This is a genomic window from Brachybacterium subflavum, assembly GCF_009299795.1.
In the GTDB taxonomy this organism is placed as follows: Bacteria; Actinomycetota; Actinomycetes; order Actinomycetales; family Dermabacteraceae; genus Brachybacterium; species Brachybacterium subflavum.
On sequence record NZ_VIGP01000001.1, the window covers coordinates 794,140 to 850,142 of the forward strand.

Here is a 56,003-nt window from a genome sequence, read left to right on the forward strand (position 1 = left end):
TGCCGGTCTCCGCGACCGCCGCGATGATGCTCGCCGCCTTCCGCCAGTACGGCCTGCAGCCCGGACCGCTGCTGTTCGACCGCTCGGCGGACCTGGTCTGGACACTGCTGGCGAGCTTCTTCCTCGCGATGATCGTGCTGCTGGTGATCAACCTGCCCTTCGCCCAGCTCTGGGCGAAGCTGCTGCTGATCCCCAAGCCGTACCTGTACGCGGGGATCGCGATGTTCTGCGGGCTGGGCATCTACGCGTCCAGCCCGTCGGTCGCCGACCTGCTGATCCTGCTGGTGATCGGGCTCATCGGCTTCCTGATGAGGCTCGCCGACTATCCGCTGGCCCCGCTGATCATCGGCATGGTGCTGGGGCCCCTCGCGGAGACCAACCTGCGCGACGCGCTCATGAGCTCGGACGGGAACGCCCTCGCGCTCCTGGACGGGCCCATCGTCTGGCTCATCTACGCGCTGCTGCTCGGGGCGATCGTGCTGACGATCCTCTCCGCGGTGCGGCGCAGCACGGCGGCTCGGCGGGCCTCGCGCGAGACGTCCGCCGACGTCTCCGTCTGACCCCGAGAGGGCATCCGCAGGGTCGGGCCCAAGGGGGCACCGACAGGGTCTGGCACCCTGGCGGTGCCCCCGTAGTCTTCGAGCATGGATCCGATCACCGAGCTGCGGGAGTTCCTCGCCTCACGCCGCGCCCGCGTGCGCCCCGAGGACGCGGGCCTGCCCGCCTTCGGCACGCACCGCCGCGTCGAGGGGCTGCGCCGCGAGGAGGTCGCCCTCCTCGCCGGCATCAGCGTCGAGTACTACACGCGCATGGAGCGCGGACGGGTCGGATCGGTCTCCGACGAGGTCCTGCTCGGCATCGCCCGAGCCCTGCTGCTCGATGACATCGAGACCGATCATCTGCGGCGCCTGGTGCACGCCGCGGGAGCACGCCGTCGGCCCGAGGGACGCACCCCGTCGAAGGCCGCGGCCGCCGTGCCCGCGCGGCTCTCGGACACTGTGCGCCGGATGCTCGACATGCTCCCCGCGCCCGCCTTCGTGCGCAACGGCCGCTTCGACGTGATCGCCGCGAACGCGATGGGCAGGGCCCTGTACAGTCCGGTGATCGAGTCGATGAGCGCACCGAACACGGCCCGCTTCGCCTTCCTGGTGCCCACCGCCCAGCAGTTCTTCGTCGACTTCCCCGGCGCGCAGCGCGACGTGGTCGCCTTCCTGCACGCCGAGGCCGGTCGCGACCCCTTCAGCAAGGAGCTGCAGGACCTCGTGGGCGAGCTCTCCATGCGCTCCGACCGCTTCCGCGAGCTGTGGGCGCAGCAGGACGTGAAGCTCCACCGCGCCGGCACCAAGCACCTGCGCCACCCGCTGGTGGGGGAGATGGTCCTGGACTACGAGGCCTTCGAGATCCCCGCGAGCCCGGGCCTGCGCCTGAACGTGTACACCGCGGCACCCGGCTCGAGCGCGGCCGACGCGCTCGCCGTCCTCGGCAGCTGGGCGGCGAGCACAGAAGCCGACGACCATGGCACCGACGGGGACTCCGCGCAGAGCGCGGCCGGGCAGCAGGACGCGGACGCGCCGGCAGGCGACCCGTCCCGGGGCACCCGCCGAGGGTCCTGAGATCCCAGGGGTCGACGGACCGACAGACCGACGGGCCGCCGCCGCGGGGGCCGACGGGGCGGGCCCACCGGCCCGCGCGCGGACTCAGACCGGGTGCGTGAACGCGACGGGCGTGCCCGTCGCCCGGGCGTGGGCGATCTCCCGGCGGGTGGACTCGCCGATGTAGCCGCCGGGGCACACGACGAGCACCCGATCGGCCAGATCGATCTTGCGCAGGTGCAGCGCATCGAGTGCGGTCTTCTGCTCGGCGCTGACTTGCCGGTCCTCGACGCGTCCGAAGACGCCCGGCGCGAGCACGATCGCCCCGCTGAGGGTGAGCTCCCGGTGGGCCTCCTGCATCTCGCGGGCGAAGCGCGTCGATCCGCAGATGCAGACGATCTCCGGACGGTCGCCCTCCGCCGGGAGGTCCGCGCTCATGCGCCGAGCTCCTGGGCGCCGAGGCGCGCGAAGCGGATCTCGCGGGCGTCGACCTCCCACAGCAGGGCGACCCCGCCGTCGGGCATCGGCGTCACCACCGAGTACTCGCAGGCGCCCGGGGCGAACACGAGCACCTCTTCGAAGGTGGCGCCGTCGTCGCGCGACAGGTGCAGGGTGCCGCGGCGACGCTCGCGGGGATGCCATGTGCTCGACAGCCAGATCTCGCGCGAGCGCGGATCGGAGGGATCGGCAGCGGGGAAGCGCCGGGCCAGCTGGGCGTTGTTCCCCGGGTCGACGATGTCCTCATCCTGGCCCAGGTGCTCCCAGGTCTCGCCGCCGTCGGACGAGACGGAGCGCCGGCGGTGCCCGCCCTTGCGATGGTCCCGGGAGCTCAGCAGGATGCGGGAGTCGGAGAGCTCGACGATCGTCGTCTCGTCCATGTCCTCGCCCGTCGGCTCGCCGCGACGCCAGGTCTCGCCGTGGTCGTCGGAGAACAGCACGAAGCTGCGGACGGTCTCCCCCTCCTGCTCGTCCGGTCGCGGATGCCACGCGCAGTAGGGCTGGAGGAGCCTGCCGCGGTGCGGGCCGCCCCGCAGCTGGATCCCGGCGCCCGAGGTCGCGAACGCTCCGCGGGTCGGAGCCGGCTGCGCGACGTCCGTCAGGGACGCGAAGGACCAGCTGCGTCCGGCGTCGTGCGAGGTCGCGATCGCGGAGGAGAGGATGCGGCGGTCGGCGTCGTCCGTCCCGGGCAGGGCATCGGAGAACCCGCGGTCGCGGGCACGGGTGTGCAGGACGTGCACGGCCCCCGTCTCCCTGTCGACGAGCAGGCTGGGATCGGTCGAGTACACGCGCTGCTCCCGATCGGCGGGCCGCAGAGGTTCGATGTCCTCCCAGGTCGCGCCGCCGTCGGGGGAGCGGCGCAGGTACAGACCCGTGGGGTCTGGGACGTCGTTCCAGCTGTCCCGGCCGTCGAAGGCGGCCAGCACGGTCCCGTCCTCGAGCGCCGCGAGGGCGCAGATGCGGTAGGCGGGCATCGGGCCCTCGCCGGCGCGAGCGAGGACGCGATGGGCGATGCCGCCCTCCGGATCGGGGACGAGGGGCAGGGCGCGGGCGCTGCTCATGAGGAGGGCGGTGCCTTTCTGCTCAGCGCTGGACGGCGTCGCGGAACCACGTGGTGATGGTCGTGGGGTGGGTGATCGCGGTGCCCACGACCACCGCGAACGCCCCGGCGTCGGCGCAGGCAGCGGCCTGCGCCGGTGTGTGCACGCGGCCCTCGGCCACGAGCACGGAGGTCGCGGGCAGGGAGGTCGCGAGCTCGCCCAGCAGCTCGAGGTCCGGCCCCTCGGTGCGGCGGCGCGCATCCGTGTATCCGGACAGGGTGGTGCCGATGATCTCGGCACCGGCGTCGGCCGCCGCGAGCGCCGAGTCCAGGCTGTCGCAGTCGGCCATGATCGGCCCCGCGAAGCGCTCGCGGACCGCGGCGACGGTCTCGCCGAAGGCCCGGCCGTCGGGGCGGGTCCGCGACGTGCCGTCGAGGGCCAGGATGTCGGCGCCCGCGTCGATCACGGCGAGGCAGTGATCGAGGGTGGGGGTGATGAACACGCCCTCCGCTCCGTCCTTCCAGATCCCGACGACGGGGACGTCCACGGCGTCCTTCACCTGCCGGATGTCCTCGATCCCCTGGGCGCGCACCGCGGCCGCGCCCCCGCGCTCGACGGACGCGGCGACCTGCGCCATGGTGCGCGGGTCGCGCATGGGCTCGCCCGGGTAGGCCTGGCAGGAGACGATCAATCGGCCCTCGAGGGCGGCGACGAGAGGATGCATGACGGAATCCTTCCGGGAGCGGGAGCGGGAGCAGGAGCAGTGATCGGAACGCTGGTCGGTGCTGCGAGATGCAGTGCGGGCGGGCGGTGGTGGGGCCCTGGGATCAGGTGATCGCCCAGGCGGCCGCGCCGAGCAGCGCCGCGTGCGAGCCGGCGCGTGCGGGGACCACCGGCGTCGCCGAGACGACGTCCATCGCCTCGCGCGCGACACCCTTCCCGAGGGCATCGTCCCAGACGCTGCTCGCGCCGACCACGCCGCCCGCGAGGGCGACGACCTCGACGTCCAGGACGTTCAGCAGGGAGCCGATGACGCGACCCGTCGCGAGCCCTGCGAGGCGGTAGGCCTCCCGGGCGGGTCCTTCGGCCGCGCGCGCCGCGGCGGCGAGCGTCGGCCCGTCGATGCACTCCGCGGCCCCGGCGCCCAGCCGGCGGGCCAGCGCGAGGATGCCCGGGCCGGAGGCGAGGCCCTCGAGATGGCCCACGCGGCCGCAGGTGCAGGGGACGGACTCGGCCTCGGGAACGGTCACGTGCCCCACGTGACCGGCCGCGCCCCGGGTGCCCACGAGCGGCGCTCCGTCGCTCACCAGGGCTCCGCCGATCCCCGTGCCCACGGCGACGAGCAGCAGGGAGCGCACGTCCGCCCCGGTGCCGAACAGCGCCTCGCCGAGCCCGTGCGCGTGCACGTCGTTGAGGGCCCGCACGGGCACGCCGAAGCGATCGGCGAAGGCGGCCGTGAGCCGCGTGCCCGGCCAGCCCGGCAGCGAGGAGGTCGCGTGCGTGATCACCCCGCGCTCGACGTCGACGACACCGGCCGAGGAGATGCCGACGGCCGCGGGTGCTTCCGCTCCCGCCTGTGCGAGCACCCGCTCACCCGCTGCGAGGGCCGCCGCGAGCACGGCCCGGGCGCCGTCGGGCGCGGGGGTCGGGACGGTCGTCTCCTCGAGCACCTCGGCGCGGGAGCGGTCGGGCGCGATGCCCACCCGTGCCGCCGTGATCTTGGTGCCGCCGATGTCGAGGGCGAGGACCGCGGATGAGGCGGAGGGGGCGGGACCGCTGAGGGGCCCGGCAGGCTCAGCGGGCGGCATCCAGCAGTCCCGCCTGCTCGAGGATCGTGCGGATGCGCCCCACGACCTCGCCCTCGAGCGGGGCCATCGGCGTGGAGACCATGTTCGTGGAGATCAGGCCGAGTTCGCGCAGCGCCGTCTTGAAGGCGCCGATGCCGGCGGTCGGCCCCACCTTGTCGGCGGGCTGGAAGACGATCTCGAAGAGGGCCGCCAGGCGGTCCTGCTCGGTGCGGACCGTGTCCCAGTCGCCGGCACGGGCGGCGCGGTCCATGCGCACGTAGCCGGCCGGATCCACGTTGCCCAGCCCCGGGACCGACCCGTCGGCCCCGGAGAGGTAGGCGCCGTCGACGACGACCTCGTGGCCGGTGAGCAGCGTGAGCGGGGAGCCTGCCGCCCGGTTCATCGCGGCCAGGCGGCGGAAGGCGACGTCGTCGCCGCTGGAGTCCTTGACCCCGGCGATCGCGCCGTCGGTGGCCAGATCCATGAGCTGGGCGGGGGAGAGCTTGAGATGCACGCAGACGGGGATGTCGTAGGCCCACACCGGCACGGAGGATGCCGCGCCGAGTGCACGGAAGTGCGCGCCCAGCTCGTCGGGCCCGGTGATCGAGTAGAACGGGGCGGTCGCGACGACGCCGGCGACGCCGTGCTCCTCGGCGGCGCGGATGTGGGAGATGACGCGGCTGGTCTGGGTGTCGATGACGCCCGCGAGCACCGGCACCTGACCGGCGACCTCTCCCGTCACCGCGTCGAGGACGCGGTCGCGCATGGCGTCATCGTGGTAGGCGACCTCGCCGCTCGAGCCGAGCGCGAAGATGCCGTCGACGCCGCCCTCCAGGAGGTGGCCGACGAGGCGGGCGAGGCTCTCGCGGTCGAGATCGCCCTCCGGGGTGAGCGGGGTCAGCAGCGGCGGGACGACGCCCCGCAGGCCGGTGGAGGGGGTGTGGACATCGGTGGTGGCGGTGGTGGTGGTCATGGGGGATCCTCCCGGGGGATTCGTGTGCTGGGTCGATGGTCCCGTGGTCACAGCAGCGTGGGCGCTGCGGCGAGCAGGGAGCGGGTGTAGGGGTCCTCGGCGTCGGCGAAGATCTGCTCCGCCGGGCCGTGCTCGACGGCCCGGCCGCGGTTCATCACCAGGATCTCGTCGGAGACGAAGCGCACCGTCGAGATGTCGTGCGAGATGAACACGAGCCCCAGGCCGAGCTCGGCCTTGAGGTCCATGAGCAGGTTGAGCACCTGGGCGCGGACCGAGACGTCCAGGGCGCTCGTGGGCTCGTCGGCCACGATCACGTCGGGCTGCAGGGTGAGCGCGCGGGCGATCGCCACGCGCTGGCGCTGGCCGCCGGAGATCTGGCGGGGGAGCACGTCGAGGGCGGAGACGGGCAGGCCCACCTGGTGGACGAGCTCGGTGACCCGCTCCAGGCGCTCCTTCTCGGTGCCGATGCCGTGGACCCGCAGCGGATCCATGAGCGCCTCGCGGACCACCAGGCGCGGGTTCAGGGCCGTCGCGGGGTCCTGGAAGACCACCGAGATGGTGCGGCCCAGCTCCTTGCGGGCGGAGCGCGAGCGGCCCAGCGGGCTGCCGTGGAAGCGGACCTCCCCGCTGGTGACCTTCTGCAGGCCGGTCATCACCCGGGCGAGCGTCGACTTGCCCGAGCCCGATTCGCCGACGATGCCGAGCACCTGCCCGCGGTCCACGCTCAGGCTGATGCCGTCGACCGCGCGGATGGTGTCGGGGTGCAGCAGGGAGCCGGTGCGCAGGCGGTGCACGACGTGGACGTCGCGCAGCTCGATCACCGGGGATGCGTCGTGGGTGCTCCGGGAGGTCATAGGCGGGATCCTTCGTCGTCGGCGGCCAGGGCGGCGGGCACCCGGTCGGTGGTGGCGACCACGTGGTCGTGCGAGGCGTCGTCGTCGATCGCGACGAGCCGCGGGCGCTCGTCGGCGCGGGCCGACGGGTCCTGCGAGCGCGGCGCGAAGCGGTCGCCGGCCGCGAACTCGCGGGGCGAGGGCACGGTGCCGGGCACCTGCAGCAGGCGCTCGGCGCGCGCCTCGATCGAGAGCACTGAGCCCAGCAGGCCGCGCGTGTACTCGTGGCGGGGGTCGGTGAGGATCTCGCCGGTGCTGCCCTGCTCGACGACCTGCCCCGCGTACATCACGGTGATGCGGTGGGCGAGCTGGGAGACCAGGGCCAGGTCGTGGCTGACGAAGACCATTGCGAAGCCCAGCTCCTCGCGCAGCCGCTCGAGCAGGTCCACGACCTGTTTCTGCACGGTCACGTCGAGCGCGGTGGTGGGCTCGTCGGCGATCACCAGGCGGGGGTCGCGGGTCAGCGCCATGGCGATCAGCACGCGCTGGCGCTGCCCGCCCGAGAGCTCGTGCGGATAGGAGGCGAGCGTGCGCGCGGGCTCGAGGCCGACGAGCTCGAGGAGCTCCTCGGCGCTGCGGGTGCCGCCGCGCGAGGTCAGCTGCTTCATCTGCGAGCGGATGAGCATGGACGGGTTCAGGGAGCTCAGCGCGTCCTGGTAGATCATCGCGACGTCGTTCCCGCGCAGGGCGTTGAGCTCCTTCGTCCCGAGGTCCAGGACGTTCTTCCCGTCCAGCAGCACCTCGCCGCTCACGCGGGCGGTGCGGGGGAGCAGCCCCATGATCGCCAGGCTGGTGACGGACTTGCCCGAGCCCGACTCGCCGACCAGGCCCATGGTCTCCCCGGGGCGCACCGCGAAGGACACGTCGTCGACGATGTCGACATCGCCGTGGGCCTCGGGGAACGCCACCTTGAGGTTCTTCACCTCGAGGATCGGCGCGCCTGTCGCGGCCTCGGGTCGGGACCCGCGCGCCTGCTCGGCCGTGCGCAGACGGCGCAGGGAGTCGTGCAGGACCTGCTGCGCGGTGGCGGCGTCCATCGCCCCGAGCACGTCGTCGGCCCCGTGCGCATCGGTGTCGGTGGAGGAGCCGGCCGCGTCCGCGGGGGCACCGGTCTCATGGACGCCGGAGGTCGAGGCCGGGGAGGGGACGCCAGCGGGCGCCCTTTCGGAACCGGTCTCGGCGCCGCCCGCGGTGGGGCTCTGCTCGGCCTCCTCGAGCACCTTCACCTGGGCGCGCTCGTCGGCGTCGACGTCGACGGAGGCCTTGATGCGCGGGCTCGCGAAGGCGTCGGTGAGGCCCTCGGAGAGGATGTTCAGGCTGAGCACGGTCAGCAGGATCGCGACGCCCGGGAAGAACGTGGGCCACCAGTAGCCCGCGAGCAGCACGGCCTTGCCCTCGCTCATGATGTTGCCCCAGGACGGAGCGGGCGGCTGGACGCCGGCGTTGATGAAGGACAGTGAGGCCTCGAGCACGATCGCGTCGGCCACCAGCACGGTCGCGAACACGAGGATCGGCGCCAGGCAGTTGCGGGCCACGTGCTTGAACAGGATCCACGCGGTGGAGGCGCCCATGACCTGCGAGGCCGCCACGTAGTCCTCCCCGAACTGGGAGAGCACGTTGGCGCGCACCACGCGGGCCAGCTGCGGCACGTACAGGAAGCCGATCGCGAAGATCAGCACCGGCAGCGAGGTCCCGAAGACCGCGACGAACACGGCCGCGAGGGCGATGCCCGGGAAGGCCATGATCACGTCGAGGATGCGCATGAGGATCTCGGAGGGCAGCTTCGCGGCGGTCGCGGCGAAGGACCCCAGCACGGCGGCGGCGACGAGCGCGGCGCCGGTCGCGCACAGACCGATCAGCAGCGAGGAGCGGGCGCCGGTGAGCACGCGCGAGAACACGTCGCGGCCCACGCTGTCGGTGCCCATCCAGTGCTCGCCGCTCGGGGGCTGCACGGGGGAGCCTGTCGCGAGCGGGTCGTAGGGGCTGAGCACGGGGGCGAGCGCGGCGGCGAGGATGAGCAGCGCCAGGAAGCCGAGCGCGAGCTTCGAGGGCAGCGGCAGCGAGCGCAGCGCACCGGGGCGGGCGCCGCTGACGGAGGCGAGGCGGGAGCCGAGGCGTCGGCGCATGTCAGATGCTCCTGATCCGGGGGTTGACGAGGACGTAGAGCAGGTCCACGAGGATGTTCACGACGATGAAGGCGATCGCGACGGTGAGAGTCACGCCCTGCACGAGGAACACGTCGTTGCGCTTGACGCCGTCGAGGATGAGCTGGCCCATCGCCTGGATGTTGAAGATGATCTCGATGATGACCGCGCCGCCCATCAGATAGCCCACGCGCAGCCCCAGCACCGTGATCGGGGTGATCAGCGCGTTGCGCAGCACGTTGCGGCTCACCACGATCGGGTAGGGCACGCCCGCGCCGACGGCCGTGCGCACGTAGTCGCGGTCCAGCTCCTCCACCATCGCCGTGCGCACCACGCGGATGAGGGAGCCGGCGACGGGCACGCCGAGCGCGATCGCGGGCAGGGCCACGTTGTGCGTCCACGCCGCGGGATCCGTGAGCGGACCGACCCACTGGCTCACCAGGGCCGGGAACGCGCCCCACCCGCCGGGAACCTCGCCGAGCCACTGGATCAGCAGGATCGCGAGCCAGAAGGAGGGGGTCGCGAGCGCGGCGACGGACAGCACGCGGATGACCTGGTCGACCCAGCGGTCGCGGAACAGGGCGGCGAGCACGCCCAGGATCGCGGCGACCACGATCGCGAAGGCCAGGCCGAGGAACGTCAGCTGCAGGGTGATCGGGAAGGCCCGGGCGACGACGTCGGTCACGGGGGTGTTGCCGCTCGTGGTGCCGAGGTCGCCGTGGAGCATGCCCCCCAGGAAGCTGAGGTAGCGGATGACCAGGGGGTCGTTCAGACCGTTCGCGTCGCGGTACTGCTCGAGCGCCGCCGGGGAGGCCGACTCGCCGAGCGCGAGGCGCGCAGGGTCGGACGGGGAGAACGACATCACGACGAACACCAGCAGGGTGACGCCGAGGATCATGAGCGGCAGCGAGACGAGTCGCCGGCCGATCAGACGGACGAGTGAGGACACGGATCCCTCCAGGCGGGCCGAGGTCGGGCGGTCGGGGTCGGGCGGACGGGCCGCGGTGCGTGCGGGCGGAGCCCCGCGCGCACCGCGGCGGCGGTCACTGGGTGCTGCCCACGCCCACGAAGCTGAGGCCGGTCAGCGAGGTGGGCTCGAAGCCCACGAGGGTGGTCGGGTCCCAGGCCGACGGGGCCTTGCGGTGGAAGAGCGGGTACAGCGGGATGTCCTCGGACAGGAGGTCGAAGGTCTGCTGCCACATGGACGTCTGCTTGTCCGTGTCGGTCTCCTTCATGGCCTCCTTGAGCAGGTCCGTGACCTGGGTGTAGCTCTCGGAGCCCTTCCAGTGCATGCGGGTGTCCGTCCAGGTGTCGGCGAAGTACCACCAGCGCATGAGCAGATCGGCGTCGTTGCCGAACACCGACGGGTCCCCGGGGGCGATCACGACGTCGTAGGCGTCGCTCTTGCCGTCGATCGAGTTGTAGACCTCCGCGGACTGCTTCTCGGTGAACTCGACCTTCACGCCCGCGGCCTCGAGGGACTGCTGGATGATCGGGGTGCACTGCTTGACCCAGTCGTGGTCCGTCGCCATCAGGCGGAAGCTCTTCAGGCCGGTCTCGGCGAACAGGGACTTCGCCTTGTCGAGGTCGAGGGCGTAGACCGTGGAGGCCTGCTTGAAGTCGGGATGGTCCTTCTGGACGAAGCAGGCGGCGGCCTCGGCCTGGCCGGAGAGGCCGTCCTCGATGATCTTGTCCATGTCGAGCGCGTACATGAACGCCTGACGGTTCTTGAGGTCGTGGAAGGGGTTGTCCTCGCCGTAGTTGAACATGGCGAACAGCAGGCCGAATCCCAGCGGCGACTCGACGGTGCCCGAGCCCTCGAGCTGGTCGATCGAGAGGTAGGGGACGGAGTCGATGGCCTGGGCGCTCTTGGACTGCATCGCGTTGGTGCGGGTCGAGGCGTCGGGGATGATCTGCCACGTCATCTTCGCGGCCTTCGCGGGCTGCGGGCCGTTGTACTTCTCGAAGCGCTCGAACTCGACCTTCTTCGAGGAGGCGCCGCTGTCCGTCATCTCGTAGGGGCCGGAGCCGACGGGCTTGGCGTCGAAGGCCTTGGGATCCTTCTCGACGGCCGCCTTCGGCACGATCTTCACCACGCTCAGGCGCTCGGCGAGGATCGCGACGGGGTGCGCGAGGGTGAAGGTGACCGTGGTGTCGTCCTTCTTCTCGACCTTCTCGATGAAGTCGATGAAGCCGGCGTACAGCGAGAGGTTCTTCGGATCCAGCACGCGCTCGAAGGAGTACACGACGTCCTCGGCGGTGACCTCGCTGCCGTCGTGGAAGACGGCGCCGTCGCGCAGGGCGACGTCCACGCTGGTGCCGTCGCTCGAGGGGATCTCGGAGGCGAGCGCGGCGTAGACCTCGCGGGTCACGGGATGCAGCTCGGTGAGGCCCTCGAGGGTGTGCCAGTTGACCGCGACGGTGAGCGCGGCGCTCGTGGTCATCGGGTCGTAGCCGTTGGTGCCCAGCTCGTAGGAGATCGCGGCGGTGATGGTGCCGTCCTCCTTGGCATCGGTCGCGGCGGCTCCGCCGGCGTCCGAGGAGGTGTCGCCGCCATCGCGCGGCGCGCAGGCGGCGACGGTGCCGATGATGCCGGCGGCGGCGGTGAGGAGGCCGGCGCTCCTGAGGAGGCTGCGGCGCGTGGTCTGGATGGTCATGATCGGTGCGTCCCTTCGGGTGGGAGTGCTCGGCCGGACCGGGATGGTCCGAGGCCCGGGGGCTCCGGGTGCGGGCGGACGACTGCGTCCGTGCTTCCGGCGTCCCGCGCATCGAGCGGAATCTTCATCAGACGTCTGATGTCCGATGTTCTAGCGGTACTGTATCCCCGGATGCCAGCGGATCGGTACGGGTTACCGAACCGTGATCCGGATCGCATGATGGATCGCATCATGGAGGCGGGCCGCGCAGGAGCACGGTCCACGCGAGGGAGGAGAGCGCATGCGCCGGAACGACGCGGGCGGGGACGTGGTGGCCCGGATCAAGGACCTGATCCTGCGGGACGGGCTGCATCCGGGGGACCCGATGCCCACCGAGGCGCGACTCGTCGAGGAGCTGGGCGTCGCGCGCTCCTCCGTGCGCGAGGCGATGCGCACGCTCTCCTCGCTGGACATCGTGGAGGTGCGGCACGGGCACGGGACCTATGTCGGCCGCATGTCCCTCGCGCCGCTCGTGGACGGTCTGCTGTTCCGCGCCCGCCTCAACGACGGCAACGACCTGCGCACGCTGCGCGAGGTCGTGCAGGCGCGCATCGCCCTGGACCTCTCGCTCGGGCGCCGGCTCGTGGAGGCCTGGCGCGGCCGGGATCTGGCGCCCGCGCGGGCGCAGGTCGAGCGGATGCGCGAGGCGCACGCGGCCGGGCGCCCCTTCACGGAGGCGGATCAGGCCTTCCACGCCGCGGTGCTCTCGGAGCTCGACAACGAGCTGATGATGCAGCTCAGCGATGCCTTCTGGCAGGTGCACACCTCGGCGCTCCCGCTGCTCGACGTGCCGCCCGCGGCGGACATGCGCCTGACCATCGAGGCGCACGACGCGATCGTGGACGCCCTCGAGTCCGGCGACGAGAACGCCTACGCCAAGGCCGTGCACGCGCACTACGGACCACTCGAGAGGACCCTCACCGCCTCGGAGTGAGGGTCCTCCCGCGCGATGGACCTTCCGCGCTGCGACGCCGGACTGGCCGCCCGGGTCAGCTGGGGCTCGACGACCCCTCGTGGGCGCCCTCGCGGCGCGCATCGCCGCTCATGCTGCCGATGCTCGCTGCGGGCGTCGCCTCGTCGTGCCAGCGCAGCAGCGCGCCGATCCCGTCGACGAGGACGTCGGAGCCCTCAGTGTCCTCGCGCAGCGCGCTGATGCCCGCGTCGGTGCGGATGGCGCTGAGCAGCAGGCGCTCGACGTCCGGGCAGGGGCGTCCCGAGACCAGCAGCAGCTCGTCGACCTGACCGCGATCGAGCACCTGGGCGACGTCGTCGGCGCTGGTGGCGGCGGCGCCGTCACGGCCGCTGGCCTCCCGGAACCGCGCGAGCAGGTCCTCCTCGTGGCGAGCGATGAAGTCTCGCGTCACGCGCACGACCTCCTCGCGGAACGCAGGACGGTCCAGGCTCTTGCCGCGGGTGCCGCCGGGCACCTCGTGCAGGCGCTCGAGGGCCTCCTGGCCGAGCTCCGCCTTCAGCAGTGCGCTCGAGCGCACGTCCCCGGTCAGCAGCACCATGTCGGGCCGCTGCTCGCGCACGATGCGCTCGACGGTCCGTGCGACGGCCTCGGCATTGCGCTCCCAGGAATCCTCGACGCGGGCCTCGATGTTGCTCGCGCGCCAGCCGTGCTGGGCCCCGCCGCCGAGGCTCGCCTTGTGCAGCTCGTCGTGGCCGCCGTCGACGCTCGCGTCCTCGCCCAGACCCTCGCCGTGCTTGCTGAGGGAGGGGGCGTCGGGCGCGCGCAGGCGCAGATCGGCACCGGCGCGGTCCACCTCGATGAGGAGCTGGGTGACGGCGAAGGGCGTGAGCTCGAGGAGCGGCAGCAGCTCGGGCTCGTCGCCGAAGTGCGCGGACTCGTGCAGGGGCGGCACGGGCAGGACGCGATCGACGACGATCTCGTCGCCCGCGGCGATCACGGTGCGTCCGTGGCGTCCTCCGATGGCCGACGGGGTCAGCAGGGTCTCGCCGATCCGGTCGAGCAGGGGAGCCGGGGCCCCGGCCGCGGCGAGCTGGTCGCGCATGCGGGCCCAGCGGGCCTCGATCTCGGTGACGGCCTGCGGATCCAGCCGCGTGGTGTCGAGGTGGACGGAGACGTAGGGGCCCGCGTTCTCCAGTGCGGACCTGAGCCAGGGAAGCTTCACGTGTACCTCCTGCATCGGCGGTGACGGCGCCCGGAGCCTGACGGCCTCTGCGCCGTGCGGGTGCCGCCACCTTTCCACGGCGCACAGGGTGCCGCAACCGGTTCCCGCGAACTGCGCGGACGCACGCCTCCTGCCGCTGTGCGCTGGGATATTGAGATGTCCGGATGATCCGGAACGGCGGTTCGACGCCGCGAGGCGCCGCGGTCGCGCGGCCCGGGCGATGTCCGGGGCTATGTCCTTCGCGCGGGACCCGGGGGCGGACGCGCCCGTCAGTCGCGGTCCTCGACGGCGTCCTCGAGCTCGTCCTTGGTCATCGAGGACCTGCCCTCGACGTCCTGTCGCCGGGCGTCCTCGTAGAGCTGGTCGCGGGTGCGTCCCTGCGGTCCCTCGTGGGAGTGCTTCCCGCCGCGCTCGGAGGGGGACGCGTCCTTCGTCGAGGTCGTCGAGGACTCCTCGGCCTCGCCCTCCTGGGCGCGGGTCTTGTTCACGGTGCGCGCGGCGATCTCCTCCGCGGTCTCCTCGGAGCGGCCCTGCTCCTGGACGCTGTCCTTCACGTGCTGGTACTGGCGCTCGCGCTTCTCGCTCCATGCCTCGGGCATCACGGCCTCCTCGCCTGTACGGATCGTCCGCGCCCGGTCACCCGACCGGGCGCGATCCACACTACGCCCGGCGGCCCGGCGGCCCGGCGGCCCGGCGGCCCGGCGGCCCGGCGGCCCGGCGGCCCGGCGTCAGCGTGCGGACGACGTCCCGCGACGCTCGGAACGTGAGGCTCCGCCCCTGCGCATGCTCAGGGTGAACAGGGCGATCACGGCGATGAGGATCAGCAGTCCCACGAGCACGTGCAGCCAGACCACGCCCATCTCGGCGATGCCGATCTGGATCAGGGCGAGCACGGCGACGGAGATCGCGTGCATCATCAGCCCCTTGTTGCCGCTGCGGCGCGACCACAGCACGGCGCTGACCGCGGCGGCCAGGGTGTCGAGGAAGAGCACGTAGCCGAGCGTCTGGTGGAGCGGGAACACGCCGCCGATGCTGCCCAGGATGCCCAGGCCCAGCAGGGTCTGCACGATCGCGATCAGAGCGCTGCTGCCGGCGGTCAGGCGCAGGGCGTTCAGGACGGGATCGGTGGGTGCGGACGGTGCGGGGGAGGACGACGAGGGCGTGTTATTCGACATGGTGTCAGCATAACTGCGGTGGGCGCGGAGGTGCCGCCCGCGCACGCTCAGCGGGTGCTGTCCCACACCTCGCGCCAGTCGCGGGCGAGGGTGTCGATGTTCGCGTGGGCGTTCAGCCCGCTCGGCTGCGGCACCACCCACAGCAGCGAGTCCTCGGGCCAGTCCTCGACGTCGGCCGGATCCTGGAGCCCGAGCTTCGCCCGGGGCAGGCGGAAGGCGGTGCGGTAGGCGGTGATGCCGGCGATCGCGACGGAGCGCGGTCGCATCTCGCGCGCGCGTTCGACGAGCCGTCCCCCGCCCTCGTGCAGCTCCTCGCGCGCGAGCTGGTCGGCGCGGACCGTGGCGCGGCCCACGAGGTTCGTCAGGCCGATGCCCCGGCCCAGCAGCTGCTGCTCGTCCTCCTTGGTGAGTCCCGCGGCGCAGTCGACCTGGTGGTCGGTGAGGCCCGCGCGGTGCAGTGACGGCCAGAACCTGTTCCCGGGACGTGCGAACGGGGCGTTGACCGCTGCGGTCCAGAGCCCGGGGTTGATGCCGACGATGAGCATGCGCAGCGGCGACGGGTCGCCCGGGCCCGGCAGGATGTCGTCGACGCCGTGAGGGTCCGTGGTGGAGACCTGCGCGAGATCGTCCTTGGTGGGACGTCGGCCTCCGAGGGGCGAGGGGCGGCGAGAAGTCATCCCGGCACTGTATCGATCCGAGGCGGATCGCCCGGCCCGGACGACGGCTCGTCGGCCCGGATCTCGCCAGCCCGGGTCTCGCCGGCCCGGATCTCTTCCGAGCCTCCCGTCCGGCGGTCCCACAGCACCCAGGGCAGGGTGAGGAGTGCCCAGACCACCGCGATCGCGAGCGTCTCGACGAGGAGGTACCGGGGCCAGGGGCCCATCACGTCCAGGAGGCTCGGTCCCGCGGGCGCATGGCTCAGGTACCCGTAGTTCGCGCCGGTCAGCGCGTTGCCAGTCATCGCGATCAGTGCCCACAGCGCCGTCGCCGCGCAGGCGAACCCGAACCCTCGCCAGGTGGGGCGCATGCGCAGGCCCCACACCAGGAGCACGGGGATCAGCACGCCCGTGCCGTGGGCGATCCAGTACTCGGCGAACTCGAGCGGCGGCCATACGAAGTAGTTGACGTCCGGTGTGAGCACGGACTGCATGTTCAGGGTGAGGCCCCAGTAGTAGGTGATGACCACGAGGCGCCGTGCGCGGGTGATCAGGGCCAGCGGCCCGATGAAGCGCAGCACGTCGGAGAGGTGCAGCGGCAGGGACTCGTCGATGTCCCACGCCCACGGCATGAAGCCCCACAGCGTCCAGAGGAGCGAGTTGGCCAGCAGCGCCCAGCCGAGGATCCGCAGTCGGCGCTCGAGAACGGGCGGGCCCGCGCGATCGTTCCCGCCGTCGGCCGGGCGGCCCGGCCCGCGGACCCCGCCGCGCTCGACGTCGGCCCGACGGCGCACGACGACCACCCCGAGGACGCAGAGCACCGCGATGACCGCGAGCATCGTGACGTGCTGGGCGCCGTAGGGGGCCATGTGCCCCAGCAGGGGCGCGTCCGCGCTGTCCACACCCGCAGGGTAGACCGGCGCGGGCGCGAGGGAGCGGAGGTCGCGGGCACCGGGGCCTCAGACGGTCGCGGCCCCGCGGCGGACGCGTCGCGCGTGCTGCTCCTTCAGCACGGTGACCAGGGCGGCCGCGAGGAGCGTGCCGACCACGATCGCGAGCACGTACCCCCACACCGGGCTGATCGCGAAGAACACGAAGATGCCCCCGTGGGGAGCCTGCGACCCCACTCCGAAGGCCATGGTGAGAGCGCCGGTGACCGCGCCGCCGGCCATCATCGAGGGGATGACCCGCAGCGGGTCGGCCGCGGCGAAGGGGATCGCGCCCTCGGAGATGAAGGAGGCGCCCAGCAGCCAGGCCGTCGTGCCGTTCTCGCGCTCCACCTGCGTGTACAGCGAGCGGCGCACCGCCGTGGACAGCGCCATCGCCAGCGGCGGCACCATCCCGGCGGCCATCACCGCGGCCATGATGTGGAAGGACGCCTCGGTCCCCTGGGAGAGTCCCGCGGTCGCGAACAGGTAGGCGGCCTTGTTGATGGGGCCGCCCAGGTCCACGCACATCATCAGCCCGAGGATCACGCCCAGCAGGATCGCGGACGTGCCGCTCATGCCGGTCAGCGCGTTCTGCAGGGCCTCCATCACCCAGGCCAGCGGGCGGCCGAGCACGAGCAGCATGGCCCCGGCGACGAGCCCCGAGGTGACGAGCGGGATGATCACGACGGGCATCAGCCCGGCGAGCCAGCGCGGCGGCCGCAGCGACGCGAGCCACATGGCGATGAGCCCCGCGAGCAGACCCGTGACCAGACCGCCCAGGAAGCCCGCGCCGACCGTCACCGAGATCGCCCCGCCGATGAAGCCGGGGGCGATGCCGGGGCGTCCGGCCAGGCCGAAGGCGATGTAGCCCGAGAGCGCGGCGACCAGGAAGCCCATCCCGGCGCTGCCGATCGCGAAGGCGACCGCGCCCAGGTACAGCAGCAGCCCGGCGCGCGAGGTCATCTCCTGACCGCTCGCGCCGTCGTAGCTCAGGTGCCCGGGCAGGTTCGTCAGTGAGTTCCCGGTCGCGACGTCCTGCGCGACGTAGGAGACGTCGAACCCGCCCAGCAGGAAGCCCAGGGCCATCAGCAAGCCGCCCGCGGCGACGAACGGGATCATGTACGACACGCCTGTCATCACGGCGGCCTGGATCCGCTTGGGCCAGGAGACCGCGGCGGCGGAGGTCGACCCGGTGCCGCCGAAGCTGCTCGAAGCGTCCGCGCCCACATCGTCGGCTACGGCGGAGACCTTCCTCCCGCGGGGATCGCGGGCTGCGGCGACGGCCTCGTCGACCATCTCGGGGCCGTGGGAGATCGCGCGCTTGACCGGGTGCTCGATGACGGGCATGCCGGCGAAGCGCTCGCGCCCGGAGATGTTGACGTCTGCCGCGACGATGAGCGCGGAGGCCTCCGCGATCTGCTCGGACGTGAAGGGCGTGATGCCGCCCGAGCCCTGCGTCTCCACGTGAAGGCGCACGCCCTTCTCCGCGGCGGCCGTCTCGAGGGACTCGGCTGCCATGTAGGTGTGGGCGATGCCGGTGGGGCACGAGGTGATCGCGAGCAGCACGGGGGAGTCCTCGGCCGACGCGGGCGCGTCCTCGGAGGCACCGTCCGTCGGTGCGTCGGCCGCCGTGCCGTCCGTCGGGGCGGGGGCGGGGGAGACGTCCTCGGCCGACGACGACTGCGCGGGTTCGGGCTCGGCTTCGGGCTCGGGCTCGATCACCCCCATCACCAGGTCGGCGGCCTCCTGGGGCGTCGTGGCGGCGCGCAGCGAGGCGAGGAACTCCGGGCGCACGAGGGCGCGCGAGAGCTGCGCGAGCAGACGCAGATGCTGGTCGTCCGTCCCGGCGGGCGCCGAGATACCGATCACGAGATCGGCCGGCCCGTCGGCGGATCCGAAGTCGACTGGTGCGGAGAGCCGCAGCAGGCCGAGAGCGGCCTCGTGGACGGCCTCCGTGCGGCAGTGGGGGATCGCGAAGCCGCCGGGCATGCCGGTGGCGAAGGACTCCTCGCGGGCCAGCAGCCCGGCTTCGAGCCCGTCGCGGTCCGAGCGTCCGGTCGCGGCGATCAGGTCGGCCATCTGGCCGATCACCGCGGACTTGTCTCCCGCCGGCTCGACGTCCAGGCGGACGAGATCTGCGGTCATGAGGGGTTCTGACATGGCCAGCTCCTTCTTCGGAGGGCCCGGCTCCAGCCGGGCGGGGGTCATCGGTCGTCGGCGGTGGGCCGACGTCACGTCGGGTCGGATGTCCGGTGTAGTCGTGCGGGTCAGAGGGCCCGCACGGCATCGGGTCGGGCGACGACCTGGTCCGGGCGGGGGATGGTGGTGCCGGGCAGGGCGACGGCCGCGCTGCCGTAGGCGACGGCGCGGGCGAGAGAGGAGGGCGCGTCCTCGCCGCGGCTGCGGGCGAGCAGGAAACCGGCGGTCGCGCAGTCGCCCGCGCCCACCGTGGAGACCACGCGGGTGGGGCCCGCGGGGCAGAACCAGGTGCCCTGCGCGCTCGCGAGCAGCGCGCCCGCTCCACCGAGGGTCACCAGGACGTTCGCGACGCCCTGCGCCCGCAGGTCCTGCGCGGCCTCGCCCACGGGGCCCAGTTCGGCGGAGTCCAGATCCGTGCCCGCGCGCTCGAGGGCGTCGAGAGCGACGGCATCGAGGCCGGTGAGCTGCGCGAGCTCGAGCGCATTGGGCTTGAGCAGGTCCGGGGCGCACACCGGGTCCTCTGTCCAGGCGGCGGCGAGGGTGCGCAGGGGTGCGTCGGAGGTGTCGACGCCCACCCAGGCCCCGCGCTCGTGCAGCCTCCGGACCATCCGCGCGTACCAGTCCTCGGGGAAGCCGGGGGCGAGGGATCCCGAGAGCATCACCGTGTGCGCGAGGGACCGCTCGTCCGTGGACGCGTCATGGCCGGGCGGACCGCCGAAGGCGCCGCCGCCCGACCCTGTGAGCAGGGCGGATTCGAGGGCCGCCAGCTCGGCAGGGGAGATTCTCGCGCCCGGCTCGTTGAGCTTCGTGGTCACCGTGCCGGCGGAGTCGGCGTGGGCGTCGGGGTCCTCGGTGGACGCGGTGCCGCCGGTGCTGCCGGCACTCTCGGCGCCCTCGGGCGGTGAGAGCACCGTGAGATTCGTGCGCACGGGGCCGGCGACGGGGGAGGTGCGCAGCGGCGCGTCGGAGTCCTCGAGCAGAGCCCGGTAGGGGTCCTCGGCCCCGACCGGCACGAGCGTCTCGACCTCGGCGCCGGCGAGGTGCAGGGCCCGGGCGACGTTCACTCCCTTGCCCCCGGCCTGGGTGGCCTCGCGGACGATGCGGTGCACTCCGCCCGGGGCGAGGGGAGAGCCCAGGACGACCATGCGGTCGAGTGACGGGTTCGCGGTGAGCGTGCGGATCATGCGACCACCACCTCGGTGCCGGCGTCCTCGAGCTCGGAGCGCAGCGCCTCGGGCAGGTGCGAGTCGGTGACCAGGGCGTCGATGTCGGCCGTGCGGGCGAAGGCGACGAGCCGGCGCACCTGGGCCTTCGAGGAGTCCGCCAGCAGCACGCGCCGGCTCGCGCGCTCGACGATGGCGCTCTTGACCGCGCCCTCCTCGGGATCGGGGGTGAACAGCTCCGCGCCGTCGAATCCGTTGCATCCCAGGAACGCGACCTCGGGGCGCAGCCGCGCGAGAGCGGACACCGTCTCCGCGCCGACGCCCGCCCCGGTGCCGGGACGCAGTCGCCCGGGCAGCACGTGGACGGGCGGGCCGTCGAGGCCCAGCGCCGCCTGTGCGACGTCGAGCGCGTGGGTGAGCACGGGGCCGGTGCGCTCGGCGAGATGGGGGACCAGCGCGAGGGTCGTGGTGCCTGCGTCCAGCAGCACGGGCGCCTCGGGATCCGGGGGAAGGAGCTCCCGGGCTGCATCGGCGATCCGGCGCTTGGCCTGGGTGTTCGTGGTCCGACGGGTGTCGAGGTCGGGCTCCGCGTCGCGGGTGCGGCGGGCGATCGCCCCGCCGTGGACGCGGGCCAGCAGGCCGCGCCGCTCGAGGTCGTCGAGGTCACGGCGCACGGTCTCGGTGGTCACGTCGAAGCGCTCGGCCAGGTCCGAGACGGTCACGCGGCCGGCCTCCTCGAGCGCATCGAGGACCTGGCGCTGTCGCTCCTGGGCGTACATCACATCACCTGCGTCATCGGAGGGGAGGGCAGCGGGAGCACGGTCCGGCTGCCGGGATGAGCCACACACTAGAACATGAACCCACAGAAAACAACAGAATGAAATGTGGGGACCTGTGGGCGCAGTACGCGGGCGCTCGGTCGGCGACCTCCCGCGGGCGGTAGCATCGGTGGACCCCCGCTCGATCCGTCCCAGGAGCCCAGATGTCGCAGGCCTACCACGCCGATTCCTCCGATCTCGTGACGAAGGAGGTCCTCGACTGGGAGCTGTTCGGGACCGCGTCCCGGGAGCTCGCGCAGACCATCGCCGACTCGGGCTTCGATCCCGAGATCGTGATCGCGGTCGCGCGCGGGGGCCTGCTGCCCGCCGGCTCGCTCTCCTACGCCCTGGGGCTCAAGCTGGCCGACGCGATCAACGTCGAGTTCTACACCGACGTCCACGAGACCCTGCCGGATCCGGTGCTGCTGGCGCCGATGCTGGACACGGAGTCGATCCAGGGCAAGCGCCTGCTGGTGGTGGACGACGTCGCCGACTCCGGACGCACCCTCGCCCTCGTGCTGAAGCTCCTGCGCGAGATGGGCGCCGACGCCCGCAGCGCGGTGCTCTACGCGAAGTCCGCCTCCGTGGTCGATCCGGACTTCGTCTGGCGGCGCACCGACGAGTGGATCGTCTTCCCGTGGTCGGCCGAGCCTCCGGTCACGCCCGCGACCGGGGCCTGAGTCCCGCCCCATCCGGCTCCGCGCCTGTCCTCCCGCGGGCGTCAGACCCGCTGGCGTCGCACCGCGGGCGTCAGCCCCGCGGGCGTCGCACCGTCGAGGGGCCGCTCTGGCGCCAGGTGCGGTCGAGTGCCGTCACCGCGTACCAGCCGCGTGCCTCCGCGCCCGTGTGCGTGTACTGCTGGACGCTCTGGCCCTCGTCGGCCCGCACCACGGCGACGAGGTTCCGCGCATCCGCGAGATCCCGGCTCGTCACGTGCGGTGAGCGCAGGCGCCAGACGGCGAAGCTGGTCGCCTCCCCGGTGAAGCGCAGCGTGACGCCCCTGCGCGAGGAGCGCACGGACTGCAGGTAGGGCGCGGCGGGCGCAGTCCCCTCGACGCTCTGGATGACGGGGACGATGGCCGGGTGTGCGAAGCGCTCGCGCACGAGCTGCTTCACCGCGCCGGTCTCGTCATCGCGCATGCTCGTCGCGCTGAAGCAGACGTATCCCCCGACGGAGCCCAGCTCCCGGCCCAGCTCCACGTGCTCGGAGAGCTCCGCGGGATCCTCGAAGGTGCCGTCGACCGCCTTGTAGGCCGCTTCGCCCACGAACAGCGCCACCTCGGAGTCCTCCGCGAGGTCCGCCCACCAGCGCACCAGGGTGTCGTAGTCGGCGAGCTCGTGGCCGATCTGCCAGTAGATCTGCGGGTTGATGTAGTCGACCCAGCCCTGCTGGACCCAGCGCCGGGAGTCGGCGGAGATGATCTCGTACGACTCCGATCCCGCGGTGTCCGACCCCGCGGGATCGCTCGTGGAGTTCCTCCAGATGCCGAACGGGCTGATGCCGAAGCGCACATGCGGCTTCTCGCCGCGGATCCTCTCGTGCATCTCGCTCACCAGCAGGTCGACGTTCTCCCGCCGCCAGTCCTCGATCGAGGAGGAGCCGTCGCCATAGCGCTCGAAGGTCCCGGCGTCCGGCAGCTCCTCGCCCTCGACCGGGTAGGGGTAGAAGTAGTCGTCGAAGTGCACGCCGTCGACGTCGTAGCGGGAGACGGCGTCCATCATCGCGTCCTGCACGAAAGCGCGGACCGCGGGGACGCCCGGGTCGTAGTACAGCTTGCCTCCGTAGGAGAAGGACCAGTCCTCGTGGGTGCGCGCGGGATGGTCCTCGACGAGGTCGGCGGGGTCGTCGCTGTTCATCGACACCCGGTAGGGATTGAACCAGGCGTGGTACTCGAGGCCCCGGCTGTGGGCGGCGTCGATCTGGAAGGCGAGCGGATCGTATCCGGGGTCCTTGCCCTGGGTGCCCGTGAGCCACGTCGACCAGGGCTCGAAGGACGAGGGCCAGAACGCGTCGGCCGTCGGCCGCACCTGGGAGATGACCGCGTTCATGCCGAGGTCCTGGGCCAGATCGAGCCAGGCGAGGTACTCGTGCTTCTGCTCGAGTGCGCTCAGCCCTGTTCTCGAGGGCCAGTCGATGTTGTCGACCGCGGCGATCCACAGGGCCCGGAACTCGCGCACCGGCGCGCTGTCGTGCCCACGGTCGTGCCGCTTTCCGTGCCCGGCGGGGGCTGCGGTGCCCTCGGCCCGGGCGGAGCCCGCGCCGAGGGCGACGGCGGCGCTGCCGGCGGCGGCACCGGTGGACGCGCGGAGGAGCGATCGGCGGGCGAGGGGTTCCACGGGGCCTCCTGAGGCGGGAGAGGGGAGCGCGAGTGCATGCGCGGACCGGCGAGCCGATCGCGCGCTGGGGACGGAGCTCGAGCGCGCTCCACGCTCCCATGTCAGCACGTCCGTGGCAAGCGTCACACGCGGCGGGCCCGCGGCCACGGGTTCCGCCACGAGCGCACGGGGCTTCCCCCGACGCCCGCCAGGTGCCAGTGTGGGGCGTATGAAGATCACACTCATCGGAGGACATGGCAAGGTCGCGCTGCTCGCCGAGCCGCTGCTCGTCACGGCGGGGCACGAGGTGCGCGCGGTCATCCGCGATCCGGACCAGGTGGCCGACATCGAGGCGACCGGAGCGGGAGCCGTCGTCATCGACATCGAGCGCCTGGACGAGGAGGGCTGGAAGGATCTCATCGCGGATTCCGACGCCGTCGTCTGGACGGCCGGCGCCGGCGGCGGGGATCCGGAGCGCACGTACGCGGTGGACCGCGACGGCGCGATCGCCTCGATGGACGCCGCCGCGCGCGCAGGCGCCCGCCGGTACGTCATGGTCAGCTACTTCGGCGCCGGGCCCGACCACGGGGTCGACCCGGGCAACGGCTTCTTCGCCTACGCGGAGTCCAAGGCCGCGGCCGACGAGCACCTGCGCGGCACCGACCTGGACTGGACGATCCTCGGCCCGAGCGGCCTCACCCTCGAGGAGCCCAGCGGCAGGATCGACGTGGAGGCCGCGGAGAGCGGCACGGTCAGCCGTGCGAACGTCGCCCAGGTGATCGCCGCAGTGATCGACCGTCCCGAGACCTTCGGCCGGTTCGTGCAGTTCAACGACGGCGACACGCCGATCGCCGAGGCCGTCGCGGGGATCTGAGGCCCCGCGCGGGCCGGCACCGAGCACGTCGGACGCGAGCGGCCCGCGGACCCCGGGCAGTCGCCTGGGGCCCGCGGGCCGCTTCCGTGCGCGGCACCGCCGCACGGCGCCGGCGCCGACGCTCCCGGGTGCGGGGCGACGCCGAGGGCTCAGGCCGCCTCGCCCCGCCTCCCGCGGAGGCGGGGCGACGATCCGCACCACGAGCAGCACGAGGGCGCCGACGACGAGCCCGAGCAGCATCGAGCAGAGGGTCGCGCCGAGCCAGCCGACCGCGCCGCCGATCCCGGGGATCCGCGCGAGCAGCTCCTCGAGATGGTGCACCCAGGCGTAGGGGACCTCCATGCCGAGCTCGTGGGTTCCCTCGAGCAGGATGTGCCCGCCCACCCAGAGCATGGCTGCCATCCCCACGTAGCTGATCACCGTCATCACGTGCGGCATGGCCGCGACCAGCCCGCGCCCCATGCGCTGGGCGGCGGGGGAGTCGCGTCGGGCCATCGCCAGGCCCATGTCGTCCATCTTCACGAGGAGGCCGACGGCACCGTAGACGAGCGCGGTCAGCGCGATGCCGACGACGATCAGCACCGCGGTGCGCAGCAGGAACGGCTGGTCGGCGACGGTGTTGAGAGAGATCACCATGATCTCCGCCGAGAGGATGAGGTCCGTGCGCACGGCGCCCTTGACGATCCCGTCCTCGGCGGCGCCGTCCTGCTCGGACGAGGGCGCCCCGGAGCCGGCCCCGTGCCCGCTCGTGTCGTCGTGCCCGTGCGGGTGGACGAGCTCCCAGATCTTCTCCGCCCCTTCGAAGCACAGGAAGGTGCCGCCGAGCATGAGGATCGGCGTGAGCGCCCAGGGGGCGAGCCAGGACAGCAGCAGGGCGACCGGCAGGGTGATGAGGAGCTTGTTGACGAGCGAGCCGCGGGCGATCCGCCACACGATCGGCAGCTCCCGTCGGGGCTCGAGCCCCCGCACGTACTGCGGGGTGACGGCGGCGTCGTCGACCACGACGCCCACGGCCTTCGCGCTCGTGCGCGCCGAGGCGGCCGCGACGTCGTCCGCGCTGGCTGCTGCCATCTTGGCCATCGCGGCCACGTCGTCCAGGAGTGCTGCGAGTCCGCCGGCCATGGTCCGCCTCTCTGTCGGGGGCTCCGCCGGGATCGCGTCGTGCGTCCCCGAGCGCGCTCACAGTACCGGGGAATGCGGCATCGCACCCGGGAGGGGCGCGCCGCAGCGGGGCATCGCCCCTGGACATAGGGTGTGAGGGCCGCCCGGCGGTTCCCGGGCGGTGATGAGTTCGGGAGCGCACGAGGAGGGAAGGTACCCATGACGTCGCTGCGGCAGTGGGCCGCCGTGATCGCACTGGCCGTGGGGATCTTCATCCTCATCACGATCGAGGAGCTGCCGATCGGCGTCCTCAGCGTGATGGCCCCCGATCTCGGCGTGAGCGAGGGCGTGGGCGGTCTGGCCGTCACGGTCCCGGGCGTGCTCGCCGGTGCCATCGCGATGCTGACGCCGGTGATCGTGGGAAGCCTCGATCGACGGCTCGTGCTCGTGATCGCCCTGCTCAGCGTCGTCGTCTCGTGCGCGCTCAGCGTGGTCGCGCCGAGCTTCGCCGTGCTGCTGATCGCGCGGCTGTTCGCGGGCGTCTCGATCGGCCTCTACTGGGCGGTGCTCGCGATCGTCGCGCTCGCGCAGATGCCGCCCGCGCGCTCCTCGCGCGCGCTGACCGTCGCCTTCAGCGGCGCGGGCGCCGCGCTCGTCCTCGGGGTGCCGGTCGCATCCTGGATCGGCACGCATCTGGGGTGGCGCACGTCCTTCGCCGTGGTGGGAGCGGCTGCGCTCGTGGTCGCCGTGCTCCTGGCCGTGCTCGTCGCGCCCGTGGGCACCAGTGCACCGGTCTCCCTGCGGATGATGGGTCGCGCCGCCCGCTCGCGCGGCGTGCGCCATGCCCTCGGACTGACCGCCCTGGTGATCACCGCGCAGTTCATCACGTACAGCTATGTGAGCCCACTGCTGCACATGCGCGCCGGCGTGCCCTACACCCGCATCGGGATCATGCTCCTGGCCTTCGGCATCGCGGGCCTGATAGGGAACTTCGCCGTGGGGATCCTGCTGCGGCGCAGCGCCCCTCTCGGCGTCCTGGTGATCGCCGCGGGACTCGCGCTCGCCCTCCTCGGGCTTCTCCTCGTGACCTCGAGCGCGACCGCGCTCGTGGTGATGCCGCTCTGGGGGCTGTTCGCCGGTGCGGTCTCCGTGACCGTGCAGGCGTTCGTCGGCTCGGAGGCCCGCGAGGTCGTCGAGGAGGGGACCGCGCTGAACAGCGCCGCCTTCAATGTGTCCATCGCTCTCGGCGCGCTGATCGGCGGGCGGATCCTCGACCTGGCAGGACAGGAGGCGATGATCGGGACCTCCGTCGTGATGATCGCGATCGCCCTCGTCATCCTGGTGCGCTACATGCGCACCACGCCCACCCACGTCTGAGGGACCGCTCAGCCTGCGATGCGGAAGCCGCTCGTCCCGCGCGGATCGGCGTCGCGCACCTCGGTCCCGCTCACCCGGGCGCTCGGCGGTCCCTCGGCGAGCCACTCGAGCATCCGGTCGACGGCCTCGGCGGGCCCCTCGACATCGGCCTCGACGGTGCCGTTCAGGAGGTTGCGCACGGTGCCCGTGACACCCAGGTCCTGCGCGGCGTCCGCCGCGGCCCAGCGGAATCCGACGCCCTGCACGCGTCCGCTCACACGCACCACCCGCCGGATGACCTTCTCGTCCATGGCTCCTCCTCGTGCCCGTCGACCGCTGCGGCCAGGATGAGAAGACCCTAACGTCACCGCAGGCCCGGGAATCGAGAGCAGTGGTTACGGTGGTTGGCGTACGACCACGGCACAGACCCCAGGGAGGAACATCATGGCTCGTCGCATCCGTCGCACGGCAGCGCTCCTGGCGACCGGGATCCTCGCCGCGGCCGCCCTCGGCGCCTGCGGAGGTCCCGAGGACGACGCCGCGGAGAGCGGCTCCTCGCAGTCCACCGACCAGGGCGGCGGGTCCTCCGCCTCCGACTCCGGCGGCACCTCATCGGACACCGGCGGCGCGTCCGACGGCGGGAGCGACGGGTCCGACGCGGGCGGAGGCGACGCGTCGGGCGGAGGCGACGCCTCGGACGGAGGCGACGACAGTGCGGGCGGCAGCGGGACCGTGAGCTCGCAGCCGGCCCCCGACGCGGACCTGCGCGAGGTCGCCTTCCCCGTGGACGCGCAGAAGGCCGTCGACCTCGCCGCCGACGAGGCGGGCGACGGCACCGTCCACGCGGTCGAGCTGGACCACGACTCGAAGGACGACGCCTGGCAGTACGACGTCAAGATCCTCGCCGGCGAGCAGGACCACGAGGTCACGATCGACCCCGTGAGCGGAAAGGTCGTGCACTCCGAGCAGGAGCACACGGACGACACCGAGAAGGCCATCGACCTCTCCGATCCGATGACCTTCGACCAGGCGCTCGAGTCCGCCTCGAAGAAGGCCGACGGGCCCCTGCGCAGCTGGAAGCTCGAGTGGGACGACGGGCACCGCGCCTACCAGTTCGACATCGGATCGCAGCACGAGACCGACGAGGTCACCGTCGACGTCGACAGCGGCAGGGTGAGCGTCGACGCCGACTGATCCCATGCCGTGCCGGCATCCAGGAAGATCGGTGCGACGCGATCGGCGCCTGCGAGGAGGAGCTCGTCCAGTCCGGCCCCTCCGGGCGTGATCCGGCGAGATTTCACCCGTTGTCGCCGCCGGTGTCAGCCGTGACGGTGCCCTTCGCCGCCTCCGACTCGTCAGCGTTGTCGTCCCACTGCCAGGTCGCGACCTCGGGATGGTCCGCGCCCTGGGTGTACGCGTACTCGCGTGCCCGGATGCGGGAGTCGACCATCCGCTGGCGCAGGCCGGCGAAGCGGGTTCCCAGGCCGTCGACCCGATCGATCGCGTCGATCACCAGGTGGTAGCGGTCCATGTCGTTGCGCATGAGCATGTCGAAGGGCGTCGTGGTCGTGCCCTCCTCCTTGTAGCCGCGCACGTGGATCCGTGAGGCGCGATCGTGGCGGTAGCTCAGACGGTGGATCAGCCACGGATAGCCGTGATAGGCGAAGACGACGGGGGAGGACTCGCCGAAGATCCCGTCGAACTCCCTCTCCGAGAGACCGTGCGGATGCTCCGAGTCGTGCTGCAGGCGCATCAGGTCCACCACGTTGACCACCCGCACGCGCAGGTCGGGGATCTGCTCGCGGAGGATCTTCGCCGCCGCGAGCACCTCGATCGTCGGGATGTCCCCGGCGCAGGCGAGCACGACGTCGGGCTCCTCGCCCTCGACCTCGGTGCCTGCCCACTCCCAGATGCCCAGGCCGCGCGTGCAGTGGACGATCGCCTCGTCCATGCTCAGCCACTGCGGTCCCGGCTGCTTGCCCGCGACGACCACGTTCACGTACTGGCGCGAGCGGAGGCAGTGGTCGTAGGTGGACAGCAGCGTGTTGGCGTCCGGCGGCAGGTAGACCCGCACGATCTCGGCCTTCTTGTTGACCATGTGGTCGATGAATCCCGGGTCCTGATGGGAGAAGCCGTTGTGGTCCTGGCGCCACACGTGGGAGCTCAGCAGGTAGTTGAGCGAGGCCAGCGGCCGGCGCCACTCGAGCTCGTTCGTCACCTTCAGCCACTTCGCGTGCTGGTTCACCATCGAGTCGACGATGTGGATGAAGGCCTCGTAGGAGTTGAACAGCCCGTGCCTGCCGGTGAGGAGGTAGCCCTCGAGCCACCCCTGGCACTGGTGCTCGCTGAGCACCTCGATGACGCGGCCGCTGCGGGCCAGGTGCTCCTCGTCGTCGTCCGCCACGAACTGCGCGTTCCACTGCTTGTCGGTGGCCTCGTAGACGGACTGAAGACGGTTGGACGCGGTCTCGTCGGGTCCGAAGATGCGGAAGTTCTCGGGATTGGCCTCGATCACGTCCCTCAGCCAGTCACCCAGCACGCGCGTGGCCTCCGAGGTCGTCGCCCCGGGGCGCGGGACGTCGACCGCATGCTCGCGGAAGTCGGGCAGGCGCAGCGCCCGCAGCACGGAGCCGCCGTTGGTCACCGGGTTCGCCGACATCCGCCGGGTCCCGGCGGGTGCGGTGTCCGCGTACTCCTCGCGCAGCCGCCCCTGGTCGTCGAACAGCTCCTCGGGTCGGTAGGAGCGCAGCCACGAGTCCAGGACCGCGAGATGCTCATCGGTGTCGCGGGCGTTGGCCAATGGCACCTGATGGGCCCGCCACGACCCCTCTGACTTCTTGCCGTCGATCTCCGCGGGCCCGGTCCATCCCTTCGGCGTGCGGAAGACGATCATCGGCCAGGTGGGCCGCTCGGGCTCCCGTCCCGCGGCGTCGTCCTCGGCAGCCTTCGCCTTGATCTCCGCGATGCGGTCCAGGGCCGTATCGAGCACCTCGGCGAAGCGCCTGTGCGCCGAGAGCGGATCCTCGTCGTCGAAGCCGCCGGTGAAGAACAGCGGCTCATGGCCGTAGCCGCGCATGAGGGCGGCGAGCTCGTCGTCGCCGATGCGCGCCAGCACCGTGGGGTTCGCGATCTTGTACCCGTTGAGGTGGAGCACGGGGAGCACCACGCCATCGGTGAGGGGATTGGTGAACTTGTTGCTGTGCCACGACGTGGCCAGCGGTCCGGTCTCGGCCTCTCCATCGCCGACCACGGTGAACGCGAGGAGCCCTGGGTTGTCGAGGACGGCGCCGTAGGCGTGCGAGAGCGAGTAGCCGAGCTCGCCGCCCTCGTGGATCGACCCCGGGGTCTCCGGCGCCGCATGGGACGGGATCCCGCCGGGGAACGAGAACTGGGTGAACAGGCGGCGCATGCCGGCCTCGTCCTCGGTGACCGAAGGGTAGGTCTCCGTGTACGTGTGCTCGAGGTACCCCGCGGCGACCACACCGGGCCCGCCGTGGCCGGGACCGGTCACGTACATCGCGTCGAGATCGCGCTGGCGGATCGCCCGGTTCATGTGCGCGTACAGGAAGGTGAGTCCGGGGGTCGTGCCCCAGTGGCCGAGCAGGCGGGGCTTCACGTGCTCGCGTGCGAGCGGCGTGCGCAGCAGGGGATTGTCCATCAGGTAGATCTGACCGACGGAGAGATAGTTCGCCGCGCGCCACCAGCCGTGCAGGCGGAGCAGCTCCTCCTGATCCGGTGCGGTGCCTTCGGCGGCGGGCCAGACTGCGGGCCGGACCGGCTGGGTCGGGGCCTCGTTCATGGGACTCTCCTCGTTCCTCGGCGGACCGGACGGATACGTCGTGTGCCCCACGCTAGAGCTGAGGGTGCTCCTGCGGAACCCCTCGGGCCCGGTCCGCGCCGCGACCCGCGGATCCGACTACGCTCCGTGCATGGCACAGGCGAAGAAGCAGCAGAGCACCCGTCCGACGAAGAGCGCGAAGCAGGGCGGGAGCGCGAAGTCGGCGACGTCGGCGGCGTCGAAGTCCTCGCGCGATCTCCCACCCGGCGTCCTCGCACCCGGGTCCCTGCCGGACGACGTCCCGGGCGGCTTCCCGGTCCCGCCGGGGTGGGCGGGCGACGTCCACGAGTTCGACCCGCACGCGACCCCGGGCTTCGACGGAGGCAAGAAGAAGGGCGAGAAGCACCTCCTGGCCTGCGACGGCTCCCTTGCTGATCTGCAGGAGCGACTCTTCGCGGCCCATCACGGGGAGGCGTCCGGCGGGCGCAGCGTGCTGCTGGTCGTCCAGGGCATGGACACCTCCGGCAAGGGCGGGATCATGCGGCACGTCGTCGGCGCCGTGGATCCGCAGGGGGTCTCGATCACCGCGTTCAAGGCGCCCACCGAGGAGGAGAGCCAGCACGACTTCCTGTGGAGGATCCGCCCGCACGTGCCCGCGGCCGGCCAGATCGGCGTCTTCGACCGCTCGCACTACGAGGACGTGCTCATCCACCGGGTCCACGGATGGGCCGACGCCGAGGAGATCGAGCGGCGCTGCGCCGCGATCAACGCCTTCGAGAAGGAGCTCACCGACTCGGGGGTCACGATCGTGAAGGTCATGCTCCACGTCTCGTACGCCGAGCAGGGCGAGCGGCTGATGGAGCGCCTCGAGCGCCCGGACAAGCACTGGAAGTTCAACCCCGGGGACATCGACGAGCGCGGGTACTGGAGCGCCTACATGGACGCCTACTCGAAGGCTCTCAGCGCCACCTCGACCCCGCACGCGCCGTGGGTCGTGGTCCCGGCCGACCGCAAGTGGTACGCCCGGATCGCCGTGCAGCAGCTGCTGCTGCAGGCTCTGAGCGAGATCGACCCGCAGTGGCCCGCCGCCGACTTCGACGTCGCCGCGCAGACCGCGCGCCTGCGGGAGACCTTCGCCTCGCAGCGATGAGTCGGGGCCGACGGGGCACAATGGAAGGACCAGCGCACATCGAGCAGAAGGATGCATGACATGGCCACCACCGCCTTCAAGGGCACCCCCGTCACCACCGTCGGCGAGCTCCCCGCCGTCGACTCCGCCGCCCCCGCGTTCGAGCTCGTCGGGCAGGACCTCGGCACGGTCGCCTCCGGCGACTTCTCCGGCCGCCGGGTCGTGCTGAACATCTTCCCGTCCCTGGACACCGGCACCTGCGCGATGAGCGTGCGCCGCTTCAACGAGATCGCGAGCGGCCTCGAGAACACCGTGGTGGTGTGCGCCTCCGAGGACCTGCCCTTCGCGCAGGCCCGCTTCTGCGGCGCCGAGGGCCTCACGAACGTCGTCACCGGCTCCGCCTTCCGCTCCTCCTTCGGAGAGGACTACGGGGTCACCCAGACGAACGGTCCTCTGCAGGGGCTGCTGGCGCGGGCGGTGGTGGTCATCGACGCCGACGGCACAGTGATCCACAGCCAGCTGGTCCCGGAGATCTCCGAGGAGCCCGATTACGACGCCGCCGTGGCGGCGCTCGGCTGACACGGACTCGGCTGACACGGATCAGCGTCGGACGGTCGACGTCGCGCGCGGGGCCTCGGGCGGAATGCCCGGGGCCTCGCGTGTGCTCGAGGGGTTCGCGGGCCCTCCGGGTGCGGCCCGTTCCGAGGAGTGAGGCCGGACCCGAGCAGCCCTGTGTCCGGGTCTAGGGTTGCAGGTCGGGCCGCATCCGCCGAGCGGTCCGCCGCATGCGTCCCTCGGGCACGAGGGGCGGCGAAGGAGGAGAGGGCGCGTGGATCCGCAGTCGCTCGTGGTGCTGCTCGTGATGGGTGCCCTCGCGGGCGCGATCAACTCCGCGGTGGGCAGCGGATCCCTGCTCACGCTCCCCGTGCTCCTCGCCCTCGGGCTCGATCCCGGCACCGCCGTGCGCACCAACACCATGGGCATGGTGTTCTCGACCGTCGGCTCGTTCTTCGGCTATCGACGCGAGATCTCCGCCGAATGGCGCGACGTGCGCCCGCTCGTCGCCATCGTGGTCGTGACCGCGACCATCGGGTCCTGCCTGCTGCTGGTTTCACCGCCCGGAGCGCTCAGGGTCGTCGTCCCCATCCTCATCGTGGTCGCCCTGCTGCTCGTGGTCTTCCAGAAGCGACTGGCCACCTGGATCCCGCGGCGGGGGAGCGGAACGACCGTGGGTGCGGCGAAGGACGCACGGGCCATCGGCGACGTCCCCGCGACGCGCGTCGGGCACGGGGGCGGGGACTCGGACGCCGGCAGCAGCGCGGCCGCCTACCGCTCGCCGGGCCTCATGGTCTCCATGGGCGCCGCCTCGATGTACGGGGGGTACTTCACGGCCGCGCAGGGCATCCTCTACCTCGGCCTGCTCGGCGCCTTCACGGGCCGCTCGATGAAGAGCGTCAACGCCGTGAAGAACCTGTTCAGCCTGCTCGTGAACGTGATGGCGGCGCTCGTCTACCTCGTCGCCCACTTCGCCTTCGGCGCCGACGTGCGGTGGGAGGGCGTGATCGCGATCGCGCTCGGCGCCCTGCTCGGCGGCTACTTCGGATCCCACCTCACCAAGCGCCTTCCCGAATGGGTGCTGCGCGGCACCATCGTCGTGGTCGCGCTCCTCGCCCTCGTGCGGCAGATCCTGGGCTGAGCGGGCCGCCCCTCCTTGGCTGAGCGGGCCGCCCCGCTCCCACGACCCCCGGTGCAGGCGGAGCGTCCCGAGAATTCGTTCGACGCCCCGGCCGTTCCCTCGATACCGTCCGATCCATGGGAACTCTGCTCCGTGCGGTCCTCGCGGACCGCGCACTCACCTTCCGCGACCGCCGCGCCTGACGGCGCGCCGCCGCATGATGCGCGCCGTCCCGTCGAGAGCCCTCGCACCCGGACGCGCGACCCTCGCCTCCCCCTGCCGCCGGCACGGGTGAGATGCCGGGTGCTCCGACCCGACAGCACGGAGACCCCCATGCCACGCTCCCTCCATGGCGGACGCCATGAGCTCGGACAGAACTTCCTCGTCCACCGGCCCACTCTCGAGCAGATCGCCGCCCTCGTCCCCAGGGACGGCACGAGCGTGCTCGAGCTCGGCGCCGGTGACGGCGCCCTCACCCGTGTGCTCGCCGCACGGGGCGTGCCGCTCACGGCACTCGAGATCGACGAGCACCGCGCCCGGGCGCTGCGCCGCGGCCTGCCCGGTGTCCGCGTGATCTCCGGCGATGCGCTCGCCCATCCGCTCGAGGCGACGACGATCGTCGGCAACATCCCCTTCCACCTGACCACACCCGTCCTGCGGCGCCTGCTGCGGGAGCGCACCTGGCGTCGCGCCGTCCTGCTCACGCAATGGGAAGTGGCCCGCAAGCGCGCCGGAGTGGGCGGATCCACCCTGATGACCGTCCAGGCCGCGCCGTGGATCCACGCGGGTCTCGAGGGCCGCGTGCCCGCACGCGCCTTCCGCCCCGTGCCCTCGGTCGACGGGGGGATCCTGGTGCTCGAGCGCCGCGAGCGTCCCCTCTTCCCGCTCCGCGAGCGCGCCGACTACGAGCGCTTCGCGCGCCGTGTCTTCGCGGGCGGGGGAGGGACCCTCGAGCGGATCCTGCCGAGGGCTCTGCCTCCACGCGGAGCGTCGGGCCGACGTCGGATCGACGATGCGCTGCGGGCGGCCGGCGTCGCGCGCCGGGACCGTCCCCGGGATCTCGCGCCTCGCCAGTGGGCGCTCCTGTGGAAACGGCTCGGACGCACGTCCCGCGACTGAGCGTCCGTCCGGCGCATCCGGTCCGACGACGTGGAAGGGCCCGGATGCCGCAGCATCCGGGCCCTTCCACGGGCAGGCCGCTCCGAGGGGTGCGTTCCTCACTCATCGAGTCACAGCGCGGAGCTGATCTCCTCGACGATCGCGTTCAGCGTGGTCGAGGGCCGCATGACGCTCGCGGCCTTCGCCTCATCGGGGCGGTAGTAGCCGCCGATGTCGGCCGGCTCGCCCTGCACCGCGAGCAGCTCCGCGTCGATCGTCTCCGCCTTGGCCGCGAACTCCTGGGCGATGGGGGCGAAGGCGGAGGCGAGCTCCGCGTCGTCGGTCTGCGCGGCCAGCTCCTGCGCCCAGTACAGGGCGAGGTAGAAGTGGCTGCCGCGGTTGTCGATGGTGCCCAGCTTGCGCTGCGGGGACTTGCCGTTGTTCAGCAGGGTCTCCGTGGCGCGATCGAGGGCGTCGGCGATCACGCGGGCGCGCTCGTTGTCCTCGGTGCGCGCGAGGTGGCGCAGGGACTCGGCGAGCGCGAGGAACTCCCCGAGGGAGTCCCAGCGCAGGTAGTCCTCCTCGACGAGCTGCTGGACGTGCTTGGGGGCCGAGCCGCCCGCGCCCGTCTCGAACAGCCCGCCGCCGTTCATCAGCGGCACCACCGAGAGCATCTTGGCGCTCGTCCCGAGCTCCATGATCGGGAACAGGTCGGTGAGGTAGTCGCGCAGCACGTTGCCGGTCACGGAGATCGTGTCCTCGCCCCGGCGCACGCGCTCCAGGGTGTGCTTCGTCGCCTCGATGGGGGAGAGGATCCGGATGTCCAGGCCCTCGGTGTCCTCCTCGGCGAGGTACGCGTCGACCTTCTCGATCAGGTTGCGGTCGTGGGCGCGGGACTCGTCCAGCCAGAACACGGCGGGCATCCCGGACTCGCGCGAGCGGCGCACGGCGAGCTGCACCCAGTCGCGGATCGGGGCGTCCTTGGCCTGGCAGGCGCGGAAGACGTCCCCGGCCTCGACCTGCTGGGCCATCAGCGCCGCGCCGGAGGAGTCGCGCACCTCGACGCTGCCGTCGGCCGCGATCTCGAAGGTCTTGTCGTGGGAGCCGTACTCCTCGGCCTTCTGCGCCATCAGGCCGACGTTCGGGACGGTGCCCATGGTGGTCGGGTCGAAGGCGCCGTTCGCCTTGCAGTCCTCGATGGTCGCGGCGTAGACGCCCGCGTAGGAGGAGTCGGGGATGACGGCCAGGGTGTCCTGCTCCGCATCGTCCTTGTTCCACATGTGGCCGGAGGTGCGGATCATCGCGGGCATCGAGGCGTCGATGATGACGTCGCTGGGCACGTGCAGGTTGCTGATGCCCTTGTGCGAGTTCACCATGGCGATCGCCGGACCCTCGGCGAGGCCCTTGGTGATCTCCTCGCGCACGCCCGCGGCGACCTCGGGGTCCAGGGCGTCGGCCCCGGCGAGGATCCCGCCCAGGCCGTTGTTCGGGGACAAGCCCGCCGCGGCGAGCTGCTCGCCGTACTGCTCGAAGAGCGCGGGGAAGAAGGCGCGGACCGCGTGTCCGAAGAGGATCGGGTCGGAGACCTTCATCATCGTGGCCTTGAGGTGCACGGAGAACAGGACGCCCTGCTCCTTCGCCGCCTGGACCTGCGCCGCGAGGAATGCATCGAGGGCGCGGGCGCTCATGACGGTCGAGTCCACGACCTCGCCCTCGAGCACGGGGATCGAGGGCTTCAGCACGGTCTCCGTGCCGTCGGCGGCCACGTGCACGATCGAGAGCTCGTCGTCCTTCTCCAGGACCACGGACTGCTCGTTGGCCCGGAAGTCGTCGGACTCCATGGTCGCGACCGAGGTCTTCGACTCGGCGGACCACTCGCCCATGCGGTGGGGGTGCTTCTTCGCGAAGTTCTTCACGGCCTGGGGCGCGCGGCGGTCGGAGTTGCCCTCGCGCAGCACGGGGTTCACGGCCGAGCCCTTGACGGCGTCGTAGCGGGCGCGCACGTCCTTCTCCGCGTCGGTCGAGGGGGACTCGGGGTAGTCGGGCAGGTCGATCCCGGCGGCCTGCAGCTCGGCGATCGCGGCCTTGAGCTGCGGCACCGAGGCCGAGATGTTCGGCAGCTTGATGATGTTCGCCTCGGGCGTCTTCGCGAGCTCGCCGAGCTCCGCGAGCGCATCGGCCTCGCGCTGGTCCTCGGGCAGGAGATCGGAGAAGGCCGCGACGATGCGGCCCGCGAGCGAGATGTCCCGGGTCTCCACGTCGATCCCGGCAGTGCGCGAGAACGCCTCCAGGATCGGCAGGAACGACACGGTGGCGAGCATCGGTGCTTCGTCGGTGTGGGTGTAGATGATCCGCGACATGGTCGGTGGGGCTCCCTCGGGTCGTGGTGATGTCTCGACGTCAAGACTATCCGAGGGCGCGCGCGGCGTCCTCAGGAAGACCGGGCCGCGCGACCCCGTCCGCGACGCGACCGCGCGACCTCGCCCGGCCCGTCCCAGGCGTCGGGCCGAGGGGACCGGTGCGCGGGCGGCCTCCTAGACTTCCCCCCATGTCCTTCCTCTCCGTGACCGACCTGCGCGGGACCCGTCCCGGCCCCGCCGAGCTCGCCGCCTCCCTGCCCCGTCCCGAGGTCGACGTCGCCGCCGCGGCCGAGGCCGTCGCACCGGTCGTCGAGGACGTCGCGACGCGCGGCGCGGCCGCAGTCCTCGAGGCCTCCGAGCGCTTCGACGGGGTGCGGCCCGAGCACCTGCGCGTCCCGCCCGAGGAGATCGCTCGTGCGCTCGCCGAGCTCGACCCGTCGGTGCGCTCGGCCCTGGAGACCGCGATCGAGCGGGTGCGGGCCGTCGACGCCGCCCAGGTGCGCGAGCCCGACAGCGTCGAGGTGATCCCCGGCGGACGCGTCACCCAGCGCTGGGTGCCGGTGCGCCGCGTGGGCCTGTACGTCCCCGGCGGCCGCGCCGTGCTGCCCAGCTCCGTGGTGATGAACGCCGTGCCCGCGCAGACCGCGGGCGTCGGCACGATCGTGCTCGCCTCCCCGCCGCAGAAGGAGTGCGGCGGACTGCCGCATCCCACGATCCTCGCGGCCTGCGCCCTGCTGGGGATCGAGGAGGTGCTGGCCGTGGGCGGCGCGCAGGCGATCGCCCTGCTCGCCCACGGCGCCGACGACCTCGGCGACGGCCGCGCGCTCGAGGGCGTGGACCTCGTGACCGGCCCCGGGAACGTCTACGTCGCGGCGGCGAAGCGCCTGGTGCGCGGCATCGTCGGGATCGACGCGGAGGCCGGACCGACGGAGATCGCGATCCTCGCCGACGCCGCCGCGGAGCCCCGCCTGGTCGCCGCCGACCTCATCTCCCAGGCCGAGCACGACCCGATGGCCGCCGCCGTGCTGGTCACGGACGACGAGGCCCTCGTCGGCCGCGTCGAGGAGGAGCTGGACGTCCAGGTCCCCGCGGCCGAGCACCACGACCGGATCGCGGAGGCGCTGCGCGGACGCCAAAGCGGCGCGATCCTCGTGGACGACATCGAGCAGGGCCTCGCGGTCGTCGACGCCTACGGCGCGGAGCACCTCGAGATCCAGACGGCCGATGCGGCCGGCGTCGCCGCGCGCGTCACCAATGCCGGTGCGGTGTTCGTCGGCCCCTTCAGCCCCGTGAGCCTGGGCGACTACGCGGCCGGCTCCAACCACGTGCTCCCCACGGGCGGCACCTCGCGCTTCGCCGGGGGACTGGGCGTGCAGTCGTTCCTGCGCGGCATCCACGTCGTCGAGTACGACGAGACCGCGCTCGCCGCGTCACGGGAGGCGGCGACCACGCTCGCCCGCTCCGAGGGCCTGCCGGCCCACGGCACCGCGGTGGATGTGAGGTTCGCGCCCGGCGAGTGAGGGTCGGGGTCGCCGACGGGGGAGTGCTTCCGGCGGGGCTCGCCCCGTTTCCTCAGGAGTTGTCGGCCCTCTCGGCGACGGTCCCGCCCTCGGGGGACTTCTCGACCTCGGGCCCGGCGGTGTCTGCGGACCCGGTCTCCGCGTCGAGATCCGCCTCGTCGACGACCTCGACGACCCTGCGCTCGCCGCGGGTGAGGAAGGTCGCGACCGCGCGCCAGCCCAGCATGAGCACGCCGAGGACGATCGAGGTGACGATCACGAAGGACACCTCGGTGCCGGCCTGCATGAGGGTGCGCACGGCCATGGCGCCGACGATCGTGATCGCCCACACGAACACGCCCTGCGGCCAGATGCGGAAGGGCGCGCGCCACGTCTGGGCGGCCAGATGGCCGACGAGGAGGGCGGCCGCGAAGGGCCAGCCCACCAGCACGAGATTCTGCGTCGAGATGTCGTAGCCGTGCTGGAGCAGGCCGATCGCGACGAAGAGGACCACGGCGAGGACGTCGCCGATCAGGGCACCGAGGAAGCGAAGCACCGCGCCAGGGTACCGACCCGCGGGTGGTCGGGCGCTGGGAGCGTGGCGGGACGCACGTGAGCGCGGTCCGGGAGCGCCCGGCAGCGGAGCGCCGGACCACGCCCGACGACGGCCGGTTCCGCGCACCGGGCAGCGCGGATCCCACCAGGTCCGGACCTCTACGATGGGGGCATGCCCAGCTCGAGCCGACCCGACCCCGCCGCGCCCGGCGCCGATCCCGCAGATCCGGCCGTGCGCCCGGGCATCCCGCCGCGCCGCGAGGACCTCGCGGGCGTCGAGCCGTACGGGGCCCCGCAGATCGACGTTCCGCACCTGCTGAACGTCAACGAGAACCCCTTCGGCCCCTCCACCGCGCTCGCCGCCGATCTGGGGCACGCGGTGCAGGAGGCCTCGGGCGGCCTGAACCGCTATCCCGACCGCGAGTTCACGGCGCTGCGCGCCGATCTCGCCGACTACCTCGCCGCGGAGTCCGGGATCCCCGCGCCCGCGATCGAGGAGGTGTGGGCGGCGAACGGCTCGAACGAGGTCATGCACCAGCTGATGCTGGCCTTCGGCGGACCCGGGCGCACGGCCCTCGGCTTCACCCCGCACTACTCGATGTATCCGGAGTACGCGCGCGACAGCTTCACCCGCTGGGTCGTCGCCGCTCGCGGGCCCGCCCCGGACTTCGCGCTCGACGCAGACGACGTGCGCGAGGCGATCTCCGCGCACCGTCCGCACATCGTCGTCCTCACCAGCCCGAACAACCCGACGGGGACGGCGCTCGACCCGGAGGTCGTGCGCGCCGCCGCCGAGGCGCTGCAGCCCAGCTCGGGGATGCTCGTCGTCGACGAGGCCTACGGCGAGTTCCGGCGCGACGGCGTGCCCAGCGCCCTCGAGCTGCTCGGCGAGTTCCCGAACCTCGTGGTCACCCGCACCATGTCGAAGGCCTTCGCGCTCGCCGGCGGTCGTCTGGGCTATCTGGTCGCGGATCCGCGGATCGTCGACGCCGTGCGGGTGGTGCGCCTGCCGTACCACCTCTCGGCCGTCACCCAGGCCGTCGCCCGCACCGCCCTCGCACACCGCGAGGAGCTGCTGGGGCAGGTCGCGCGGCTGCGCTCCGAGCGCGACGCCCTCTTCGGCCACCTCGTCGAGCGCGGTCACGTCGTGGCCCCGTCCGATGCGAACTTCGTGTACTTCGAGCCGCTCCTGCACCGGGCCGCGAGCCGCCACGACGTGTGGGAGGCTCTGCTCGAGCGCGGCGTGCTCATCCGCGAGGTCGGGCCCGAGCCCTGGATGCGGGTCTCCGTCGGCGCGCCCCAGGACAACGCCGCTTTCCGCACCGCCCTCGAGGAGGCCGACCCCCGATGACCCAGATCCCCGACGAGACCCGCGCGCACCGCACCGCGAGCATCTCGCGCACCACCCGCGAGTCCAGCGTCGAGGTCTCCCTCGACCTCGACGGCACCGGCCAGGTGGACGTCTCCACCTCCGTGCCGTTCTACGACCACATGCTCACGGCGCTGGGCACCCACGCGCGCTTCGACCTCACCGTGCGCGCGAGCGGCGACACCGACATCGACGTCCACCACACGGTGGAGGACACCGCGATCGTGCTCGGCCAGTGCCTGCGCGAGGCCCTCGGCGACAAGCGCGGCATCACCCGCTTCGGCGAGGCCACGATCCCGCTCGACGAGGCGCTCGCCCACGCGGTGGTCGACGTCTCCGGCCGCCCCTACTGCGTGCACACCGGCGAGAGCGAGGCGCAGGCCCTGCACCTCATCGGCGGGCACTTCACGGGGTCGCTCACCCGGCACGTCCTGGAGTCCCTGTCCTTCCACGCGGCCATCTGCCTGCACATGCGCGTGCTCGCCGGCCGGGACCCGCACCACATCGTCGAAGCCCAGTTCAAGGCCCTCGCCCGGGCCCTGCGCGCCGCGTGCGCCCCCGATCCGCGTGTCGCCGACATACCCTCCACGAAGGGAGCACTGTGAGCACCGCAGAACCGCCCCGCCCCTCCGGCGGCGACGACGACATCGACGCCGAGTTCGCCCGCCTCACCCAGGGTCTCGACCTCGGCGACGAGGCCGAGGACGCCGCGGAGGAGTCCGCCCCCTTCACCGTCGAGGACATCATCGGCGGCGGGGACGACGAGGAGCCCGCGATCGCCGTGGTCGCCACCTCCGTCGCCTCCGCGAAGGCGCTCGCCGGCGCGATCCGCCTGGGCCGCGAGGCCCGCACCGACGGCGCCGACATCCCCGCCGGCGCCCGCGTCCACGACACGGGCATGGGCGCGATCGCCGTCGGCGCCCTCCAGGAGGACGCCGCCCACGAGCTCGCCGCCGTCACCTCGACCGCCCTGCAGCGCAATGGCGTCGTCCTGTTCTGGCGCAAGGGCGACCGCATGACCGCGACCCGCTACAAGGCGGGGGAGCGCGGGGACGACGTCTCGCCCGCGATCGTCATGGGAGCGATGGACGAGGTCGTCGAGCAGCTCATGCTCGGCGCGGCCGACGCCTCCACGCTCGGCGAGGGCTACGACCCCGCCGTCCTCACCCGCGACGAGGCGCTCGCCTGGATCGCGAAGGGGCGTAGGGGCCGATGAGCGGGAGCGAGAACAGCCCCACCCCGCCGAGCGCTTCCGCGGCGCCGCGCGTCGTCGTCCTGGACCACGGCAGCGGGAACGTCCGCTCCGCCGTGCGCGCCCTCGAGGCCGCCGGGGCGGACGTCGAGCTCACCGCCGATCGCGACAGGGCGCTCGGAGCCGACGGCCTCGTCGTCCCCGGCGTCGGCGCCTTCGCGGCGACCGCCGCGCAGATCCGCGCCGTGGGCGGTGACCGCATCATCGAGCGGCGTCTGGCCGGAGGGCTTCCTGTGCTCGGCATCTGCGTGGGCCTGCAGGTCATGTTCGCGGCCGGCACCGAGCACGGAGAGCGTGCGGCGGGCCTGAACCAGTGGCCCGGCGAGATCACCCGCCTCGAGGCCGACGTCGTCCCGCACATGGGCTGGAACACCGTCGAGGTCCCCCAGGGCAGTCGACTGTTCGCGGGCATCGAGGACGAGCGCTTCTACTTCGTCCACTCCTACGCCGCCCGCTCCTGGGAGCTCGAGTCGCAGCCGCCGATGCCCGACCCGCTGGTCACCTGGTCCGATCATGGCGGCGACCGCTTCGTCGCTGCCGTCGAGAACGGCGCGCTGACCGCCACCCAGTTCCACCCGGAGAAGTCGGGCGGGGCCGGGACGCGGCTGCTGCGCAACTGGCTCGCGGGACTGCCGCGCCTCTCGACGAGGTCGACGGACGACGCCGATGCCGGTGCCGACGCCGATGCGGGGGCCGCCTCATGATCCTCGCCTTCGTCATGCTCTTCGCCGGAGGGATGCTGCTCGGCGGCGCGTGGTCCTTCCACCGCTCCGGCAAGCCCTGGTGGCTGCGGATCCTGCTCCTCGTCCTCGGCCTCGTCTGCGTGGCCGTCTGCATCTGGCGCATCCAGACCTGACGCGCGTTCCCGCCGGCCCATCCTCTCGCCTCTCCCACCGTCCGCTCCCGGAGGACCCCATGACCAGCCCCGTTCTCGAACTCCTGCCCGCCGTCGACGTCCAGGACGGCCAGGCCGTGCGCCTCGTCCAGGGCGAGGCCGGCACCGAGACCAGCTACGGCTCGCCGCTCGAGGCCGCCCGCACCTTCGAGCAGGGCGGGGCGAGCTGGCTGCATCTCGTGGACCTCGACGCCGCCTTCGGGCGCGGCAGCAACGCGAACCTGCTCGCCGAGGTCGTCGCGGCCGTCGACCTGCAGGTCGAGCTCTCCGGCGGCATCCGCGACGACGCGAGCCTCACGGCCGCGCTCGCGACCGGCTGCCGCCGCGTGAACCTCGGCACCGCCGCGCTCGAGAACCCGGAGTGGACGGCCGAGGTCATCGCCGAGCACGGCGACCGCATCGCCGTGGGCCTCGACGTGCGCGGCTCGACGCTCGCCGCGCGCGGCTGGACCAAGGAGGGCGGCGACCTCTGGGAGGCGATCGAGCGCCTCGACGCCGCCGGCTGCGCCCGCTATGTCATCACCGACGTGACGAAGGACGGCATGATGAGCGGTCCCAACGTGGACCTGCTGCGCCGCGTGTGCGAGAGCACCGACGCGAAGGTCGTGGCCTCCGGCGGCATCTCCTCGCTCGACGACCTCGCAGCGCTGCGGACCCTCGTGCCCGAGGGCGTCGAGGGCGCGATCGTCGGCAAGGCCCTCTACGCCGGCGCGTTCACCCTGCCCGAGGCCCTCGAGGTGGCGGGACGCCCATGACGCCCGCGGGAGAGGTGCCCGAGCCGTCGAGCCGAGAGGTGCCGGACCCGGGGAGCGGAGGCGTGCCCGACCCGGAGAGCACCGTGGGCGGGCGCTCCCTGCCCGCGCACTTCCGCGAGAAGTCGCGCTTCACCGACACCGCGGGCACCAGCTGGGCGGGCCGTGACTACACCACGAGCCCCTTCCCCGAGGACGACGGCACCACCCCGCGCCCCGTCGCCGAGGCGCTCGACGCGCTGATCGCCGGGCACGACCCCTCCCGTCAGCACCTGGTCGCCGCGCTCGCCGGCAGCCGCGTGCTCGTGCCGATCATGGCCGTCGCCACCGAGGAGGGCACGACGGCCCACGGCCTGACCGGCGACAACGGGGCGGACATGGCGATGGTCTCCATCACCGCGCCCGACGGATCCCGTGTCCTCCCGGTGTTCACCTCGGTCGCCCAGCTGCAGCGCTGGCAGCAGCGCGCCCGGCCCGTCCCCACGCCCACCGCGCAGGCCGCCCAGGCGGCCGTGCAGGAGGGCATCACCCAGCTCGTGCTCAATCCCGCCGCGCAGGCGGTCGAGTGGCCGGACGGCGAGGCGGGGGGCCCGGCTGCGGCAGGTGCGGACCCCGCGGCCGACGCGTGCGGGCCGGTGCTCCTGCAGCGCTCCGTGCTGTGGGCGCTCGCGCAGGGACGAGACTGGGTGCCCCCGCACCAGGACCCCGAGGTCGCCGCCGAGCTCGCGCGCATCGCCGACACCCTGCTCGAGGTGCTCGCGCTCGAGCCGCGCCCCGGGGAGCGAGCCGAGGTGGATCTGCTGGTGCGCCTGCGTCCCGGGCTCGACGGGGCCGACGTGCAGAGGGTCGTCGGGGCGCTCGGCGAGCACCTCGGCGCCTCGATGCTCGTCGCGGACCGCGTGAGCTCGCTCAAGCTCACGCTGGGACGGTGAGCGCGCCCGGCCCGACGCCCGGACGATCGTGTCGGTCGTCCCGCCGCTGACGGATCAGCTGACGCGGCCGGTCCACTTCTCGCCCGGTGCCCGCCCCGGCTCGTCGGGGAACGGCAGGGCCTCCGCGAAGGCGAGCTGCAGGGTGCGCAGGCCGTCGCGCAGCGAGCGCGCATGCTCGTTGCCGATCTCGGGGGAGGCGGCCGTGACGAGCCCGGCGAGGGAGGCGATGAGCTTCCGTGCCTCGTCGAGATCCTGGTAGTGGCCCGTGGTCTCGTCCTCGGCGAGCCCGATCTTCACGGCGGCCGCGCTCATCAGGTGCACTGCCGCGCTCGAGATGATCTCGACGGCGGCGACGTCCGCGATGTCGCGCGCGGCGTCGGACGCGATCCCGATCTCGGCGTCCTGGTGGCTGTGCCCCGAGTGGTCGTGCGCGCCCTGACCGGAGGAGCTGCGCGCCTCCTCGAACCGGAAGGACTGCGGTACCTCGGGGGAGCCGGCAGTGCCGGGGGAGTCCGCGTCGTCGGCGGGGCTGGAGGGGGTGCCGAGGTCGGGCATGTCGTTCACAGGGTCCTTCACGAGGTCGAGGGGAGGGGCGACGCATGTCACGGGGCGCGGCGTCGTCCTGCTGGTAGCATAGGTGACCGGAACATGACGTTCCCCTGTGCAAGTGGAGCCTCTCCCACCTCGCGGCGTGCAGTCGTCGGGGTCGTGTCGCAGCCTGACGTCCGCGTCGGCAGCGCGCCCGTGCGGCGCGTGCACTCGAGGCCTCCACATCCGTGTGGGGGCCTTCGTCATGTCGTCGGACACCGAGGTGAGGAGACACCCATCAGCGAACAGCGCATCAATGGCCAGATCAGGGTCCCGAAGGTCCTGCTGGTCGGACCCAATGGCGAACAGGTCGGCACCGTGCGTGTCGAGGACGCCCTGCGGCTCGCCGCGGAGGCCGACCTCGATCTCGTCGAGGTCGCCCCGGGCGCGAATCCGCCCGTGTGCCGTCTCATGGACTATGGCAAGTACAAGTACGAAGCCAACATGAAGGCACGCGAGTCCCGCAAGAACCAGACCAATACTCTCCAGAAGGAGATTCGTATGGGTCTGAAGATCGATACCCACGACTACGAGACCAAGCGTCGCAACGTGGAGAAGTTCCTCGCCGGCGGTGACAAGGTCAAGGTCATGGTGCGCTTCCGCGGCCGCGAGCAGGCTCGTCCCGAGCGCGGCATCCAGCTGCTGGGACGGATGGCGGAGGACGTCGCCGACTTCGGCTTCGTCGAGTCGCACCCTCGCCAGGACGGTCGCACCATGGTGATGGTGCTCGGCCCGGTGAAGAAGAAGACCCAGGCCCGTGCGGAGGCGCGCAAGCGCCGCACCGACGCCGAGAAGGCCAAGGACAAGGGGAACGCCGCCGCGAACTCCGCTCCTGCCGACACCTCGGCCGCCGACGCCACCTCGGCTGCTGCCACGACGTCGGGCACCGACGCCGCGCAGGCCACTCCGGACTCCGCGCCGGAGCCCCAGTCCTGATCGCTCGCCCGCACCCCGCGTGCGGGCCCACGATCCCATTCAGAAGGAGAACAGGCTGATGCCGAAGAACAAGACCCACTCGGGCACCAAGAAGCGCGTCCGGGTGACCGGCTCCGGCAAGCTCATGCGCGAGAAGGCGAACGCTCGCCACCTGCTCGAGCACAAGAGCTCCACCCGCAAGCGCCGTCTGGGCAGCGACACGAACGTCGCGAAGTCCGACGCCAAGCGCGTGAAGAAGCTCCTGGGCCGCTGAGCCCCCTCGCGGGATTCCTGAGTTCCCGCACCATCGAACTCGAACACCAGCGAAGGAGAATCACGTGGCACGCGTGAAGCGGGCGGTCAACGCCCAGAAGAAGCGTCGGGAGATCCTCGAGCAGGCCAGCGGCTACCGCGGGCAGCGCTCGCGCCTGTACCGCAAGGCGAAGGAGCAGGTGCTCCACTCGCAGACCTACAACTACCGCGACCGCAAGGTCCGCAAGAGCGACTTCCGTCGTCTGTGGATCCAGCGCATCAACGCTGCGGCGCGCGCGAACGGCATGACCTACAACCGTCTCATCCAGGGCCTCGGGCTCGCGGGTGTCGAGGTCGACCGTCGCATGCTCGCCGAGCTCGCGGTGAATGACGCGCCGGCCTTCGCCGCGCTCGTGCAGACCGCCAAGAGTGCCCTGCCGAAGGACGTCAACGCCCCCGCGGCCTGACCCTCGACAGCCGGCTCGCACGATGAGCACCACGGAACGCCCGGACAGGTGGGCGATCACCTCCCCGAGATCAGATCGGGTGAAGAGGATCGCCGCGCTGTCCGGGCGTTCCGCACGTCGCAAGCAGGGACGGTTCCGCATCGAGGGCCCGCAGGCCGTCCGTTCGCTCCTGCAGCATTCCTCCTTCCTCGTACGGGAGCTGTACGTCACCGCCGACGGGGCCACGGCGCATCCCGACATCCTGGAGCTCGCGGACGCGCACGAGATCCGCCCCCGCGACGTCGACCCCTCGATCCTGCGTGCGATGACCCGCGGCGAGGAGGACGGCGCCGCGGCATCCATGGCTGCCCCGCAGGGCGTGCTCGCCGTCGCCGACCTCCCCTCGCCGTCGCTCCACGCGGTGCTCGACTCCCTCCCGGACGGTCCGCTCACGGCGCTCGTCCTCCACGGCGTCCAGGACCCCGGGAACGCGGGCACCTTGATCCGTGCGGCCGACGCCTCGGGGGCGCGCGCGGTGCTCGCCACGACCGGCACCGTGGACCTGTACTCCCCGAAGGTCGTCCGTTCGGCGACCGGCAGCCTCTTCCATCTGCCCGTGGTCGCCGGGATCGCCCCGGAGGACCTCTCACCCGCTCTGCACGATGCGGGCATCTCCGTGCTGGCGACCAGCGGGTACGCCGATCACGACCTCTTCACCACGGAGCTCCCCACGCGCGGGGCATGGATCATGGGCAACGAGGCCCACGGTCTGCCGCAGGAGGTGCTCGATACGGCCGACCTCGCCGTGCGGATCCCGCTCGCGGGCGACGCGGAGTCCCTCAACGTTGCGATCGCCGCGACCGTCTGCCTCTTCGAGACCCTGCGCCGACGCTGAGCGCCCGACTACGCCACGGCGCCGTGCTCCTCGAAGGGGTCGACCGTGCCGGCGATGTGGTCCGCGAACTCGGCGAGTCGTGCACTGCTGATCGGATCCAGCCCGATCATCCGCTCCACGTCGCCCTCCTTCTGATCGACCGGGAACTCGTCCGGAGCGAAGGCAGGGAGCATGAACACGGTCGCGGGCGGGGTTCGGTGCAGGTCGACGTCCCGAGACTCGTCGACGTCCCTGCGGGAGACGCCTTCCCCGCGCAGGGCGCAGCGCAGCGGGGGAGCGGCGCTCGAATAGCTGCGTCCCATCGGGGTCGTGATCCCGTAGGTGCGGGAAGGCGCCCGGGCCGGCGGCGCGTTCGGAGGTCCGGATCCGCACGGTTCGGCGTCCTCGAGAGTTCCGCTCCAGCCGGGCAGCTCCATGAGGTAGTTGCACCCTTCGCAGCGCGCGACGCCGTTCGCGACGACGGTCTCACCGCCGTCGGCGTATCGCACGACGTGGTCGATGTGCCGGGCGCGGGCGTCGCAGAACGGCGTGCGGCAGTGCTGATCGGCCATCTCCACGAAGCGCCGCTCGCTGCCGGTGAACCGCCGTCGGCTCGCATCGGCGTCCCGCAGACGCCCGGAGACAGGATCGGTGTACAGGCGGCGGATGAAGCGCGCCGGGTCGACGCGGAGCTGCTGGTCGGACGGCTCCGGATCCTTCGCGTCCCCCGACCCCTGCGGCGCCGCGAGCGCGAGCCGGCGGGCGATCGCCGCGGGCATGGCATGCCCTTCGACCCACGCGGTGTCCTCGCCGCCGGCGAGCAGCGACTCGTCGGTCATCAGCAGCTGGATCTCCACGTCGACGTCCCCGGGTCGCTCGAGTCCCGTGGCCCGTCGGAAGAGCGCATCGGCCATGTGCTGGCCCCTCGTGCCCTCCACGCCGGAGGCCCGCGCGCTGGAGGCGGCGTCGTCGAGCGCCTTGTACACCGCCACGCCCTCGACGAGAGGGAGCAGCGCGCTCACGCGCACCACCGCATCGGACACCGGTCGGATCGAGACGTGCCGCTCACCGACCTCGCGCTCGTTGCGGGCGAGCGCGGCCTGCTGGTCGACCTCGTCGGCGCGGGCCCTGGCCATCCCGCCCGCGCGGCGCGGCGAGACCTCCGGCAGGTGCTCGGCCACGGAGGCATCGACCCGTGCCCGGTCCTCGTCGTCGAGGCAGAGGACGGCCTTGGCGACCTCATCGGCCGACCAGCGCGAGATCTCGCCCCGCGCGAGCAGGCCCATCGTCCGCGGGAGCGTCTCCACGATCACCCGGTCCAGGGCCAGCTGGTTGCTCGTGCGCGCAGGCGAGGCGTGCCGGGAGAGTGCGAGCTCGTGCGAGAGCCCCTTGCCGATCGCCCCGCGCGGGATGTCGTCGTTCCTCTGCTGGGCGATGCGGGCATCGCGGAACGCGACGGAGGCGCGCATCTGCACCGCATCGGTGCGCGAGCGCAGCCGCTCGCTGACAGCGACCGCGTCAAGCAGCGCGCCCGGGAGGGACATGGTCGACGTCCCTGTGGAAGCGGAGGCATCATCGGTGAACGGGCCCTCGGACTCCGACGGGTCGGCGTCGAGCGCGGAGAGGATCCCCTCGGCGCGCTCGACGAGGCCCGCGGCGGATTCCAGGAGGGCGAGCGCGTGCGCCGCACGGGACCCGTGCTGCGGCAGGGGCGTGGCCGTGTGCGTCATCGGCGCCACCTCCCGCCCGCGTCATCGCTGGTCATCTGGGCCACCGGGCGGACAGTCGGCGGGAGCCGACGCCATCGCCTGAGGCTGTTCTTCGACTCTACGAGGACGCACCGACATTCGACGCCGCAGGACGCGGCATGTGGAGAACGCACGCTGGGGAGGAACCGTGCGAGACGGGCCGCCGCTCCGCGATCTGCCCCTCACCCGCGGTCGCCGACCACCCGCGTCGCAGCGATCCGATCGTGGATCCCCCGTCCGGACCCCAGCATCACGGTGCCCACGAGCACGATGACCACGCCGTAGAGCAGCACCGCGGCGACCATCGTCCCCGCGGCGCCGCTGTCGAAGTCCCCGTACACCGCGCCGACGGCGACCACATGACCCAGCTGCCACGGGAGCGCGATCTTCACGAGATTCCGGACGAGGGCGCGGGCGAAGGGAACGCGTGCCTTGTCAGGGCCCGCTCCGCCGGATCTCGCCCCCTCGGGCCGACCCGGCAGCATCTCGACGCGCAGCCCCTCGCGCCGCTCGCCCCACGTCGATGCTCGCGGGCCGGACTCGGCGCGAGCCGCCCAGAGCGCTGCGAGCACAGGCGGGATCGCGCTCGAGACGAGGGCGACGGCGCGTGCGGTGCCGGCGTCCCCGATGTGCGTCGCGAGCGGAATGCCGATCGGGAGCATCACTGCGGGCAGCACCAGGTATCCCACGCAGTCGCGTGCGTAGGCCCGCGCCCGGCGGACGAGGAGCGGGGCGAGCAGGCGACGCTTCATACCTCGCCGCTCGCCGTGATGTCGCGCATCGATGCGCTCCTCGTCGCCCATGCGCTCATCTCACAGCCAGTCGCCCCGCGCGGCCTCGATCTCGGCGCCGATCGTGGTGTCCGGGCCGTGGCCGGTGTGCACGATGGTCTCCGGAGGCAGCGTGAACAGGCGATCGCGGACCGAGTCCTCGATCGTGGGCCGATCGCTGAACGAGCGTCCGGTCGCGCCGGGGCCGCCCTGGAAGAGCGTGTCCCCGGTCAGCACGCAGTCCAGCGCCGGGACGCGGTAGCAGACGGAGCCGGGGGAGTGGCCCGGGGTGGAGATCGCCTCGATGTCGGTACCGCCGACGGTGAACTCGTCGCCGTCGGCCACGTCCCCGTCCCAGGGCAGGTCGCCGTGGGTGAGCTTCCAGACCTCGGCGTCCGCCGGGTTCAGCAGCACGGGCGCTTCGAGCGCCGTCGCCAGCTCGGGAGCGAAGCGCACGTGATCGTCGTGCGCGTGGGTGAGCAGGATGCCCACGCACTCGCGATCGCCGACGAGCGCCCGGATCGCGTCGACGTCGTGCGGGGCGTCGAAGACGACGCACTGCTCGTCGTCTCCGAGGACCCACACGTTGTTGTCGACGTCGAAGGTCTCACCGTCCAGGCTGAAGGTTCCCGACGTCGTCGTGTGGTCCAGCCGCGCCGTCATCGGTTCACCACCACTGTGCGCAGCACGTCGCCGCGATGCAGCGAGTTCAGTGCGTCCTCGACGCCGCCCAGGTCGGTGGTGCCGGTGACGAACCGCTCGAGCGGAAGGCGACCCTGCAGGTAGAGGTCCGTGAGGTAGGGGAAGTCGCGCTCGGGCAGGCAGTCCCCGTACCAGGCGGACTTCAGGGAGCCGCCGCGGCTGAACACGTCGGCCAGCGGGATCGCGAGCTCCGCATCGGGATGGGGCACGCCCACGAGCACGACGCGACCGGCGAGGTCGCGCGCGTAGAACGCGGTCTCGTAGGTCGAGGGGATGCCCACGGCGTCGATCACCACATCGGCGCCGAATCCGCCCGTGAGTTCCTGGACCCTCTCGACGATCTGGTCCCGGTCGAGGTCCTTGGTGTTGATGGTGTGGGTCGCACCGAGATCCGATGCGGCCTGCAGCTTCTCGTCGACGATGTCGAGGCCGATCACTGTGGTCGCCCCCGCGAGCACGGCGCCGGCGATCGCGGCGCTGCCCACGCCGCCCAGACCGATGACGGCCACGGTCTCGCCGCGCTGGACGGCGCCGGTGTTCAGGGCTGCGCCGAGCCCGGCCATCACACCGCAGCCGAGCAGGCCCGCGACCTCGGGGCGCGCCTCCTCGGAGACCTTCGTGCACTGCTTCTCGTGGACGAGGGTCTTCTCGGTGAAGGCTCCGATGCCGAGCGCGGCCTCGAGCTCGGTGCCGTCGCCCAGCGTCACCCTCTGCGAGGCGTTGTGGGTGGCGAAGCAGTACTGCGGCTGGCCCTTGCGGCAGGCCCGGCAGTCCCCGCACACCGCGCGCCAGTTCAGGACGACGAAGTCGCCGACGGCCACGTGCGTGACCTCGTCGCCGATCGCCGCGACGCGCCCGGCGGCCTCATGGCCGAGCAGGAACGGGAAATCATCGGTGATCGCGCCGTCGCGGTAGGCGAGATCGGTGTGGCAGACCCCGCAGGCCTCCACGTCGACGACGACGTCGTGCACCCCGGGGTCGGGGATGACGATGTCGGTGAGCTCCGCCGGCTCGTTCGGATGGCGAGCGATGACGCCCTTGACGGTCGTGGGCATGGTGGGGCTCCTCCCGCTGGTGGTGGTTCCCGGCCAGCCTATCGGCCGGGCTCGCCCGGCGAGCCCTCCGGCGGGCGGGTCGGCGCGGTGCGCGCCGCCCTCCTAGAATGGTCCGCGGTGCGGCGGGGCCGACGGGCGATCCCCCGCGGCGCGCCATCCGCACATCAGCCCACCGGACGAAAGCGATACCCGTGTCCGAGACACCTCCCAGCCCCGACTCCGCGGCCGTCACGATCGACGAGCCGACGATCGGCGCCGCCGTGGACGCCGCGCTCGCCGCGATCGCGTCGGCGGGCAGCACCGCCGAGCTCAAGCAGGTCCGCATCGACCACGTCGGCGACGCGAGCGTGCTCTCGCGCGCGAACGCCTCGATCCGGGACCTGCCCAAGGACCAGAAGGCCTTCGCCGGCAAGCTCGTCGGCCAGTCGAAGGGGCGGGTCCAGCAGGCGCTCGCGGCCCGCCAGGCCGAGCTCGCCGAGGCCGAGGAGGAGGCCGCTCTCGCGCGCGAGACGGTCGACGTCACGGTGCCCGTGGACCGTCGTCCGCGCGGCGCCCGCCACCCCATGCGCACCCTCCAGGACCGCATCGAGGACTTCTTCGTCGGCATCGGCTGGGAGATCGCCGAGGGCCCGGAGATCGAGACCGGCTGGTTCAACTTCGACGCCCTGAACGCCGACCCGAACCATCCCTCGCGCTCGCTCCAGGACACCCTGTACGTCGCACCCGAGGACTCGGGCCTGCTGCTGCGCACGCAGACCTCCCCGGTGCAGATCCGCGCCATGCTCGAGCGCGGCGCCCCGCTGTACATCGCGTGCCCGGGCACCGTGTACCGGGCCGACGAGTTCGACGCGACCCACTCGCCGATGTTCAACCAGGTCGAGGGCCTCGCGATCGACAAGGACCTGACCATGGCGAACCTCGTCGGCACGCTCGACGCCTTCGCCGCGGCGATCTTCGGGGGCCGCCCGATCACCCGCCTGCGCCCCAACCACTTCCCCTTCACCGAGCCCAGCGCGGAGATGGACTTCCGCTGCTTCAGCTGCGAGGCGCGGCTCGGTCTCGATCACGACGCCGACCCGGCGTGCCGCGTGTGCGGCGGCACCGGCTGGATCGAGATGGGCGGGTGCGGCATGGTCCACCCGAACGTGCTGCGCTCCGCGGGAGTGGATCCCGAGGAGTACCAGGGCTTCGCCTTCGGCCTCGGCATCGAGCGCATCCTCATGCTGCGCAACGGCGCGGACATGCGAGACATCGTGGAGGGCGACGTCCGCTTCTCCCAGCACTACGGGACGGAGATCTGAGATGCCCCGCATTCCGCTCACCTGGCTCGCCCAGCACGTCACCCTCCCCGAGGGGACGAGCGCTCTGCAGGTCGCGACCGACCTCTCGCGCGTCGGCCTCGAGGAGGAGGCGATCTTCGGCGCCCAGGTCACCGGGCCGCTGGTCGTCGGCCGTGTCCTGGACCTGGTCAAGGAGCCCCAGAAGAACGGCAAGACCATCAACTGGTGCCGTGTCGATGTCGGCCCCGTGCACAACGAGGCGCAGGACGACCCGAAGGACCCGCAGCCCGGAGAGGAGCGCCCGAGCCGCGGCATCATCTGCGGCGCGCACAACTTCGTCGAGGGTGATCTCGTGGTCGTCTCGCTGCCCGGCACCGTGCTGCCCGGGCCGTTCGAGATCGCCGCCCGCAAGACCTACGGCCATGTCTCCGACGGCATGATCTGCTCGGGCGACGAGCTGGGCCTGGGCCCGGATCCCGACGGCGAGGACGGCATCATCGTGCTGGGCCGCGGCCACGCGCGCGGCCTCACCGGCGCGCCCGGGGACGACGCGATCGCGCTGCTGGGCCTCGGCGAGGAGGTCGTCGAGATCAACGTGACGCCCGACCGCGGCTATGCCTTCTCGATGCGCGGCGTCGCCCGCGAGTACTCCCACGCGACCGGCGCGGGCTTCACCGACCCCGCCCTCGAGGTCGAGGTCCCCGCGGCCGACGGGGAGGGCGTCGCCGTGCGCCTGGCCGACGAGGCGCCGATCGACGGCCGCCCCGGCTCCACGCGCTTCGTCGCGCAGGAGGTCACGGGCATCGATCCGAGCGCCGCCGCGCCCCGCTGGATGCAGCAGCGCCTGGTGCTCGCGGGCATGCGCCCGATCTCGCTCATCGTGGACGTCACCAACTACGTCATGCTCGACATGGGCCAGCCCCTGCACGCCTACGACGCCGCCGAGCTCGTCGCCCCCATCACCGTGCGCCGCGCGCACCCGGGGGAGCAGCTCGCGACACTCGACGACAAGCCCCGGGCACTGGATCCCGAGGACCTCGTGATCGCCGACGCGGGCGGCACGGGCGACCGTGCGATCGGCATCGCGGGCGTCATGGGCGGGGCCTCGACCGAGGTCTCCGCGACGACGAGGGACGTGGTCCTCGAGGCCGCGACGTTCGACCCCGTCACGGTCGCCCGCTCCGCGCGCCGTCACCGCCTTCCCAGCGAGGCCTCCAAGCGCTTCGAGCGCGGCGTGGATCCGCAGCTGCCCGCGATCGCCGTCACCCGGGCCGCGCAGCTGCTCGCCGAGTACGGCAGCGGGACGGTCTCCGTCGCCCGCACCGACGCCGGCGCGGACCCCGCGCAGGGCCCCGCCCCGATCACTCTCGAGGCCGGGGCGCCCACGCGGCTCGTCGGCGTCGAGTACACGAGGGAGCAGGTCCGTGAGGCGCTCGAGAAGATCGGCTGCACGGTCGAGGACGGCCCGGCGGGCGACGGCTCCGCCGAGGGGACGGCGGACGGCGGGGCGAGCTTCCTCGTCACCCCGCCCAGCTGGCGCCCCGACCTCAGGATCCGAGAGGACCTCATCGAGGAGATCGCGCGCCTGATCGGCTACGAGCAGATCCCGTCCGTGCTGCCCCAGGCACCCGGCGGCGCAGGGCTGACCCGCGCCCAGAAGGGGCGCCGCCACGTGGCCCGTGCGCTCGCCGAGGCGGGTCTCGCCGAGGTGCTCTCCTTCCCGTTCATCCCGGAGACCGTGTTCGACGGCCTCGGGTACGGGGCCGACGACCCCCGCCGCGACGCGGTGCGTCTGCTGAACCCCCTGGCCGACGACGAGCCTCTGCTGCGGACCGAGCTGCTGCAGACCCTGCTCCCGGTCGCCCGGCGCAACCTGGGGCGCGGGCAGGAGTCGCTCGCCCTCTTCGAGGTCGACGCCGTCTCCCGCGCGGGATCGGGTCCGATCGCGCCGCTGCCGGCCGCGCAGCGTCCCACGGACGCCGAGCTCGAGGCCGTGCAGGATGCCATGCCCGTGCAGTCGCGCCAACTCGCCGCGATCCTCGGCGGCGCCAGCGGGCCGACCTCGTGGTGGGGGAGCGGCAGGCCCTGGGACTGGGCCGATGCGATCGACCTCGCCCACCGTGCGGCGGCGGCCGTCGGTGCCCGTCTCGAGGTGCGCGGCCGCGAGCACGCGCCCTTCCATCCGGGCCGCTGCGCCGAGCTGCGCACGGACGACGGCATCGTGGTCGGGTACGCGGGCGAGCTGCACCCGAAGGTCGTGAAGGCCTTCGACCTGCCCGCGCGCACCTGCGCGCTCGAGCTCGACCTCGAGCAGGTCATCGCCGCGGCCCCCGCGGTGGTGGCCGCGGAGCCGGTCTCGACCTACCCGCTCGCGAAGGAGGACTTCGCGTTCGTCGTCGAGGACTCCGTGCCCGCGAGCGCCGTCGAGGACGCGATCATCGCGGGCATCGGCGATGTCCTCGAGAGTGTGCGCCTGTTCGACGTGTTCACCGGCGACCAGGTGGGCGAGGGGAAGAAGTCCCTGGCCTTCGCGGTGCACCTGCGATCGCAGGAGGGCACCCTGTCGGCGAAGGAGATCGGGGCGGCGCGCGAGCGCTGCGTCCAGGCCGTCCGCAATGCCGTCGGCGGGGTGCTGAGGGCGTGAGCCGGGCGCTGCGCGCGACGCAGCACTCGTGATGGCGGGCGGGATCCACGCGGGTCCCGCCCGTCATGCTGTGGGAGGGGGCACGACCCCCGATGTGCGTGAGTATGCATAGACCTGTATAGTTCTGCGCATGACGTCTTCCAGTGCCCCCTCGACGCCCGTCCCGCAGTCCGCCGCAGCGCCCTCGCGCCTGCGGGCCGCGGTCGTCGGCGCCTCCGGGTACGCCGGCGGCGAGACCCTGCGGATCCTCGCCGACCACCCGCGGATCGACGTCACCACCGTCACCGCGCACTCGAGCGTGGGCAAGCGCCTCAGCGAGGTCGCGCCCCACGTGCACCTGCCCGAGGACCTCGAGCTCGTCGACACCACCGTCGAGAACCTCTCGGGCCACGACGTCGTCGTGCTCGCCCTCCCGCACGGGCAGTCCGGGCGGATCGCCGCCCAGCTGCGCGCGAGCGATCCCGAGGTGCTCGTCGTCGACCTCGGCGCGGACCACCGGCTCGAGAGCGCCCGGGACTGGGCCGACTACTACGCGGGCGACCACTCGGGAACCTGGACCTACGGCATGCCCGAGCTCCCGCTGGTCGGCGAGGGATCGGCCGACGCCGCCCCCCGCCAGCGCGACCTGCTGCGCACCGCCCGTGAGATCGCCGTGCCCGGCTGCAACGCGACCGCGGTGACCTTCGCCCTCGCGCCGCTCGTGCGCGCGGGCCTCGTCGACCATCGCGCGCTGAGTGCCGTCCTCCCGGTCGGCTACTCGGGTGCGGGCCGCAGCCCCAAGCAGCACCTGCTGTTCGCGGAGGCCGCGGGCGGCGCCGCGGCCTACGGCGTCGGCGGCACGCACCGCCACATCCCCGAGATCCTGCAGAACCTGCGCCGCGCCTCCGGCGCCGCCGACGCGCGCCTCACCTTCACCCCGGTGCTCGTGCCGATGACGCGCGGCATCCTCGCGGTCGTGACCGCCCCCGCGGGCGACGGCGTCACCGAGCAGGCCCTGCTGGACGCCCTCGGCGCCGACTTCGCCGACGAGCCCTTCGTGGCCGTCCTGCCCGCCGGGGCCGTCCCCAGCACCCAGCAGGTGATCGGGGCG

The 56,003-nt window shown here is 72.5% G+C and carries 53 protein-coding genes and 1 pseudogene (2 of these 54 only partly in view); 26 read left to right on the plus strand and 28 right to left on the minus strand.

Going from position 1 to position 56,003, the window contains the following annotated elements:
* Nucleotides 1-560 carry the 3' portion of a tripartite tricarboxylate transporter permease gene (locus tag FHG10_RS03495; RefSeq protein WP_152351907.1) on the plus strand. Its footprint begins 979 nt before the window's first position, so only the last 560 of its 1,539 coding nucleotides appear in the window; its start codon lies beyond the left edge, outside the window; it ends in the stop codon at nt 558-560.
* A gap of 84 nt (nt 561-644) precedes the next feature.
* Complete coding sequence (locus FHG10_RS03500) at nt 645-1,613, plus strand: helix-turn-helix domain-containing protein (RefSeq protein WP_152351908.1); 969 nt, start codon at nt 645-647, stop codon at nt 1,611-1,613.
* An 84-nt stretch (nt 1,614-1,697) separates the two neighbouring features.
* On the opposite strand, the gene FHG10_RS03505 is transcribed toward FHG10_RS03500, so the two are convergent.
* The 9 genes from FHG10_RS03505 to FHG10_RS03545 all read right to left on the minus strand — a co-directional run bounded on the left by FHG10_RS03505 (nt 1,698) and on the right by FHG10_RS03545 (nt 11,584).
* Complete coding sequence (locus FHG10_RS03505) at nt 1,698-2,030, minus strand: hypothetical protein (RefSeq protein ID WP_152351909.1); 333 nt, start codon at nt 2,028-2,030, stop codon at nt 1,698-1,700.
* Nucleotides 2,027-3,151, minus strand: coding sequence for a sialidase family protein (locus FHG10_RS03510; protein WP_152351910.1), 1,125 nt, complete (start codon nt 3,149-3,151; stop codon nt 2,027-2,029). Before FHG10_RS03510 ends, FHG10_RS03505 begins: the two co-directional genes overlap by 4 nt.
* 22 nt (nt 3,152-3,173) lie before the next feature.
* The gene (locus FHG10_RS03515; RefSeq protein ID WP_152351911.1) at nt 3,174-3,854 is read right to left on the minus strand and encodes an N-acetylmannosamine-6-phosphate 2-epimerase; all 681 of its coding nucleotides are present in this window, start codon (nt 3,852-3,854) and stop codon (nt 3,174-3,176) included.
* A gap of 103 nt (nt 3,855-3,957) precedes the next feature.
* A complete protein-coding gene (locus tag FHG10_RS03520) occupies nt 3,958-4,938 on the minus strand; it encodes an ROK family protein (RefSeq protein WP_152351912.1) in 981 nt (326 codons plus the stop codon).
* Entirely contained in the window at nt 4,925-5,890 is a 966-nt protein-coding gene (locus FHG10_RS03525) for a dihydrodipicolinate synthase family protein (protein ID WP_152351913.1), read from the minus strand. The genes FHG10_RS03520 and FHG10_RS03525 overlap by 14 nt, the downstream gene beginning before the upstream one ends.
* Before the next feature lie 47 nt (nt 5,891-5,937).
* Complete coding sequence (locus FHG10_RS03530) at nt 5,938-6,744, minus strand: ABC transporter ATP-binding protein (protein ID WP_152351914.1); 807 nt, start codon at nt 6,742-6,744, stop codon at nt 5,938-5,940.
* The gene (locus tag FHG10_RS03535) at nt 6,741-8,909 is read right to left on the minus strand and encodes a dipeptide/oligopeptide/nickel ABC transporter permease/ATP-binding protein (RefSeq protein ID WP_152351915.1); all 2,169 of its coding nucleotides are present in this window, start codon (nt 8,907-8,909) and stop codon (nt 6,741-6,743) included. The genes FHG10_RS03530 and FHG10_RS03535 overlap by 4 nt, the downstream gene beginning before the upstream one ends.
* Nucleotide 8,910: 1 nt before the next feature.
* A complete protein-coding gene (locus FHG10_RS03540; RefSeq protein ID WP_193636177.1) occupies nt 8,911-9,876 on the minus strand; it encodes an ABC transporter permease in 966 nt (321 codons plus the stop codon).
* A 94-nt stretch (nt 9,877-9,970) separates the two neighbouring features.
* Nucleotides 9,971-11,584: an ABC transporter substrate-binding protein gene (locus FHG10_RS03545; protein ID WP_152351916.1), complete on the minus strand. Its 1,614-nt coding sequence runs from the start codon at nt 11,582-11,584 to the stop codon at nt 9,971-9,973.
* 280 nt (nt 11,585-11,864) lie between these two features.
* On the opposite strand from FHG10_RS03545, the gene FHG10_RS03550 reads away from it, so the two are divergent.
* Entirely contained in the window at nt 11,865-12,557 is a 693-nt protein-coding gene (locus FHG10_RS03550) for a FadR/GntR family transcriptional regulator (RefSeq protein ID WP_152351917.1), read from the plus strand.
* 55 nt (nt 12,558-12,612) lie between these two features.
* Here the strand turns inward: FHG10_RS03550 and FHG10_RS03555 are convergent, their stop codons facing one another.
* From FHG10_RS03555 to FHG10_RS03590, 8 genes are all read right to left on the minus strand, one after another.
* Nucleotides 12,613-13,758 carry a baeRF2 domain-containing protein gene (locus FHG10_RS03555; protein WP_152351918.1) on the minus strand — a complete coding sequence of 382 codons (1,146 nt, stop codon included), beginning with the start codon at nt 13,756-13,758 and terminating at the stop codon, nt 12,613-12,615.
* A gap of 269 nt (nt 13,759-14,027) precedes the next feature.
* A complete protein-coding gene (locus tag FHG10_RS03560; protein WP_152351919.1) occupies nt 14,028-14,357 on the minus strand; it encodes a plasmid stabilization protein in 330 nt (109 codons plus the stop codon).
* 129 nt (nt 14,358-14,486) lie between these two features.
* Nucleotides 14,487-14,933, minus strand: coding sequence for a hypothetical protein (locus FHG10_RS17890; RefSeq protein WP_193636178.1), 447 nt, complete (start codon nt 14,931-14,933; stop codon nt 14,487-14,489).
* A 47-nt stretch (nt 14,934-14,980) separates the two neighbouring features.
* A complete protein-coding gene (locus FHG10_RS03570) occupies nt 14,981-15,610 on the minus strand; it encodes a mismatch-specific DNA-glycosylase (protein WP_152351921.1) in 630 nt (209 codons plus the stop codon).
* Nucleotides 15,607-16,491, minus strand: coding sequence for a YwaF family protein (locus FHG10_RS03575; RefSeq protein WP_227488005.1), 885 nt, complete (start codon nt 16,489-16,491; stop codon nt 15,607-15,609). The genes FHG10_RS03570 and FHG10_RS03575 overlap by 4 nt, the downstream gene beginning before the upstream one ends.
* 57 nt (nt 16,492-16,548) lie before the next feature.
* On the minus strand, nt 16,549-18,678 hold the full coding sequence (locus FHG10_RS03580) for a PTS fructose transporter subunit IIABC (RefSeq protein WP_152351922.1): 2,130 nt from the start codon (nt 18,676-18,678) through the stop codon (nt 16,549-16,551).
* 107 nt (nt 18,679-18,785) lie between these two features.
* Nucleotides 18,786-19,901: a 1-phosphofructokinase family hexose kinase gene (locus FHG10_RS03585; protein WP_152351923.1), complete on the minus strand. Its 1,116-nt coding sequence runs from the start codon at nt 19,899-19,901 to the stop codon at nt 18,786-18,788.
* Nucleotides 19,898-20,659 carry a DeoR/GlpR family DNA-binding transcription regulator gene (locus FHG10_RS03590; RefSeq protein ID WP_152351924.1) on the minus strand — a complete coding sequence of 254 codons (762 nt, stop codon included), beginning with the start codon at nt 20,657-20,659 and terminating at the stop codon, nt 19,898-19,900. Before FHG10_RS03590 ends, FHG10_RS03585 begins: the two co-directional genes overlap by 4 nt.
* Nucleotides 20,660-20,862: 203 nt before the next feature.
* Between FHG10_RS03590 and FHG10_RS03595 the strand changes: the two genes are divergently transcribed.
* Entirely contained in the window at nt 20,863-21,378 is a 516-nt protein-coding gene (locus tag FHG10_RS03595) for a phosphoribosyltransferase (protein WP_152351925.1), read from the plus strand.
* A 70-nt stretch (nt 21,379-21,448) separates the two neighbouring features.
* Here the strand turns inward: FHG10_RS03595 and FHG10_RS03600 are convergent, their stop codons facing one another.
* Entirely contained in the window at nt 21,449-23,035 is a 1,587-nt protein-coding gene (locus FHG10_RS03600) for a glycoside hydrolase family 10 protein (RefSeq protein WP_152351926.1), read from the minus strand.
* 208 nt (nt 23,036-23,243) lie between these two features.
* On the opposite strand from FHG10_RS03600, the gene FHG10_RS03605 reads away from it, so the two are divergent.
* Nucleotides 23,244-23,888, plus strand: coding sequence for an NAD(P)H-binding protein (locus FHG10_RS03605; RefSeq protein WP_152351927.1), 645 nt, complete (start codon nt 23,244-23,246; stop codon nt 23,886-23,888).
* A gap of 207 nt (nt 23,889-24,095) precedes the next feature.
* Here the strand turns inward: FHG10_RS03605 and FHG10_RS03610 are convergent.
* Nucleotides 24,096-25,010: pseudogene (locus tag FHG10_RS03610) on the minus strand (DUF808 domain-containing protein); the annotation flags it as partial.
* 198 nt (nt 25,011-25,208) lie between these two features.
* Between FHG10_RS03610 and FHG10_RS03615 the strand changes: the two are divergent.
* Nucleotides 25,209-26,366, plus strand: a complete 1,158-nt coding sequence (locus tag FHG10_RS03615; RefSeq protein WP_152351928.1) for an MFS transporter — start codon at nt 25,209-25,211, stop codon at nt 26,364-26,366.
* A gap of 8 nt (nt 26,367-26,374) precedes the next feature.
* Here the strand turns inward: FHG10_RS03615 and FHG10_RS03620 are convergent, their stop codons facing one another.
* A complete protein-coding gene (locus FHG10_RS03620) occupies nt 26,375-26,656 on the minus strand; it encodes an acylphosphatase (RefSeq protein WP_152351929.1) in 282 nt (93 codons plus the stop codon).
* Between the two features lie 133 nt (nt 26,657-26,789).
* Here FHG10_RS03620 and FHG10_RS03625 point away from each other — a divergent pair, with 133 nt between their 5' ends.
* Nucleotides 26,790-27,539: a PepSY domain-containing protein gene (locus tag FHG10_RS03625; RefSeq protein WP_152351930.1), complete on the plus strand. Its 750-nt coding sequence runs from the start codon at nt 26,790-26,792 to the stop codon at nt 27,537-27,539.
* A 103-nt stretch (nt 27,540-27,642) separates the two neighbouring features.
* On the opposite strand, the gene FHG10_RS03630 is transcribed toward FHG10_RS03625, so the two are convergent.
* Nucleotides 27,643-30,144, minus strand: coding sequence for a phosphoketolase family protein (locus FHG10_RS03630; protein ID WP_152351931.1), 2,502 nt, complete (start codon nt 30,142-30,144; stop codon nt 27,643-27,645).
* Between the two features lie 130 nt (nt 30,145-30,274).
* Here FHG10_RS03630 and FHG10_RS03635 point away from each other — a divergent pair, with 130 nt between their 5' ends.
* The 4 genes from FHG10_RS03635 to erm all read left to right on the plus strand — a co-directional run bounded on the left by FHG10_RS03635 (nt 30,275) and on the right by erm (nt 34,046).
* A complete protein-coding gene (locus FHG10_RS03635; protein WP_152351932.1) occupies nt 30,275-31,273 on the plus strand; it encodes a polyphosphate kinase 2 family protein in 999 nt (332 codons plus the stop codon).
* A 60-nt stretch (nt 31,274-31,333) separates the two neighbouring features.
* Nucleotides 31,334-31,831 (plus strand): thiol peroxidase, encoded by a 498-nt coding sequence (tpx, locus tag FHG10_RS03640; RefSeq protein WP_152351933.1) that lies wholly within the window; start codon nt 31,334-31,336, stop codon nt 31,829-31,831.
* A gap of 250 nt (nt 31,832-32,081) precedes the next feature.
* Nucleotides 32,082-32,948 (plus strand): sulfite exporter TauE/SafE family protein, encoded by an 867-nt coding sequence (locus tag FHG10_RS03645; protein WP_152351934.1) that lies wholly within the window; start codon nt 32,082-32,084, stop codon nt 32,946-32,948.
* A 312-nt stretch (nt 32,949-33,260) separates the two neighbouring features.
* Entirely contained in the window at nt 33,261-34,046 is a 786-nt protein-coding gene (gene erm / locus FHG10_RS03650; RefSeq protein WP_152351935.1) for a 23S ribosomal RNA methyltransferase Erm, read from the plus strand.
* 110 nt (nt 34,047-34,156) lie between these two features.
* Here erm and FHG10_RS03655 read toward each other — a convergent pair whose 3' ends face one another.
* Nucleotides 34,157-36,385, minus strand: coding sequence for an NADP-dependent isocitrate dehydrogenase (locus tag FHG10_RS03655; protein ID WP_152351936.1), 2,229 nt, complete (start codon nt 36,383-36,385; stop codon nt 34,157-34,159).
* A 188-nt stretch (nt 36,386-36,573) separates the two neighbouring features.
* On the opposite strand from FHG10_RS03655, the gene hisD reads away from it, so the two are divergent.
* Nucleotides 36,574-37,905, plus strand: a complete 1,332-nt coding sequence (gene hisD, locus FHG10_RS03660; RefSeq protein ID WP_152351937.1) for a histidinol dehydrogenase — start codon at nt 36,574-36,576, stop codon at nt 37,903-37,905.
* Nucleotides 37,906-37,957: 52 nt separating this feature from the next.
* Here the strand turns inward: hisD and FHG10_RS03665 are convergent, their stop codons facing one another.
* A complete protein-coding gene (locus tag FHG10_RS03665; protein ID WP_152351938.1) occupies nt 37,958-38,440 on the minus strand; it encodes a DUF3054 domain-containing protein in 483 nt (160 codons plus the stop codon).
* A 171-nt stretch (nt 38,441-38,611) separates the two neighbouring features.
* Between FHG10_RS03665 and FHG10_RS03670 the strand changes: the two genes are divergently transcribed.
* From FHG10_RS03670 to FHG10_RS03695, 7 genes are all read left to right on the plus strand, one after another.
* A complete protein-coding gene (locus FHG10_RS03670) occupies nt 38,612-39,790 on the plus strand; it encodes a histidinol-phosphate transaminase (RefSeq protein WP_152351939.1) in 1,179 nt (392 codons plus the stop codon).
* A complete protein-coding gene (gene hisB / locus FHG10_RS03675) occupies nt 39,787-40,413 on the plus strand; it encodes an imidazoleglycerol-phosphate dehydratase HisB (protein WP_152351940.1) in 627 nt (208 codons plus the stop codon). Before FHG10_RS03670 ends, hisB begins: the two co-directional genes overlap by 4 nt.
* A complete protein-coding gene (locus FHG10_RS03680) occupies nt 40,410-41,024 on the plus strand; it encodes a hypothetical protein (RefSeq protein ID WP_152351941.1) in 615 nt (204 codons plus the stop codon). Before hisB ends, FHG10_RS03680 begins: the two co-directional genes overlap by 4 nt.
* Nucleotides 41,021-41,764: an imidazole glycerol phosphate synthase subunit HisH gene (gene hisH / locus FHG10_RS03685; RefSeq protein ID WP_152351942.1), complete on the plus strand. Its 744-nt coding sequence runs from the start codon at nt 41,021-41,023 to the stop codon at nt 41,762-41,764. Before FHG10_RS03680 ends, hisH begins: the two co-directional genes overlap by 4 nt.
* Entirely contained in the window at nt 41,761-41,916 is a 156-nt protein-coding gene (locus FHG10_RS17895) for a hypothetical protein (protein ID WP_193636179.1), read from the plus strand. The genes hisH and FHG10_RS17895 overlap by 4 nt, the downstream gene beginning before the upstream one ends.
* Nucleotides 41,917-41,975: 59 nt before the next feature.
* Entirely contained in the window at nt 41,976-42,710 is a 735-nt protein-coding gene (gene priA, locus FHG10_RS03690; RefSeq protein WP_152351943.1) for a bifunctional 1-(5-phosphoribosyl)-5-((5-phosphoribosylamino)methylideneamino)imidazole-4-carboxamide isomerase/phosphoribosylanthranilate isomerase PriA, read from the plus strand.
* A gap of 62 nt (nt 42,711-42,772) precedes the next feature.
* The gene (locus FHG10_RS03695; RefSeq protein WP_227488006.1) at nt 42,773-43,639 is read left to right on the plus strand and encodes an SseB family protein; all 867 of its coding nucleotides are present in this window, start codon (nt 42,773-42,775) and stop codon (nt 43,637-43,639) included.
* A gap of 54 nt (nt 43,640-43,693) precedes the next feature.
* Here FHG10_RS03695 and FHG10_RS03700 read toward each other — a convergent pair whose 3' ends face one another.
* Nucleotides 43,694-44,032: a DUF1844 domain-containing protein gene (locus FHG10_RS03700; RefSeq protein WP_152352029.1), complete on the minus strand. Its 339-nt coding sequence runs from the start codon at nt 44,030-44,032 to the stop codon at nt 43,694-43,696.
* Nucleotides 44,033-44,392: 360 nt separating this feature from the next.
* Here FHG10_RS03700 and infC point away from each other — a divergent pair, with 360 nt between their 5' ends.
* From infC to FHG10_RS03720, 4 genes are all read left to right on the plus strand, one after another.
* Complete coding sequence (gene infC, locus FHG10_RS03705) at nt 44,393-45,163, plus strand: translation initiation factor IF-3 (protein ID WP_227488018.1); 771 nt, start codon at nt 44,393-44,395, stop codon at nt 45,161-45,163.
* 58 nt (nt 45,164-45,221) lie between these two features.
* The gene (gene rpmI / locus FHG10_RS03710) at nt 45,222-45,416 is read left to right on the plus strand and encodes a 50S ribosomal protein L35 (RefSeq protein ID WP_152351945.1); all 195 of its coding nucleotides are present in this window, start codon (nt 45,222-45,224) and stop codon (nt 45,414-45,416) included.
* Nucleotides 45,417-45,480: 64 nt separating this feature from the next.
* Entirely contained in the window at nt 45,481-45,861 is a 381-nt protein-coding gene (gene rplT, locus FHG10_RS03715; RefSeq protein ID WP_152351946.1) for a 50S ribosomal protein L20, read from the plus strand.
* Nucleotides 45,862-45,883: 22 nt separating this feature from the next.
* Entirely contained in the window at nt 45,884-46,735 is an 852-nt protein-coding gene (locus FHG10_RS03720; protein ID WP_152351947.1) for a TrmH family RNA methyltransferase, read from the plus strand.
* 8 nt (nt 46,736-46,743) lie between these two features.
* Here FHG10_RS03720 and FHG10_RS03725 read toward each other — a convergent pair whose 3' ends face one another.
* From FHG10_RS03725 to FHG10_RS03740, 4 genes are all read right to left on the minus strand, one after another.
* Nucleotides 46,744-48,444, minus strand: a complete 1,701-nt coding sequence (locus FHG10_RS03725; protein WP_152351948.1) for an HNH endonuclease — start codon at nt 48,442-48,444, stop codon at nt 46,744-46,746.
* A 200-nt stretch (nt 48,445-48,644) separates the two neighbouring features.
* Nucleotides 48,645-49,265 (minus strand): RDD family protein, encoded by a 621-nt coding sequence (locus FHG10_RS03730; protein WP_152351949.1) that lies wholly within the window; start codon nt 49,263-49,265, stop codon nt 48,645-48,647.
* Nucleotides 49,266-49,274: 9 nt separating this feature from the next.
* Nucleotides 49,275-49,895, minus strand: coding sequence for an MBL fold metallo-hydrolase (locus FHG10_RS03735; protein ID WP_152351950.1), 621 nt, complete (start codon nt 49,893-49,895; stop codon nt 49,275-49,277).
* On the minus strand, nt 49,892-50,989 hold the full coding sequence (locus FHG10_RS03740; protein WP_152351951.1) for an S-(hydroxymethyl)mycothiol dehydrogenase: 1,098 nt from the start codon (nt 50,987-50,989) through the stop codon (nt 49,892-49,894). The genes FHG10_RS03735 and FHG10_RS03740 overlap by 4 nt, the downstream gene beginning before the upstream one ends.
* Nucleotides 50,990-51,180: 191 nt before the next feature.
* Here FHG10_RS03740 and pheS point away from each other — a divergent pair, with 191 nt between their 5' ends.
* The 3 genes from pheS to argC all read left to right on the plus strand — a co-directional run.
* The gene (gene pheS, locus FHG10_RS03745) at nt 51,181-52,290 is read left to right on the plus strand and encodes a phenylalanine--tRNA ligase subunit alpha (RefSeq protein ID WP_227488007.1); all 1,110 of its coding nucleotides are present in this window, start codon (nt 51,181-51,183) and stop codon (nt 52,288-52,290) included.
* Between the two features lies 1 nt (nt 52,291).
* On the plus strand, nt 52,292-54,913 hold the full coding sequence (pheT, locus tag FHG10_RS03750) for a phenylalanine--tRNA ligase subunit beta (protein WP_152351953.1): 2,622 nt from the start codon (nt 52,292-52,294) through the stop codon (nt 54,911-54,913).
* A 130-nt stretch (nt 54,914-55,043) separates the two neighbouring features.
* Nucleotides 55,044-56,003 carry the 5' portion of an N-acetyl-gamma-glutamyl-phosphate reductase gene (argC, locus tag FHG10_RS03755; protein ID WP_152351954.1) on the plus strand. The gene runs 171 nt beyond the window's last position, so only the first 960 of its 1,131 coding nucleotides appear in the window; its start codon is at nt 55,044-55,046; its stop codon lies off the right edge, out of view.

Coding starts and splice junctions, on each gene's coding strand:
- FHG10_RS03500 (WP_152351908.1), top strand. CDS start 645: ATGGATCCGATCACCGAGCTGCGGGAGTTCCTCGCCTCACGCCGCGCC.
- FHG10_RS03505 (WP_152351909.1), bottom strand. CDS start 2,030: ATGAGCGCGGACCTCCCGGCGGAGGGCGACCGTCCGGAGATCGTCTGC.
- FHG10_RS03510 (WP_152351910.1), bottom strand. CDS start 3,151: ATGAGCAGCGCCCGCGCCCTGCCCCTCGTCCCCGATCCGGAGGGCGGC.
- FHG10_RS03515 (WP_152351911.1), bottom strand. CDS start 3,854: ATGCATCCTCTCGTCGCCGCCCTCGAGGGCCGATTGATCGTCTCCTGC.
- FHG10_RS03520 (WP_152351912.1), bottom strand. CDS start 4,938: ATGCCGCCCGCTGAGCCTGCCGGGCCCCTCAGCGGTCCCGCCCCCTCC.
- FHG10_RS03525 (WP_152351913.1), bottom strand. CDS start 5,890: ATGACCACCACCACCGCCACCACCGATGTCCACACCCCCTCCACCGGC.
- FHG10_RS03530 (WP_152351914.1), bottom strand. CDS start 6,744: ATGACCTCCCGGAGCACCCACGACGCATCCCCGGTGATCGAGCTGCGC.
- FHG10_RS03535 (WP_152351915.1), bottom strand. CDS start 8,909: ATGCGCCGACGCCTCGGCTCCCGCCTCGCCTCCGTCAGCGGCGCCCGC.
- FHG10_RS03545 (WP_152351916.1), bottom strand. CDS start 11,584: ATGACCATCCAGACCACGCGCCGCAGCCTCCTCAGGAGCGCCGGCCTC.
- FHG10_RS03550 (WP_152351917.1), top strand. CDS start 11,865: ATGCGCCGGAACGACGCGGGCGGGGACGTGGTGGCCCGGATCAAGGAC.
- FHG10_RS03560 (WP_152351919.1), bottom strand. CDS start 14,357: ATGCCCGAGGCATGGAGCGAGAAGCGCGAGCGCCAGTACCAGCACGTG.
- FHG10_RS17890 (WP_193636178.1), bottom strand. CDS start 14,933: ATGTCGAATAACACGCCCTCGTCGTCCTCCCCCGCACCGTCCGCACCC.
- FHG10_RS03570 (WP_152351921.1), bottom strand. CDS start 15,610: ATGACTTCTCGCCGCCCCTCGCCCCTCGGAGGCCGACGTCCCACCAAG.
- FHG10_RS03580 (WP_152351922.1), bottom strand. CDS start 18,678: ATGTCAGAACCCCTCATGACCGCAGATCTCGTCCGCCTGGACGTCGAG.
- FHG10_RS03585 (WP_152351923.1), bottom strand. CDS start 19,901: ATGATCCGCACGCTCACCGCGAACCCGTCACTCGACCGCATGGTCGTC.
- FHG10_RS03590 (WP_152351924.1), bottom strand. CDS start 20,659: ATGTACGCCCAGGAGCGACAGCGCCAGGTCCTCGATGCGCTCGAGGAG.
- FHG10_RS03595 (WP_152351925.1), top strand. CDS start 20,863: ATGTCGCAGGCCTACCACGCCGATTCCTCCGATCTCGTGACGAAGGAG.
- FHG10_RS03605 (WP_152351927.1), top strand. CDS start 23,244: ATGAAGATCACACTCATCGGAGGACATGGCAAGGTCGCGCTGCTCGCC.
- FHG10_RS03615 (WP_152351928.1), top strand. CDS start 25,209: ATGACGTCGCTGCGGCAGTGGGCCGCCGTGATCGCACTGGCCGTGGGG.
- FHG10_RS03620 (WP_152351929.1), bottom strand. CDS start 26,656: ATGGACGAGAAGGTCATCCGGCGGGTGGTGCGTGTGAGCGGACGCGTG.
- FHG10_RS03625 (WP_152351930.1), top strand. CDS start 26,790: ATGGCTCGTCGCATCCGTCGCACGGCAGCGCTCCTGGCGACCGGGATC.
- FHG10_RS03630 (WP_152351931.1), bottom strand. CDS start 30,144: ATGAACGAGGCCCCGACCCAGCCGGTCCGGCCCGCAGTCTGGCCCGCC.
- FHG10_RS03635 (WP_152351932.1), top strand. CDS start 30,275: ATGGCACAGGCGAAGAAGCAGCAGAGCACCCGTCCGACGAAGAGCGCG.
- tpx (WP_152351933.1), top strand. CDS start 31,334: ATGGCCACCACCGCCTTCAAGGGCACCCCCGTCACCACCGTCGGCGAG.
- erm (WP_152351935.1), top strand. CDS start 33,261: ATGCCACGCTCCCTCCATGGCGGACGCCATGAGCTCGGACAGAACTTC.
- FHG10_RS03655 (WP_152351936.1), bottom strand. CDS start 36,385: ATGTCGCGGATCATCTACACCCACACCGACGAAGCACCGATGCTCGCC.
- hisD (WP_152351937.1), top strand. CDS start 36,574: ATGTCCTTCCTCTCCGTGACCGACCTGCGCGGGACCCGTCCCGGCCCC.
- FHG10_RS03670 (WP_152351939.1), top strand. CDS start 38,612: ATGCCCAGCTCGAGCCGACCCGACCCCGCCGCGCCCGGCGCCGATCCC.
- hisB (WP_152351940.1), top strand. CDS start 39,787: ATGACCCAGATCCCCGACGAGACCCGCGCGCACCGCACCGCGAGCATC.
- hisH (WP_152351942.1), top strand. CDS start 41,021: ATGAGCGGGAGCGAGAACAGCCCCACCCCGCCGAGCGCTTCCGCGGCG.
- FHG10_RS17895 (WP_193636179.1), top strand. CDS start 41,761: ATGATCCTCGCCTTCGTCATGCTCTTCGCCGGAGGGATGCTGCTCGGC.
- priA (WP_152351943.1), top strand. CDS start 41,976: ATGACCAGCCCCGTTCTCGAACTCCTGCCCGCCGTCGACGTCCAGGAC.
- rpmI (WP_152351945.1), top strand. CDS start 45,222: ATGCCGAAGAACAAGACCCACTCGGGCACCAAGAAGCGCGTCCGGGTG.
- FHG10_RS03720 (WP_152351947.1), top strand. CDS start 45,884: ATGAGCACCACGGAACGCCCGGACAGGTGGGCGATCACCTCCCCGAGA.
- FHG10_RS03725 (WP_152351948.1), bottom strand. CDS start 48,444: ATGACGCACACGGCCACGCCCCTGCCGCAGCACGGGTCCCGTGCGGCG.
- FHG10_RS03730 (WP_152351949.1), bottom strand. CDS start 49,265: ATGGGCGACGAGGAGCGCATCGATGCGCGACATCACGGCGAGCGGCGA.
- FHG10_RS03735 (WP_152351950.1), bottom strand. CDS start 49,895: ATGACGGCGCGGCTGGACCACACGACGACGTCGGGAACCTTCAGCCTG.
- FHG10_RS03740 (WP_152351951.1), bottom strand. CDS start 50,989: ATGCCCACGACCGTCAAGGGCGTCATCGCTCGCCATCCGAACGAGCCG.
- pheT (WP_152351953.1), top strand. CDS start 52,292: ATGCCCCGCATTCCGCTCACCTGGCTCGCCCAGCACGTCACCCTCCCC.